This is a genomic window from Rhodococcus sp. KRD162 (assembly GCF_017168335.1).
Taxonomy (GTDB): domain Bacteria; phylum Actinomycetota; class Actinomycetes; order Mycobacteriales; family Mycobacteriaceae; genus Rhodococcoides.
Genome location: NZ_JABFAU010000016.1, coordinates 191,025 through 246,562 on the forward strand (window position 1 = coordinate 191,025; position 55,538 = coordinate 246,562).

Sequence of the window (55,538 nt, forward strand, 5' to 3'; positions counted from 1 at the left end):
CAATGCACTGGCCGCACTCGGCCTGACACCCAAGGAGACAGCATGACCACGCGGGTAGCAACACTTGCCGAGTTGAAGAGCCTCGAAGGCGCCGAACTCGGAACCAGCTCGTGGATCGAGGTTGCGCAGCCGCGGATCGATACCTTCGCCGATGCCACCGACGATCATCAGTGGATTCACGTGGACCCGGAGCGAGCCAAGGCGCACAGCCCGTTCGGAGGCCCGATCGCACACGGCTACCTCACCCTGTCACTGATCATTCCGATGTGGGAGGAGGTGCTCGTGGTCGACGACGTCACCACGAAAATCAACTACGGCCTGAACAAGGTGCGCTTCACCAATCCGGTGCCTGCAGGCGGGCGGGTTCGACTCTCCGCAACCTTGAAATCCTACGAGGAACTGCCGAACGGCGGAGCGCAGTTGACCGTCGACGCCAAGATCGAGCTCGAAGGCAGCGAGCGGCCTGCCGTCGTCGTCGAGGCTCTCTACCGCATGTTCGTCTGATCCACACACCGAGAGGAACCGATCGCGATGCGCAATCAAGGAGTCGGCTCGTGGATCTGGCGACGCAGCAGGCAGTGCCCGCTCGCGCCTGCCCTCGAGTTTCGGGGGCAGGTGTCGACCTATGCGCAACTCGACGACCGTACGACGCGTTTCGCGCACGTACTGCGCGGATTGGGTGTCGGTCCAGGTGACCGAGTGGGAATTCTCTCCACCAACCATCCCGCCTATCTCGAGGTGCTCTTCTCGTGTGGCATCCTCGGAGCAATCTTCGTACCCCTCAACGCCCGGCTGACGGCCTCGGAAGTTGCGTTCGCGGTGCAGGATTCGGGATTGGCGGTCCTGGTCCACTCGACGGCGCTCGTCGCTGTCGCCGTCGGTGCGACGGAGACGGGCAGTACTCGGCGCATCGCGCTGGGGGATGAGCTCGACGCGCTGATCGCCGCTGCGGATTCCTCGCGTATCGACGAACCTGTGGTGGGTGAGGACCTGTGCTTCGTCATGTACACCTCCGGTACGACCGGGAAGCCCAAGGGTGTCGTGATGACGCATGACAATGTGCTCTTTGCGGTCCTCAATGCAATACTCGATCTCGATCTGTGCAGCGACGAGGTCGCCCTGGTCTGCGCTCCGCTGTTCCACACCGCCGCACTGGACATGGTGGCCCTTCCGACACTGTTCAAGGGCGGAGCAGTGGTGATCGAGGAGGGCTTCGATGCTCGACGAGTTCTCGATGTCGTCGAATCGCGTTCGGTAACCTACACATTCGGTGTTCCGACGATGCTGGATGCGCTCGTGGCTCATTCGATGTTGGCAGAGACCGATCTGTCGTCGCTGAGGAGGGTCGTGGTGGCCGCTGCGCCGGTGCCGGCGCGAACGTTGCGTGCGTATTCCGGACGCGGAGTGAAAATGTGTCAGGGCTACGGGCTGACCGAAAGTGGACCGGGTGCAACGATTCTCGCATCTGTCGATGCCGAACGTAAGATGGGTACCGCGGGGGTGCCACACACGTTCACCGACGTGCGGATCGTCGATGCACTGTCGGAGCCGGTCTCGCCCGGCGAGCGGGGAGAGATTCAGATTCAGGGCCCCCACGTGATGAAGGAGTACTGGGGTCGCCCCGACGCGACCGCGGATGTCTTCGACGACGGATGGCTTCGCACCGGCGACATCGGAATCGCCGATGCAGAAGGGTTCGTCACCATCGTCGACCGCCTCAAGGACATGATCATCTCCGGTGGCGAGAACATCTACCCCGCCGAGGTCGAGGCGGCACTGCTCGAGCTGCCCGGTGTCGAGAGCTGTGCGGTGTTCGGTGTGCCCGACGACAAATGGGGCGAATCGGCGGTGGCCGCGATCACCGTCAGCGAGGGAACTCGGGTGGCACTGGACTCGCTGGCCGAGGCCCTCGGTGGCCGGCTCGCTGGATACAAAATTCCCAAGCGGTACGTTCTGGTCGATGAGATCCCCCGCAATCCGACGGGCAAGATCCGAAAGAACGTTCTGCGAGAGCAGTATTCGGCATCGATGCCGAACCGGCCCGGCTGACCCGGACTCCCCGCAGGCCGAACCGTCGACATCGGCGACGGTTCGGCCAGGTGCGGGGCTAGGCTCGGATTCTCGACACGATATCTGCTGCGGTGCGATGACCCATTCGCACTGCGCCGTCGACGTGTTGGTAGCCCTCCGCGGCAATGTCCGAGCACGAGAAGTGAATCGGACCGACGGGAGTGCGACTGTCCTTGCCGTACCGATGCAGTCCGCCGAGATCGAAGCTGGCCGCGTACGCCCCGCGGGTCCATTCCTCCGAACCCCAGTCGGACTCGTAGTACACCACCGGTTCGGTTGCCTTCGGTCCCAGGTAGCGGCCGATGGATTCGAGGATCCTCGCGCGGCGCGTCGACTCGTCCAACTCGAACATCGCATCGGCCTTGGCATCGGAGACGAATCCGACGAGAGTGCCACGGCTGTCCTGATGATTGGTGTTGTCGTAGACCTCTTGCACAATTTCGGAGGCACCGAAGCCCGTGCCCGAGAGCCCGTCCGCGCGCCAGAACGCGGTGTCGTAGACGGCGTGGACCTTGATGACCAGACCCAGCGACTGATGCTGGTGCATCTGATGCTGGCGTCGCGGCAATGGCGGGTCGTAGGAGATACGCGAATACAGATTCGGCGGAACGGCGAGGACGACGCGCGTGGCGATGACCTCGAGGTCGCCGTCGGCCAGTACCACCGCTCGATCGGGGTTCCACCGGATCGTCCGTACCGGGGCGCCGAGAAACACGTCGTCGCCGAGGGCAGCCGCCATACGGATCGACACCTGCTGCATGCCGCCGACCACGCGCTTGTCCAGAATGAAGTTCTCGTCCACCAGGTGCGAGAACGAACCTGCCGAGGCCGCCATCAACACCGCCTGCAGAGCGGAGAACGCGTGCGCAGGTTTGGTCAACATGCCACCGGCGATGAACATGCCGATGTTCGCACGTGCCTCCGGGTCGTCGGACTGGCCGATCAGCCACTGCTCGAACGAGATGGTGTCCAGTTCGCGGGCGAGAGGGTGCGCCCACGGCTCCTCGGGGCCGACCTGATCGGCCAAGTCGTCGAGCAGGGCGATGAGGCGATCCATTTCCTTGTTCGTCGTCTCGTCGACGGGGAACGAATCACCCGAGTAGCGGGTGCGCTCGCCTGCGGCAGAGATGTAGACCGACTCGCCCTCGCGGTATCGGTCGAAGGTGTCGAGTCCGAGCTCGTCGATCAAGGCGATGAGAGACTCCTGGTCGGGCGAGACCCATTGACCGCCGATCTCGAGGGACGCGCCGTCGATGGTTTCGGTCCAGGTGCGTCCGCCGACCCGGTCGCGTGCCTCGATCACCGCCACCGACAGCCCCGCCTTGCGTAGTTCGGTGGCTGCGGCAAGGCCGGATGGACCGGCCCCGACAATGGCGACGTCACGTTTCAGGGTGGGCACTGTCGAGCTCCTCGGGTTGCGGTACTTCGGTTTCGGCCGATCTCAACTCGCATTCTTTCGCGGACCGTCTCCGAGCACATGCGCCGAAGTGGCTACTCCTCGGCGGCCGCACGCTCCATTTCGGACAGTCCGAGCCGGCACTGCGATGCTTCCGCCTGCGAGCCGAAAACGCCGCTGTCAGGTGCCGCAGAAAGTCTGAAATCCGGCACTGAAGCTCGCTGGGGCCGGCGCGGCGTAATCGGACCGTTCGGCGCGGTAGCCGAACGGTGTGGTGACGACGTCGAGCAGTTGCTCGAAAGGCTCGAGATCGCCCTCGGTGGCAGACCTGAGGGCAGCGTCGAGCAGATGATTGCGGGGAATGTACGCCGGATTGACCCGATCCATACCGTCGGCGATCGACGCGAGGTCCTGATTCGTGTCGGATACCGCAGTGCGCCAACGGTTCAACCAGGTCGACGACGCGTCCGGCGGAATCAGCGCCGCCAGCGGTGCCGAGTGTCCGCGTAGTTCGTCGGCGAGGGCACGAAAGGCAAGGGTCCAGTCGGCTCGGTGGTCGGTGAGCAGCCGATGCATGTCGTCGATGAGAGCGGCGTTGTCGGCGGTGTCGTCCAGGCCCAGCTTGGCGGCCATCGCGGCAGAGTAGTGCAGCCGATAGCGCTGCCCGAACGTGTCGAGGACGGCAGTGAGTGCCGTGATCGCAGTGTCCGGTGTCGAACTCACCAGCGGCAACAGGGTTTCGCCGAACCGGGCGAGATTCCATCCGAGGACCGCGGGTTGATTGCCGTAGGCATAACGTCCGCCGTGGTCGATGGAGCTGAACACCGTCGCCGGTTCGTAGGCGTCGAGAAAAGCACACGGTCCGTAGTCGATGGTCTCGCCGGAGATCGTCGTGTTGTCGGTGTTCATGACTCCATGCACGAATCCGACCGACATCCACTGTGCTACAAGCGATGCCTGCGCTTCCACGACGGCCTCGAAGAAAGCGAGGTAGCGATCCTCGGTGGGCAGCTCGACGAGCTCCGGGTAATGCCGGGCGATCGCGTGATCGGCGAGGGGCTGCGTGAGTCCCTCACGCCGGGCTGCGAACTCGAAGGTGCCCACACGCAGATGGCTGGCGGCCACTCTGGCGAGCACCGCGCCTGGCTGCGGAACACCATCTCGCCGTACGTGTTCGCCGGTGGTCACCACGGCGAGCGAGCGCGTGGTCGGGATGTGCAGAGCGTGCATCGCCTCGCTGATCAAGTATTCGCGCAGCATGGCTGCCACCACCGCACGTCCGTCGCCGCCGCGCGAGAACGGCGTGGCACCGGAGCCTTTGAGATGCAGATCCACGCGACGGCCTCGATCGTCGTGCAGTTCGCCGAGAAGCAACGCTCGACCGTCGCCCAGTAGCGGTACGAAATTGCCGAACTGGTGTCCCGCGTAGGCCATCGCCACGCCGACGTCATCGGCCGGTGGAGTCGACCCGGACAGCACCGCGGCACAGTCGTCGCTACGCAAGGAAACCGGGTCGAGTGCAAGCGAATGCGCCAGATCCTCGTTGAGGACCAGCACACGAGGGTCCGGCGAGCGCGTACCCTGCCACGGCACTGTCACGCCGGGAACCTCGTTCGCCAGCGTTGCTTCGAACCCGAACGCGGGCCCGCTCGTGCTGGGGGCTGCCGGTCCGGTCGACGATTCACTCATGGGTGAAGGGTAGCCACGAAACGCGGTCCCCAATCCCGGTGCAGGTCGGCGACCGAAGTCCCGCGAGGTCGATCAGAGGTGGACCGCTGCCGGTAGGCCGGTGTCCGGGTTCCTCGTGAACGTCGCGTCTGCGGCAGCGGCATCGAAGCGGATGTGCACGCGTCCGTCGTCGCCGTCGACGGACACTCGCGCCCGCACTCGATACACCTCGGCGATGAGTTCCTCGGTCAGCACCTGCGCGGGTGGACCTCCCGCGACGACCTTTCCGTCCTGAAGCACCAACACCTCGTCGCAGAACATCGCGGCCAGGTTCAGGTCGTGCAGCGCGACGATGCAGGTGATCGGTAGCCGAGCGACGAGGGCCAGCAATTCCAGCTGGTGATGGATGTCGAGGTGGTTGGTCGGCTCGTCGAGCAACATCTCGCGGGGCTGCTGCGCGAGCGCGCGGGCAATATGCGCCCGCTGCTGCTCACCGCCGGAGAGCGTTCGCCACAATCGATCCGCTTTGTCGGTGAGTCCGGTCTGTGCGAGCGCATCGTCCACTGCGTCGTCGTCCAGTTCGTTTCCGCCGAAGGCCCCGCGGTGCGGGATCCGTCCGAGTCGGACCACGTCGCCGACCGTCACGTCGACGTCGGTGTGCGCGTGCTGTCCGACGACCGCGACGGCGCGCGCGATGTGTTTGCGTTTGAGCGAACCGAGATCGGTGCCGTCCAGTTCTACGACGCCGGAGGTGGGCGACGCCGCCCCGGCCAGCAGGTGCAGCAGTGAGGACTTACCGGAACCGTTGGGCCCCAACAGCCCCACCGTTCGGCCGGGCGCGGCGTGCAGCGTCACACCGTCGACCACCAGAGCGCCGCCTCGCTTCCAGGACACGTTCGACGCATGCAGAGTCATCGAATTCCTCTCTTGCGAGCCATGATTGCGATGAACGCGGGAACCCCGACCAACGCGGTCCCCACGCCGACCGGCAAAGGAGTAGGGGCGAACGCGACTCGCGAGACGGCGTCCACCCACACCATGAAGATCGCGCCGATGACGGCAGTGGTCGGCACGAGGCGGCTGTGGTTGGGCCCCACCAGCAGCCGCGCTGCGTGCGGAAGAATGAGGCCGACGAAACCGATGGCACCGGCCACGCTGACCAATGTCGCGGTGATCAGCGCGGTGCCGACGAGCAGTGCCAACCGCACCTTCTGGACGTCGAAGCCGAGCGATGATGCCACCGAGTTGCCGAACGCGAATGCGTCGAGCACGTACGCGTAGTAGCAACACACCACTGCGCCGACGCCTGCCACGGTCACACACAGCACGACGTCGTTCCACCTCACGCCCTCGAACGATCCGAGCAGCCAGAACATCACGCCGCGGGTCTCGTCGGAGTCCGCGAACGCGAAGATCACGAACGAGGTGAGCGCAGAGAACAACTGGGTGGTCGCGACACCGGCGAGGATGACGCGGTCGTGTCCGCTCCCGGACATGCGGGCGAGGAAGAGCACCAGGGCGAACGCGACGAGCGCGCCGATGAACGCACCGCCGGACAGTCCGAGAGCGGCACCGCCGACTCCGAGCACGCCGACCACGACGGCTCCCGTCGATGCACCCGAGGACACCCCGAGCACGAACGGATCCGCCAACGGATTGCGCAGCAGCGACTGCATCACCACTCCGCAGATGCCGAGTCCGACGCCACTCGCGGCGGCGACGAGTGCTCGGGGTAGCCGTTCCTCCCAGACGATCGCGTTCTTCGACACCTTCACCGGCACATCGGTGATGCCGAGATGATTGAGCACCACATCGCGCACGTTGACCAGCGAGATATTCGCCGGCCCGAGGGTGATGGCGACGAGAATCGACACCACGCACAGCACGAGACCGCCCAGCAGGGCCAACGCCCACCGCCACCGATGACGGGAGGCCTGCGATCGCTGGGTGGAGCGCCTGGGGGCGATGGTCGCGGTCAGGACGACAGTCCCAGGTCGCGCAGTCCGGCCGACACCTTCTCGGCACCGTCGACGGTCCGGATCGACGGGTTCATCTCCGCACCGTGCAGCGAGATGTAGCGCTTGTCGCGGACGGCGGCCATCGTGCTGGTGACGGGATCGGACTCGAGGAATGCGATCTTGTCGGCGAGGAGGTCGCCGGGAAAACGGTTGCGCGCCAGGTCGCCCAGGACGAGGACGGTCGGATCCCGATCGACCATGGTCTCCCATCCGACGGCGGGCCAGTCGTCGTCGGTATCGGCGAAGACGTTCGTCGTACCGGCCGTGCGGGCGAGCAGATCGGCCGATCCTCGCCCGCCTGCGATGTAGGGACTCTTGGTGTCTGCGAACCAGAATGCCATGGAGACATCCGATTTCGCCGTTGTCGCGGTGGCGTCGGCCATGCGGGTCTTCAGCTCGTCGACGAACTCGGCACCGCGCTCGTTGACGTCGAAGATCGCCGCGAGTTCGGTGATCTCCTGGTACAGCGAGTCCATGGTGAGCGGCGTCGTTCGGGTGTTGCCCCCGTTGATGCTGCGACCGGCATCGCAGTCGGTGGGCGAGAGGTAGGTGGCGGCACCGGTTTCGGTGAAGCGTGACCGCTGAGCGACGCCGCCCTGCTCGAAGTGACGTCCGAACGATGCGGTGACGAGGTCGGGTTCGGTGTCGACCACGACCTCGTAGGTCGGCGCGTTGTCGGCCAGCCGGGGAACCGAGGCGTTCGCGTCGGCGAGGTTCTCACGGACCGGATCGGTCCAGGACGCCGTGCCCACCATGCGGTCCTGCACGCCGAGGGAGAGCAGAATTTCGGTGGAGTTCTGATCGAGCGAGACCACTCGTTGCGGGGCGGAGTCGAAGGTGACCGACTCGCCGCAGTTCTCGATCGTCAGCGGATACGACGTCCCGCCATCGGTGGCCACGGCCGTCGCATCGGGTACCTCCTCGGACGCTCCGCATGCGACGAGCGATCCGGCCATGGCAACCGCGGCGGCGAGGGTTCCCGCACGGCGACGAGCGTTGAGCACTTCAGGTGTCCTTCGGTCGAAGACAGCAACGAGCCGCCGGGGAGTGCCCGACGGCGGTACGCACCGAGGTGCGTGTGAGCCCAGGCTAACCTTTGGTTGGCGGTGATGGAAATCGTCGCTTCCGAAGAATCCGGCACAGAACCGGTCCGCGGTGCCGTAGAGCGCGGCACAATAGCGCTGTGACCGACTTCAACCAGATGATCATCGAGGAGTTCCGCGAGAACGGCGGGCATGTATCGACCGCTGGGTTCGGCGACGCCCTCGTCGTCGTGCACTCGATCGGTGCCAAGAGTGGGGAGGTCCGGCTGAATCCGTTGATGGCGATTCCCGAGGAAGGCAGCTGGTTGATCGTCGGCTCGGCAGCCGGTTCACCCAGGGACCCTGCCTGGGTTCACAATCTGCGCGCACACCCGTCCGTCGACATCGAGGTGCCGGTGGACGGCGCAGTGCAGACCGTCGCGGTGAACGCCTCGGAAGTCCCCGATGCCGAGTGGGACGGAAGTTGGCAGAAGTTCCTCGACGCGTCCTCCGGATTCGCGAAGTACGTCGAGACCGCCGAGGGCCGTCGATTCCCGATCTTCCGCCTCACTCCCGCCTGAACCGGGCCTAACGCACCGCAGTGAGTCCGGCGACCTGTGCGGCGATGCGCTCGCCCACCGCGTGCGTTTGCGCAGCGAGTGCCTCTCGGCTTCTGGTGTCGGTCTCGTGCAGGAACGTCGTCGAACCTACTGTCGCACCGCAGTATTCGACGATTCCCCGTTCGATCTGTGTTCGGAAGGCGGCCTCGATGCCGTGACGGGCGAAGCTGTCGGCGTCGTCGCCGGCCAGGGACACCAGGTGGACGGTGAGACGATCGAGTTTGGTGGTGAAGCCGCCGTCGGCGCTCATCTCGTAGGCCCATCCGTTGACGAAGACGCGGTCGATCCACCCCTTGAGTAGTGCCGGCATGGACCACCAGTACATCGGGAAGACCAGGATCAGGTGCTCGGCCCGGTCGATTCGTTCCTGTTCGGCGAGCACGTCGGCGGGCGTGGGGTGGGTGCCTCGGAAGAGGCCGAGGTCGGTGCCGGTGAATCGCGGATCGAAGTTCTCCGCCGCGAGATCGGCCGTCTCGACGGAGCCTCCTGCGGTGCGGATCGCGTCCGTGACGGAGCGAGCGACATGGTGGGTCAGTGAGTCGGGGTCGGAATGGGAGACTACGACGAGTGCGGTCATGGTTGATTCCTTCGATGGGGCGAAACGGCTATGTACCAAGAGTAGGTTACTATTCGTATATAGCGCAAGGAGGTTCCGGATGGCCCGGACGCGACTGTCTCGCTCCGACCGATACGAACAGTTGGTCGAGGTCTCCTGGGCCCTCGTCCGAGCCGAGGGTGCCGACGCACTGACCCTCGGCCGGCTCGCCGAGCATGCAGGCGTCGCAAAACCCGTGGTGTACAGCCACTTCGCCTCGCGGGCAGAACTTCTGGCCGCACTCTTCACAGAATTCGACGACCGGCAGACGGCCATGCTCGAGGAATCGCTGCACGCCGCGCCCACGTCGTTGAACGGACGCGCACGCGCGATCGCCAACTCGTACGTGGGCTGCACCTTGGCACAGGGGCGCGAACTGACGGGTGTGCTGGCGGCATTGGAGGGCTCACCCGAACTCGAACGGGTCAAGCGAACGGCCGAACGGGCGTACTCGGATCGGTGCCGGTCGATTCTCGAGCCGTTCAGCGGCTCCGGAGGGATCTCCGCGTCGTCGATCACCGCGATCTTCGGTGCAGCCGAAGCGCTGTCGCAGGCGGCGGTTTCGGGTGGCATCGCACCGGAGGAAGCGACAGATGAACTGACCGAGTTGATCATCGCCGTCGTGGGCAAACTCTGACGCAGAAGCTCACTCCGCTATGAACATCGGCCTACCGACAACCGGATCGGCCACTACTCGGGCTCGGATCTCGAATACGTCGTGGAGCAGCGTCGGCGTCACGACGTCGCGGGGATGGCCGTCGGCGACGATGGCACCAGCGCACATGGCCACGATTCGATCGCAGTACCGCGCAGCTTGATTGAGATCGTGCAGCACCATCACCACCGTCTTGCCCCGATTCCGGACCAGGTCGACGACCAGTTCCAGCACGTCGATCTGATGACGAACGTCGAGATACGTGGTGGGTTCGTCCAGTAGAAGGATTTCGGTTTCCTGCGCCAAAGCCATTGCTATCCACGTGCGTTGACGCTCTCCGCCGGAGAGCGAATCGACAGTCCGGTCGGCGAGGTGTTCGATTCCGGCTGCAGGCGGGGCTGTTGCCGGTTACCCCTGTTTGCCGCCCTCGTCGAGTCCGCCGAGCGCGAAAGCCAGTAGCGGAACGGACAATCGGTCCAGGCGGAGCACGTTCGAGATCTCCGCGTCGTAGAAGCCGGAGATTGCACAGCACGCCAATCTCAGTGCCGTCGCGACCAGATAGAGGTTCTGCGCGACGACGCCGGCGTCGATGTGAAGGGTGCGGTAGTGGCGTGCCGAGTATTTGATCAGGGTTCGGTCGAGGCGTCCGACGAGAACGACGACGAACGGCGACCGCCGCGCGAATTGTGGCTGCACAAGGCATGATTCGAGCGCGTCGATGCACGGTCCGGTGCCGGTTCTGCTCAGCACATGTCGATGTGGATCGAAGAGATAGGTTCCCGAGCCGATCTCACCTGTACGGCGGAGGGCAACCAGATGCAGGTCGATCGATTCGAGGCCACCAGCAGTCGGGTTCATGCGGAAGGTGTGCGGCGTGCCGTCCGGCCGCTCCACTCGCCGGCCGGGCCCCGTGGCCGACCGAAGAAGAGTCGAGAGCTGGCGCGGGTCCATGTCCGCGAATCGATAGTGCGAACGACGGTCACGCAGTGCTGTGTCGAGCGGCATCGGTGGCAGTGGCAGTGGCGGGAGCAGCGCACACGTCCCGTCTGCTGCAGGCACCGTCGGAAGAACACCGCGGGTGCCGCGATCGACGAGGCATCGGTGCACTTCATGGACGCGCGCGACCGCGGAATCGAGCGAGTCTTCGGCCATGGAGCCCGACTCTAACGAACACGGTAATCAGTGTCGACAAGGACTGCTGGGTATCTGAATCCCGTGTGGTTTCTACGAGTCGCAGTGCACGGCGGGAAACCGGGTTCGCAGTGCGGTCAGTTGGCGATGCAGCTCGTAGAGGGCCTGCTTGTGCGCCTGCGTTTCGCCGCCGTGCCACTCATGGCTACGAGCGTCGCCGACGCGCAATGCCGTGCGCGCGAGCTGCTCGGACGCCTCCACGCGACTCGATGCAGCCGCGATCTCGACGTTCAGCATGTCGGCGAACACCCGCGCCTGAGCCACGTCCGAATCCTCTGCCATATGTATCCACTTCCGATCTCGCGGCTCGACCGTTGACGATTCGAGTACCGAGGATCAGGATAACCATCCGAAAAAAGACCGCCGGTCCGGCTCCGGAGCCCGAAGATATGTTTCGGATGCCTGGTCTACTACGCGGCGTAGTCGGTAGTAGGATCCCGTTCATGTCTGCCACCACGGATGGATTCGCGCCCCTGCGCGGTGCCTCCGTGGGTGCTCTGTCTGCCCTGGTCACGGCAACAGCACACACCTTCGGCGGCGGGATGTTCCCCTCCGACGCGGCGATCGTGATGCTGGTGCTCGTGTGCGCGGCGGTCGGATATGCGACATCGGCGACACCGAACACGGCGGCACCCCGAGCGCAGCTCCTGGTTGTGCTGGCCTCAGCTCAGGCGATCGGACACCTGCTGCTCACCGCCGTCGACGGTCACCATCACGGTCCGATGCTCGGTCAGCAGATGCTGGCCGCCCACGCCGTTGCAGTGGTGGTCGGGGCGCTGGCCATCCGCGGAGCGGAGCACGGAATCCGGCGTGCCATCACCTCACTTCGGAGGGCCCTTCCGCTGTTGGCAACCCTCGTCGTCGACGAGAATCGCATCAGCCCACCGTTCCCGGTCTACCGAGTTCCGCGCTCCTACCGACTGCTCGACCTCTCCGGCTGTGGAAATCGAGGACCACCGGCTCGAACTGCCTGAGCACAGCCCGATCTCACACCCGCCCGTGCCGTTCGGCCGTCGGGTAATGGGCTGTTGCCGCATTCGACACCGCACATCGCACTCTCGGTGACGCGCGCCGCCTCCGTGCGGCCCGATCCGTCCTGCGATGCCACCTCGCGCACATCCGCGCGCCCGCATTCCTCACGAAACGAGTCCTCGTGTCCACACCGGAATTGGAACGCATCGCCGATCCTTCCCCGCCCACCCGTCCGACCATTCCCCGCAGTTGGCGTCCGCTGATCCTGCGGCTGCACTTCTACGCGGGCATCCTCATCGCACCGTTCATCCTGATCGCCACCATCAGCGGCGGCCTGTACGCCGTCGCACCGACCATCGAACAACTGATGTATCGGGACTACCTGCACGTCGACGCCGCAGGCGCGGCCGCGCCGGTGTCGGATCAGATACGAGCCGCCCAGGCCGAAAGACCCGACCTCACCGTCGCCGCAGTGCGCCCCGCCGCCGATCCCGGCGACACGACGCGGGTGATGTTCACCGACCCCACCCTCGGCGAATCCAAGCGGCTGGCCGTCTTCGTCGACCCCGCCACCGCGACGACCATCGGCGAACTACCGGTGTACGGCTCGTCCGGCGCATTGCCGGTGCGCAGCTGGATCTCCGAACTCCATCGACACCTGCACCTGGGCGAGCCCGGTCGCCTCTACAGCGAACTCGCCGCCTCGTGGCTGTGGGTGATCGCGCTCGGCGGCGTGTTCCTGTGGTTCGAGCGATATCGACGCAACCCTGACAGGGCACGTCTGTTCACCTTCGATCGACGATCGAAGGGACGCAACCGCTCGTTGAACTGGCACGGTGTAGCCGGAATCTGGATAGCGGTGGGTCTGATCTTCCTGTCGGCCACCGGGCTCACGTGGTCCACCTACGCGGGAAAGAACGTCAGCGACCTACGGGCGGCGATGAGTTGGACCACCCCGACCGTCACGAAGACGATCGGTTCCTCCGGCGCAGCGACGGCGGGCGATCACTCCGGTCACGATGGTCATTCGATGGATATGTCGACCGACGCGTCGACGGCCGACTTCAATGTCGGACGGATCGATTCGGTGCTCGACATCGCTGCAGCCGACGGCATCGACGGGGCGGTGGAGGCATCGATTCCCGCTGCGGAGGACGCGGCCTTCGTCGTCGCCCAAACCCGTCAGCCCTGGGTGATGTCGAACGATTCCATCTCGATCGACGGCAGCACCGGCGCGGTGGTCGACATTTCGCGCTTCTCCGACTGGCCGCTGGCAGCCAAGTTGTCGGCCTGGGGCATTCAACTGCACATGGGGACACTGTTCGGCGTGGCCAATCAGCTTGCGCTCCTTGCACTCGCCGTCGCGTTGGCATCGGTCATCGTTCGCGGGTACATGATGTGGTGGAAACGCCGTCCCACCAGAGCGAGCGGTCTGAGCGCGGGTCGGCCGCCCCTCCGCGGCGGTATTCGCCGCATCTCGCCGGTCTCGGCCGTCGCACTGGCCGTCGTTGCGGGTGCCGTCGGGTGGTTCGTCCCGCTGCTCGGCCTGAGCCTGGTGGCCTTCCTCGCGGTCGATGTGGTCCTCGGCTCGATCAGTCGAGCGCGGACCCGAGCGGCCGTAGTACATGATTCCCAACACGAAAGCGAACTTGTATGAACCTCTCCCGACGTACTTCGATGCTGGTGGCTGCCCTGTCGGTCACCGGTCTGATACTCACCGGATGCTCGAACAGCGATGGCTCCACCGAGACTGCCGCGAAGGAGTCCGATTCCGTTGTCGTGCGCGAGCAATGGGTCAAGGCCGCCGATTCCGGCATGACAGCTGCCTTCGCCGAACTACAGAACACCGGAGACACCGATGTGCACGTGGTCGGAGCGTCGTCTCCTGCCTCGAGCCGAATGGAATTGCACGAGATGGCAACTGGGGCCGATGGTGCGATGGTGATGCGGCCCAAGGAAGGCGGCTTCGTCATTCCGGCAGGCGGCACACATGTGCTCGCCGCGGGCGGTGATCACCTGATGTTGATGGACGTCACCTCGCCGCTGACCCCCGGAGCCGATGCCGAATTCACGCTCGAGTTCGAGGATGCGTCGACCACGACGTTCACCGCACAGGTTCGCGACTTCTCCGGTGCCCAGGAGAACTATCAGCCCGGCGGGATGAGCATGGACGGATCGGCGACATCGGCACCGGCGAACGGTGGGTGAGCAGGAAAACCGGTTTCCACGCTCGATGAGCCGGCGACGCCTCCTCGGTGGAGGCGTCGCCGCGCTCGGCGTCGCGGGCGTCGGAGCGGCGACCGGCTGCGGGATCAACGACCGTCGCGCCGAGGCGGCTGCCACCGGAAGTGACACGGTGCCGTGGCGCGGGCTGCATCAGGCCGGAATCGATACCGTTCCACCGCAGGCGCACTCGGCGTTCGTCGGGCTGAATCTGCGCAGTCGCGTCGGGCGTGCGGAGCTGATCGGGATCTTGAAGGTCTGGACCGAGGACATCGGACGGTTGACTGCCGGTGCACCGGCGCTGGCCGATACCGAAGCAGAGTTGGCCCTTCGGCCCGCGCGTCTGACGATCACCGTCGGACTCGGTCCCGGTGTGTTCGATGCGATCGGATTACCGGATCGACGACCGTCCTGGCTGGCCCCGCTCCCGGCGTTCGAAATCGACCGTCTCGAGCCAGAATTCACGGGTGGCGATCTGATACTGCAGGTGTGTTCCGATGATCCGGTCACCGTCGCGCACGCGGTGCGGGTGCTCACCAAGAACGTTCGCTCGTTGGTGACCATCGCCTGGACGCAGCGTGGATTCCGTCGAGCGCGTGGTACGGAGCAATCGGGCACCACGATGCGCAACCTGATGGGACAGGTGGACGGCACGGTCAATCCGGCGGCTGGGAGCACCGACTTCGACACCCTGGTCTGGGACGACGGCAGCGATCAGCCGTGGATGCAACACGGAACGTCGATGGTGTTACGGCGCATAAGAATCGAGATGGACACCTGGGACGAGCTGGATCGACCCGGGCGGGAATTGTCGGTAGGGCGAACTCTCGATACCGGTGCCCCACTGACCGGAGCCAGTGAATTCGACGAGGCCGATTTCGACGCGACCGACCGATTTGGCATTCCCGTCATTCCGCCGTCCTCGCATATTGCGCGCGCTCGGCACACCCGAGAGGACGAGCGCATCTTCCGGCGCGCGTACAACTACGACGATCCGCCTGATCCCGGTTCGGTGTCGAACTCCGGGCTGTTGTTCGCGAGCTATCAGCGCGATGTACTGACCCAGTTTCTGCCGATTCAGCAGCGTCTCGACGAATTCGATGCGCTCAACGAGTGGACCACACCGATAGGATCTGCGGTGTTCGCGATACTGCCGGGAGTGGTCGAGGACGGCTATCTGGGCCAGAGCTTGCTCGAGTAGACGCACCGGGGTGTTCACGATCGTCTCCGGCCGGCGGGATCGAAGCAGCCGGAGTTCGATCGTGAACAACCAGGTGCGCTCAGGCCGGTACCAGGGTCCTGTTCACAGTGGACAGCGCCAGACCCATGCTGGTGGTCATGCCTATCCCGGTGGTGACGGTGACGATGTGCACACGATCGACCGGTTCTTCGAGCAGGAACTCCGAACCCGGTGCCGAACAGTACGTCCCCTGCCACCGCTCGGTGACCTCGATGCGGTCGACTCCGAACAGCGCCCGAGCTTCGGTGAGCAGTACCTCGAAGCCGTCCTCGCTCTGGAAGGGGGAGGCGGTGATCTCGCGAACGTGTGTGTCGCCGAGCAGGATCGACCCGTCTGGTTGGGGGGTGTACATCTGGTGCAGATCGAGCTCGACGTAGTCGGGATACTCGGCTTGCAGGCGAGCGGCGACGTCTGCGACGGAAGGCAGATTCTCGAAACCCGAGTACCGGAGCAGCGACCAACCGGTGAACAGCGGCGTGGGTAGCGGCGCACGCAGCGGGAGTGCGGCGCGCATCATGTGCAGCCGACACCGCACCAGCCCGCCGCGTTCGGCGTACTCGGGGAACAGGCGATCGATGTCGTGGTTGACGGTGACGAACGTGGTGCCGGCATGCAGGTCGCCGCGTGAGGTGCGGACGACGCCCGGTGCGAACGACATTGCAGCGGTGCGCCAGTGGAAATCCACTCCGGCGGTCTCGAGCCAGCGTGCGATTGCGGGCGCAGCAGCACGCGGGTCCACCTGCACGTCCTGCGGAAGATACATGCCGCCGACCACATCGGTGTCGGCAAGAGGGAGTCGGCTCAGCACCTCGGTGCGGTCCAGTAGTTGTACCTGCTCCTCGCCGCGCAGCTCGGCGAACTGCTCGAGCACCGCGAACTCGTCCTCGTGCCGGGCTACGCAGTGTGTGCCTGATGCGGCAGCCCAGAAGCCCGCTGTACGGGCGAGGTCGAGCCAGTGACTGCGGCCGGCTCGCGCGTAGTCCAGTGCGGTGCCGGATTGCGCTGTGATGCAGGCATGTCCGAAGTTCTGCACCGAGGCGCCTGCGACGCGATCGGCATGATCGACCACCGCTACGGTGAGCCCGCGCCGATGAGCGTGATAGGCGTGTGCGAGACCGACGATGCCGGCCCCGATCACGACGACGTCGTATGTCGATGTCATGAGTGGCGTCTTCCTCGAGAGGTCATGTCAGGCGTCCATGACAGCGGTGAAGGTCATCCGGTCTCCGCGATAGAGCGATCGCCGGTGTTCGATGGGAACCCCGTCCGTGTCGTAGGAGACACGGCCCAGCAGAAACATCGGTGTCCGAGTGTCGACGGTGAGCAGTGCGGCCTCCCTGGCGTCAGGGAGGACGGTTTCGATGGTGTCGACGACGCGACCGAATGCGACTCCCCGTGCTGCCAATTCGGCATACAGCGACGAACGGTGATCGAAACTGTCCTGCAGGCCCGGAATGCGAGACGCGGGGATGCGAGTGGTTTCCAGTCCCACTCGAACGTCGCCGGTGGTGAAGACGCGTTCGAGTTGGACCACCTCCGTGCCGATGTCGATTCTCAGTAGATCCGCCAGAGTTTCATCGGCGCGGAAGACGTCCCAGCCGACCAGGATTCGGGTGGCGCTCATGCCCTTCTCCCGCGCGGCCTCGGTATACGAGCCGATGGCCAACGGCAGTACAACCTTGGGTTCGGCAACAACCGTCGCACGGCCGCGTCGTTCGATTCGACCGGCTACCAACAATTCTCGAATGGCCTGACGCAGCGTCTCGCGAGACACGTCGTATCGATCGGCGAGATCGCGCTCGGAAGGAAACGCATCGCCCGCCGACATCCCGTCGAGCATGGCGTCGAGACTCCTACGCACGATCTGGTGCTTGAGTACGCGAGGTTCGGTGTCGACAACCATGGACAGACCATAGCACTAATTGGTCTAGACCTATTCTTCGCGCGTCGTTCACTATGTGTTCACCCGGGTTCCACGCAATGGTCTATACCAAACGGCAGTCTCTTCGTCATGCCGAACCCCACCAGCCCGCACACCAGCACCGCCATCGAACTCGTCGTCCTGGACATGGCCGGAACCACGGTCAGCGACGACGGTCTGGTGCTCGAATCCTTCGAAGCCGCTGCGACCGCAGCCGGACTCGCCGACACCGGCCCCGAACGCGACGATGCCCGCCGCTACGTCCTCGACACGATGGGGCAGTCCAAGATCGAGGTGTTCCGGGCGCTGTTCGGATCGGAGGACCGTGCTCAGGTCGCGAACCGCGCCTTCGAATCGGCGTACGACGCGCGCATCGACGATGGCGTATCGCCGGTACCCGGTGCGGCCCAGGCGATCACGAAGCTTCGTGAGTCCGGTGTCACTGTCGTTCTGACGACCGGATTCTCGACCTCCACCCAGAATCGCATCATCGATGCGCTCGGCTGGCGGGATCTGCCCGACGCCTTCCTCGCACCCGGCAGCGCCGGTCGCGGCCGTCCTCATCCCGATCTCGTGCTCTCGGCTGCCCTGCTCTCCGAGGTGAGCGACATTTCCGCCGTCGCCGTCGTCGGTGACACGTCGAGCGACATCCTGTCCGGTCGACGCGCAGGCGCATCTCTGCTGGTCGGTGTGCTCACCGGAGCGCACTCCGGCAGCCAGCTGCGCGACGCCGGTGCCACCCACGTGCTCGACAGCGTCGCCGACCTTCCCCCCATCGTCCTGCCCTGAACATCTCTGTCTTGAACAGCTCTGCCCTGAACATCCACCACAGCCCGAACGGACACCACACCATGATCACCACCTCTCGCCGTCGTGCCGCAGCCGCCGCGGCCATGCTCTCTGCTGCGGCATTGGTCGCTGCCGGTTGCTCGAGCTCCTCCGACGGAGCCACCACCGAGCAGGGATTCCCCGAAACCATCACGCTCGCTGCCATTCCCGCGGAGAACTCGACCGATCTGAAGGCCAGCTACGACCCCGTCATCGAGCGGCTCGAGAACGAGACCGGAGCGAACGTCGAGTTCATCCAGGCCTCGGACTACGCCGGTGTGGTCGAGGGTCTGATCGCAGGCAACGTCGATATCGCGTTCTTCGGCCCCTTCGCCTACGTCGTCGCCGGGATCAACGGCGCACGGATGACGCCGCTGGGTGCGGTCGTTCAGGACGAGGGCACGCCTCCCGGATACCAGTCGTACGGAATCGCTCGCTCGGACAATGCCTCGGTCAACAGTCTCGACGACTACGCGGGAAAGAAGGTCTGCTTCGTGGACCCGAGCTCGACCTCCGGATTCCTCTATCCGACAGCGGGACTCATCGAGGACAACGTGATCGCCTCCGGTTCCGAGGCCGACATCTCCGCCGCGATGACCCCGATCTATGCCGGCGGGCACGATGCATCGGTACTTGCTGTGAAAGCGGGCGATTGCGACGCCGGATTCGCATTCGACACCATGGTCGACCGGACGATGATCGACAACGGCGAGATCGCACCCGGCGAACTGAAAACCGTCTGGAAGTCCGACACCATCGCCGGCTCGCTCTTCGCCGCCAACGACGATCTGGGTGCCGACGCCATCGCAAAGCTCGAGGACGTGTTCAGCGAGGGCATGAACTCGGATGCCTTCGTCGCCGACGGCATCTGCGCCGAGGAATGCCGCATCACCGACGAGGATGCCTGGGGCGTCGTGCCCGCGCAGGACAGCGACTACGACGGCGTCCGTGCCGTATGTGAGATCACCGGCTCCGAGAAGTGCCGGGGCTGATGATGTCCGCACCGATGGACCGAGGCGATGTGGTGGTCAGCGTCCGAAACGTCACCAAGGCGTTCGGATCCACCACCGCGCTCAAGGACGTGAATCTCGATGTGCATCGCAGCGAGATGTTGGTTCTGCTCGGGCTTTCCGGATCCGGCAAGTCGACGCTGTTGCGGTGCATCAACGGCCTGCATCCCGTCACCTCGGGGAGCATCACCGCCCTCGATGTTCGCGTCGACCTCGCGAACCGGCGTCGGGTACGCGAACTGCGTCGAGATGTGGGCTTCATCTTTCAACATTTCAACCTCGTCGGTCGGTTGAGCTGCCTCGAGAACGTTCTCGTGGGAGGTATCGGCCGTCTGTCTGTTCCGCGCTACGGCGCGGCCACCTACCCGAAAGCGATGCGGGAGGAAGCGCGGGCGTGCCTCGACCGAGTCGGGTTGGCGGACTTCGCTGATCGACGCGCCGACACACTGTCGGGCGGGCAGCAGCAACGGGTGGCAATCGCACGCACCCTGATGCAGCGTCCACGGATCGTGCTCGCGGACGAGCCTGTCGCCTCGCTCGACCCCGAGAACGCGAGTGTGGTGATGGACCTGCTGCAGCGGGTGTGCAGCGAGGAAAAGCTGACCGTGGTGTGCACCCTGCATCAGGTCGATCTCGCGCTCGGCTGGGCACATCGCCTCGTAGGTCTGCGAGACGGCCGGCTGGTGCTCGATCGTCCGGCCGCCGGTCTCCAGCGCGAGGACATCATGCCGATCTACCAGCGAATCGCGCCCGACCCCGGGAACAGAACCACGGTGGCACCGACATGACCGTCACCGCCGAACCCAAGCCCGCAAACGCTGCAGTACAACACGACCCGCGTCGTCGTCGATGGGTGTTGCCGGCGCTCGGCGTCTGCGCGCTGGTTCTCACCGTGCTCTCGGCCGGGTACATCGACTTCGCGCCGACCACGTTGATCGACGGTCTGGAGGATGTCGGAAATCTGCTCGAGCGGATGCTGCCGCCCCGCGTCGACGACACCGGCCGGATCGTCTCCCTCGCACTCGACACCTTGCTCATGGCCGTACTGGGCACCGTGCTCGCAGCGATCGTCTCGGTACCGTTGGCATTTGCGGCGGCACGGAACACCTCGCCGCACCCGGTCCTCTACAGCGTTGCTCGCGCCGTCATCACGTTCTGCCGGGCGATGCCGGATCTGCTGTTCGCGGTGCTGTTCGTCAGGGCATTGGGAATCGGGGTGCTGCCCGGTATCCTCGCCCTCGCACTGCATTCCATCGGCATGCTCGGCAAACTGTTCGCCGACGCCATCGAAGAGACCGACGTCGGGCCGCGGGAGGCGCTCCGAGCAGCCGGAGCCGGCTACTGCCGGGAGATGATCAACGCCGTTGTCCCGCAGGTCGTTCCAGCATGGATCGGAGCTTTCGTCTATCGAATCGACATCAACCTGCGCATGTCGGTGGTGCTCGGCTTCGTCGGGGCAGGCGGTATCGGATTCGCCCTGCAGGACGCACTTCGCGGACTGATCTACCCGCGTGCTCTCGGAATCGTGCTGGTGATCCTGGCGATCATCGCCGCAATGGAATTGGCAGCGATGGCCCTTCGCCGGATGCTGCTGGTGCCCTCCGCGGCAGGTCCGCAGCGTGATCGACTGATGCGGGTCGGGGCGTCGGCCGTGCTCGTCTTCGCGGTCGTGGCGTCGTTCGTGGTTCTCGAATTGGATCCGCGCTCGCTTCTGACGTGGATCGGGCCGTCGATCGAGGTGTTCGGGCGGATGGTCCCACCGGACTTCTCCGCGCTGGGAGCGGACCTGTTCGACGCTGCCGTACAGACCGTCGCCATCGGAGTCGTAGCCACCGCGATCGGAATCGCACTGTCCGTTCCCGTCGGAGTCCTGGCCGCGCGCAACGCGTCCCCGCACCCTACGGTGTACTGGATCGCGAGATCATGGATCCTGCTGGTTCGCGCCGTCCCCGAACTCATCCTCGCCGTCGTGTTCGTCGCAGCGCTCGGACTGGGTCCGGTGGCGGGAACCTGCGCATTGGCCATCGGATCCATCGGATTCCTCGGCAAACTCGTTGCCGACGCGATCGAGGAGATCGACCCCGGTCCAGTGGAAGCGGTGGCCTCGGTCGGTGGCGGTTGGTGGAACCGAACGCTGAGCGCTATTGTTCCGCAGGCTATTCCGTCGATCATCGGGTCGAGTCTGTATCTGCTCGACGTGAACATCCGCACATCGACGATTCTGGGCATCGTCGGCGCAGGCGGAGTCGGCTTCCTCCTGTTCGAGTCCATTCGCACTCTGAATTTCGATGTCGCCGGTGCGATCGTTCTCGTCATCTTCATCGTGGTGTATGTCGTGGAAAGGATCTCCGGATGGATCAGATCACAGTTGGTCTGACACAGGCTGCCGTATGGACCGGGACCGGGATCGAGATGTGGGACATCGAGATTCCCGCCCTCGAGCCGGGAGGACTGCTGGTGCGTGTCGATCTCGCCACGGTGTGCGGGAGCGATCTGCACACCGTGTCCGGTAGGCGGCACGCAGCGTGTCCGTCGGTACTCGGACACGAGGCTGTCGGCCGTGTGGTTGCCGTCGGTGATGCGACATCGTCTGCGCAGGTGGGGGATCGGATCGTCTGGTCGGTGACCGTACCGTGTCGTCGATGCGCCCGGTGCACCTCCGGCTTCACGGCCAAGTGCTCGTCCGTGCGCAAGGTGGGTCACGAATCCGCGGAAAGCTCATGGGTTCTCAGCGGCTCCTACGCCCGACACATCGTGCTCCCGCACGGAACCGCAGTGGCCCGGGTACCCGACACCATGCCCGACGCCGTCGCCGCGCCCGCAGCGTGTGCCACGGCGACGGTGATGGCCGCTCTCGACGCCGCCGGTGATGTCGAGTGCCGGCGGGTACTGATCGTCGGAGCGGGGATGCTGGGGGTCACGGCAGCCGCGGCAGCGAGTGAGCGAGGAGCATCGGTGTCAGTGCTCGATCGAGACTTCGAGCGGCAGAATCGATCCCGCGCATTCGGGGCCGAGCCGGACGCCGGCGCACGAACCGATGTGGCCATCGACTTCTCCGGATCGTCCTCGGCTGTGCAGGCGGCTTCGGAGCGACTCGATATCGGTGGGCGGCTCGTGCTCGCGGGATCCGTCGCGCCGGACGCACCGATCTCCGTCGACCCCGAAGCAGTTGTGCGGAACTGGCTGACCATCACCGGAATCCACAACTACGAGCCGCGGCACCTGCACCGAGCCGTCGACTTCCTGGCTGCTACCGGTGAGAAGTATCCGTGGGAAACCCTCGTCGAGGCACCGGTGCCCTTGGCCGAACTCGCATCGGTGTTGCGGCCGACATCGGCGGGAATCCTTCGGTCGTCGGTTGCACCGTGAGGAGCGGTGCCGGATAGGCACCTCGCGGGCACAACGCTGTGTATCCCAGCCGCGGACAGCGTCGAACAATGGTGGTGTTCGAGCTGTCGGCCAGAACTGCGGCGACGAGCGGTCTATCGCTGTTGTCTCAACGACGTAACCGCCCGCGGATATCGAGTGTTGCCAGCCGATACCACCGACAGCCTTCCTCGCAAGCAGCTGATCGAAACCCCGAGGTGGTCAGAAGGTCGAGTTCGTCGGGTGATCAGCCTCGACCAGATCGCGAGCCACCCGATGCAAGGGCAGGTTCTGCTGCTGCGACAGCTTCGCGAGTAACTCGAATGCCTGTACCGCGTCGAGGCCGAAGCGTTCCATGATCATTCCCTTGGCCTGGCCGATGATGTCGCGGCTGGCCAGCCCGGCGCGAAACTGCTCGTTGTCGCGCACACTGAGCATCGCGATGGCAGCGTGGGCGGCGAGTGCTTCGCCGATCTCCACCGCGTCGGCGTCGAATGCGTCGGGCACGGTGCTGTAGAGAACGAGAGCCCCGAGATCATCGGCGTTGCTGTACAGCTGGAATGCGGCCAGAGACCGGAGCCCTTCGTCGACTGCGAGGGCTGCGAACTGCGGCCAGCGCGACTCGCTCGCGAGGTCGTCCGAGACAACGACGTCGATGTGTCGTACCTCGGTGGGTATGGGTCCTTCGTCGAGTTCGTATTGAAGTCGACACAGCTTCTCCGCCAACGGATCGGTGGATGCGACGACGGTGCGTTCACCCTTGTTCACGGTGGTGACGCAGCCGATGGTGGCATCTGGGATGAGCCGAATCGCGGTACGCAGGATAGAGCTGACGGTCTTGGGCATCGACCGACGGCTGTCGCGCAGTGAGCGGGCGAACTCGGCAAGCATCGATGCGTGGGACGAGCTGGAAAAGTGGACATCGTCAGGTGATGTCGACATCACAGGGTCCTCTCGCATGGGACCTCTGCCGCCCTTTCGTCGGAGAGGTCCAACATCATGCGCCTTCTGCTGGACGCCCGTACCGGCCGAACGGCCAGCGCTGTGCAGTGTATACATCGCACCGAGATCGCTGTTCAACCAATACCGAGGGTCCGGCACAACGAGGTGAGGGCCGCCGATCCTGGGATCGGCGGCCCTCACGGTCGTCGATTACTTGAAGGTGTCCTTGATGTTCTCGCCGACCTTCTTCACCCCTGCCGTGCCCTGGTCTTTCTTGCCCTCGGCCTCGAGGTCCTTGTTGTCGGTGACGTCGCCGACAACTTCCTTTGCCTTGCCGAGGGCATCTTCTGCTGCGTTCTTCGCCTTGTCGATGAAGCTCATGTGAATTCCTTTTCTCGTGCCGGGTTGGTACTGAAGAGTTGGTCGATGCTCGACGCCGAAAGCGCACGCCGCAGTAATGAGACTTAGGTCACAGTGCGACCGCATCTCATTTCTGACAGGTATGGGAAAAAAGTGTCATCGATGCTAATGTCTGGCACATGCCCTCGCCCAAGGCTGCTCGTCGAGAGCCCACGTTCATTCAAAACGCTCGGCGCGCGCAACTGATCGAATGTGCCGTCGACGTGATCGCGGATGCTGGGGTGGAGAAAGCCTCGTTCGTCCGCATCGCCGAACGCGCCGGAGTCAGCCGCGGTGTTGTCTCGTATCACTTCGGAAGCCGTGAAGAACTGCTCGATGGTGTCGTTGGGTCGGTCTACGCGCTCGGGGACGAGTATGTCGGTCCCCTCGTCGGTGCGGCCGGTTCGAGTCGAGATGCCCTGCTGGAGTTCATCAGCGGCAGCGTCGCGTTCTATGCTGCCTACCCTCGGCACATGAAGGCGCTGTCGGCCATCTTCGCTGCGGTGAGTGCACGCACCGACCGATCCGAGCACGGAGCCGAGTTACTCGAAGTCGATACCCTCCTCGCGGAAGGTCAGCGCAATGGAGAGTTCCGATCTTTCGACACTCGAATCATGACGATGACAATTCGTGCCGCCCTCGACGCAGCAGTATGGCGAGTGGGCTCAGGCGACGATTCGACAGCGCTCGCGGACGAGCTTCGCCGAATTTTCGACGCTGCAACACGATTGGATCCTCCATGAGGAAGCTGTCGTTGGCTCTCGCTGCACTGCTGCTGACGGTCGCCGGATGCGCGTCGCCCTCGGACGAGACCGGAAACGGGCCGGTCGACGTGGCCACCACCACGGCCACCCTGCACGGTCTGGCCACCGAGAACAGTCGTCAGTTTCTCGGGATCAGGTACGCCGAGCCACCTGTTGGTGATCTGAGATGGGCACCCCCGCAACCTCTTCTGATGTCGAGTGCGGATGCGGACGCGACCGAGACCGGTCCAGCATGTCCACAGAGTTCGGCGCAGTCGGGTGCACCGTCGACGAACGAGGACTGTCTGTTCTTGAATGTGATCGCACCACTGCACACAACGAATGCTCCACTCCCGGTGATGGTGTGGTGGCACGGCGGAGGATTCACCACCGGTTCCGGAGCGGACTACGACGCCGAGCGCATGGCATCGGAGGGCAACGTCATCGTGGTCACCGTGAACTACCGACTGGGCATGCTGGGTTATCTCGGACTGCCCGGTGTGGACGGTGCCGGGAACTTCGGCTTCGCCGATCAGATTCAATCCCTACGGTGGGTGAACGACAACGCGGCGGCGTTCGGAGGAGACCCCGACAATGTGACGGTGTTCGGGGAGTCCGCGGGTGGAATGGCTACGTGCGCTCTTCTGACTTCGCCTGCGGCACAGGGGCTGGTGGACAAGGCCGCGATCATGTCGGGATCGTGTGCGTTGGACTTTCCCGCCGGCTCGATATTCCCGGGTGTACCCGAGCAGCGCCCGTACGTGTCACTGGCCGAGAACGAGTCGGTGGGAAGCGATGTCGCGCAGCAGTTGGGCTGTACCGGAAGCGGCGTCGTGGACTGTCTGCGCGCACTACCCGTGGACGCTCTGGTGGCGAAGGGGGAGTACTTCTCCGACGTCCTCGCGTACGGGACCGACCTTCTCCCCGAGGACCCGAGGCAGGCCGTCGAAAATGGCGCAGCACTGCCGGTTCCGGTGTTCTCCGGTGGGAATCGAGCGGAACAGAATTCGTTCGTCGGAGGTGCGTTGTTGGCGGACCCCTCCGCTGTGACGGCGCAGTCGTACCCAACCCTTCTGGCCGACGCGTTCGGGGGCAATGCGGGCCGCGTAGCCGATCTGTATCCGCTGCAGGGCTTTCCGTCTGCCGCCGTCGCCTGGGCGTCGGCGACCACCGACGCCGGATGGTCCTGCCCCACCTATCGGAACAATCGCGCGCTCGCGGCGCAGGCACCGGTGTACTCGTACGAATTCGCCGATACCGGGACCACGGACGTGAGCGGTGTCGGCGCGTCCGGTGTGCCGCAGGACGCTGCTCATGCAACCGATATTCCGTACTTCTTCGACCTTGCCGGTCACGATGTGCTGAAGACTCCGGCGCAGCACGATCTCGCCCGAACGATGATCGCGTACCTCACCTCGTTCGCGCATACGGGAACACCCGAGGCCGGCGGTGCGCCCGAGTGGCCCCGCACCACCGTCACCGACACACCCGTGCTGCAGTTCGTCTCGGGCGACATCTCGGTGATCGACGCCGATGCAGAGCATCACTGCGACTTCTGGAACGCACTCACTCGCTGAGTGGCGCGTCCCGGTGTTCTGCCCCTCGGCAAACGCGCGCGCATTCGCCAGACGCGCGCGAAGTAGCCCCATCGCAGAGCACAAATCCGAACGCGGATGACGAACGCGCGCGCGTTTGCGAGTGAAGACCGGGGAGTGAAGACCGGGAGTGAAGACCGGGGAGTGGATACCGGCGAATGAAGACCGAGGAGTGAAGACCGGCGAGTGAAGACCGGCGAGTGAAGACCGGCAAGTGGACATCGGGGAGGGTGCCGGACCATCGTGACCCCCGTCACGAATCGTCCTCGTCGGGCTTCGGAAAGAAATCGAAAAATTTTTTGACGAAAGCGCATGCGCAAGCGCTTGTATGCGCCTTAAGCTCCTGCAATCGAGCGACGCGACCGCGTGGCCGGGGACAAGGGAGTCCACATGTTCAATCACCGTCGGAAGTCCGCGTTGACGATCGGGACCGCGCTCATGGCCGGGTCGCTCGTACTCGGCCTGACCGCCTGCAGCAGCTCTGACTCGGACAGCGTCAAGGTCGGTCTCATCACCAAGACGGACTCGAATCCGTACTTCGTGAAGTTGCGTGAAGCAGCGCAGGCCCAGGCCGACGCCAGCGGAGCCCAGCTGGTGGCCCTGGCCGGTGCCTTCGACGGTGACAACGAGGGCCAGGTTTCGGCTATCGAGAACATGGTGGGACAGGGCGTGAAGGGAATTCTGATCACTCCGAACTCCTCGACCGGTGTGCTGGACGCGATCAAGAAGGCCCGTGACGCCGGCGTCGTCGTCATCGCCCTCGATACCGCGACCGACCCCGAGGACGCGGTCGACGCCACGTTCGCCACCGACAACAAGGCCGCAGGCGTGAGCCAGGGCGAATGGGTCAAGGGCACCCTGGGGTCCACCGTGCCGCAGGTCATCATGCTCGACGGCACCGCAGGTGGCACGGTCGACACCTTCCGGCACGACGGCTTCCTGCAGGGCATGGGCCTGACGAACAACTCGCCGGAGATCGTCGGTCAGGAGAACACCAACGGCGATCAGACCAAGGCGCAGACCGCCATGGAGAACCTGCTGCAGAGAGCCCCGGGCGTCAACGCGCTCTACACCATCAACGAGCCCGCAGCGGCCGGCGCTTACCAGGCGATCCAGTCGGCAGGCCGCGCAGATCAGATCGTCATCGGCTCGATCGACGGCAGCTGCACCGGTGTGGCGAACGTCAAGTCCGGGATCATCGGTGCGACGGTGATGCAGTTCCCGGCGAAGATGGCCCAGGACGGCGTCGACGCCGTTGTGAAGTTCGCCCAGGACGGCACCAAGCCCAGCGGCTTCAACGACACCGGCTCGCAGCTCATCACCGACAAGCCGGTCGCAGGCCTCGATTCGCAGGACACCGCATGGGGCGAAGAGAATTGCTGGGGCTGATCTCGGGTCACCGGATCACCGTCGAGCACGAGGACTGATCCGTGAGTACCGATACCGCCTCCGCTGCCGAGTCCACCACTGCGAGTCGGTTCAGCGTAGGAACGATCCTGCGTGAACCGCTGCTCGGGCCGATGGCCGCTCTCGTCATCGCGATCATCGTCTTCAGTTCGATTTCGAGCTCGTTCCTCAACCCGCAGAACGTTTCTCTGATTCTGCAGCAGTCCGTGGTGGTCGGCATCCTGGCCGTCGGCCAGACTCTGATCATCCTCACCTCGGGTATCGATCTGTCTATCGGTGCCGTCGCTGTGATGGGCACCATCGTGATGGCGCAGTCGGCCGGTGCGAACGGGCCGGTCGTCGCATTGGGTTCGACGCTCGCCGTATGTGTCGCCTTCGGTGCGATCAACGGCGGGTTGGTGACGGTACTGAGATTGCCGCCGTTCATCGTCACGTTGGGCACCTTCACGGCCATTCAAGCGGCGACCAGGCTGCTCGCAGGCTCGGAGACCTATCAGGTACCGAGCGGACCGTTGACGCTGCTCGGCAACTCGTTCAAGATCGGTAGCTTCTCCACCACCTACGGCGTGGTGGTGATGCTGCTGGTGTATGCCGTCATGTGGTACGCGCTGTCCCAAACATCCTGGGGCAGGCATATTTACGCAGTGGGTGGCAGCCCGCAGGCCTCGGATCGCTCCGGTATCAAGTCCGGTCGAGTGCTGTTCTCGGTCTACATCGTCACCGGCGTGATCGCTGCGATCGCCGCCTGGGCGGCACTCGGGCGAATCCCCAACGCCGACCCGAATGCCTATCAGAACGCCAATCTCGAGACGATCACGGCGGTGGTCATCGGCGGCACCAGCCTCTTCGGCGGCCGCGGCAGTGTCATCGGAACGCTCGTCGGAACCCTGATCGTCGGCGTGCTGCGCAACGGTCTCACCCAGGCGGGCGTCGACAGTCTCTACCAGAACATCGCGACGGGAATTCTGGTCATCGTCGCGGTGGCCGTCGATCAATTCGCGCGCAGGAGGTCACAGTGAGTGCAACCCCGGTTTTGGAAGCGCGTGGTCTGGTCAAGAGATACGGCAGCGTGACGGCCATCAACGGTGCCGACTTCGAGTTGCGAGCCGGCGAGGTGCTGGCGGTCATCGGCGACAACGGGGCCGGAAAGTCCAGTCTCATCAAGGCTTTGGCCGGGGCTGTCATTCCCGACTCGGGCCGGATCCTGATGAACGGATCACCGGTGTCGTTCAAGAACACGCGCGACGCCCGGGTGGCGGGGATCGAAACGGTCTATCAGGACCTGGCTGTCATTCCCGCGCTCGACATCGCGTCGAACGTCTATCTCGGTCGTGAGATCAAGCGCAAGGGCATCAGCGGGAGCGTGTTTCGCCGATTGGACATGCCGAGGATGCGGCACGAGTCCTCGAAGCATCTGCAGGATCTGAAGATCGGCATCAAGTCGGTCAACCAGGCGGTCGAGACGTTGTCCGGAGGACAGCGGCAGGGCGTCGCGGTGGCCCGTGCGGCGGCATTCGGCCGCGGCGTGATCATCATGGACGAGCCGACTGCTGCACTGGGCGTGCGGGAATCGGGAATGGTGATCGATCTGATCCGTACGATCCGCGACCGCGGCATTCCGGTGGTTCTCATCAGCCACGACATGCCGCACGTGTTCGAGGTGGCCGACCGGATCCATATCCATCGACTCGGCAAGCGCGCGGGCGTGGTGAATCCGAAGAACCGCACCATGTCCGAGGTCGTAGCACTGATGACCGGCGCGGAGGAGCCGACCGACGATGAACGCGCCGGTCGCTGAGTCGGCACGTCCGGTCGGGGTCTTCGTCGGGCTGGCCACGCTCGATGTCATCCATCGAGTGTCCGCTGCCCCGACGTCGAACCAGAAGATCACCTCGCGCATGCAGTTCGTCGCGGCGGGAGGGCCAGCTGCCAACGCGGCGGTCACTTTCGCCGCGTTGGGCGGCACTGCCGTGCTCGTCACTGCGCTCGGAGACGACCCGGTGGCGGCGCTGGTGAAGGCGGACCTGGCCGCGTTCGGGGTGCAGGTGATCGACGCGGCCGAGGGCACCGACAGATCGGTGCCGGTCTCGGCGGTGACGGTGATCGAATCGACCGGCGACCGGTCGGTCGTATCGGCCGATGCCGTCACGTCCGACGCCGCCCCGCCCGTGCAGCTCGAGGATTCGATAGCCGGTGCCGATGTCGTTCTCGTCGACGGGCACCACCCCCTGATCGCCTGCGCCGCCGCGGAACATGCGGCGGCGCGGGTTACCACAATGGTCGTCGACGCCGGTCGGTGGAAGCCGGTGATGGGAGAGCTGATCCCGTTGGCCACGGACATGGTGTGCTCGGCGGACTTTCGGGTGCCCGGGGCAGCAGACACGGACGCCACCGCTGCGGCCCTCGTAGGCTCTGGTGTGCACACGGTCGTCACCACTCACGGCGGCGACCCCGTGCGATGGTGGTCGGAAGAGGTATCGGGCTCGGTGGACGTCGAGCCGGTGACGGTGGTCGATACCGTAGGTGCCGGTGACGCCTTCCACGGCGCGTATGCCTACTATTCGACGCAGGGGTGCACTGTGCCCGAGCGGATCCACAGGTCGGCTCATGTTGCGGCCCTGCGCTGCTCGGTGGTCGGACCGCGAACCTGGCTTCGCGCACTTTCCACCAACGGACCCGAAGGCGGCAATGGTGAGTATTGACCAGGACGTACAGGAAGCCACCCTCGGTGAGCTCGTGGAGCTGGCCGGGCAGCTGGCCGTCGCCGGTGAACGGCACATACTCGGCCTGACCGGTGCTCCGGGAGCCGGAAAGTCGACGGTGGCGCAACAACTGGTCGATGCCCTCGGTCCGGAGCGGGCGGTATTGGTCCCGATGGACGGCTTCCACCTCGCGAACGAGGTGCTGATCGATCTGGGTCGGCTCGATCGAAAAGGCGCGCACGACACCTTCGACGATGGAGGGTACGCGCGGCTGATCGCGGCGATCCACGGCCAGCGACCCGGTGATCCCGATGTGTATGCACCGAGATTTCGGCGGGAGATCGAGGAATCGATCGGTTCGTCCATCCCGGTGTCGTCGACCGTGCCGCTCGTGGTCACCGAGGGCAACTATCTGCTGATGGAATCGAACGCGTGGCCTGCCGCCAGAGATTTGATCGACGAGGTGTGGTTTCTCGCCCCGCACAACGAGGTTCGGCACCAGCGCTTGGTCGCCAGGCACGAGGCGTACGGAAAGTCGCACGCGGAAGCCGAATTCTGGGCGTTGGGCTCGGACGAACGCAATGCAGAACTCATCGGGTCGACGGCACGGCGCGCAGAGCGAATCCTGCGCCTGACATGACCGTCGCCGATACCCGAGCACGGCGGGGGCATTGACGTGGCGACGATGGACGATGTGGCCCGCCTCGCCGGGGTGTCGGTGTCGACGGTGTCCCACGTGCTCAACGGGACGCGAAAGGTCAATCCCTCGACCCGGCAACGTGTCGATGCCGCCATCGTCGAGATCGGCTATCGGCGCAACGTCGTGGCTCGGTCTCTTGCCGCCGGTAGGACGCACACCGTGGGCCTTTCGATCGCGGCGCTGACCAACCCGTATTTCGGCAGTCTGGTCCATGCCGTGGAGCAGCGATTGTCGGAGGCCGGCTACGTGTTGATTCTCGGCGACTCGCACGACGAGCCGAGTTCGGAGCGGCGTGTGGTCGATTCGCTGCTGGACCGTCAGGTCGACGGCATGATTCTGGCACCCGCAGCCGGCTCTCAGGAGTCGACCATTCCGGAGATCATGCACAGTGGAACGCCGCTCGTGCTGATCGACCGCATGCTCGATCTTGCGTGTGATCAAGTGGGGCCCGAGAACGACGTGTCCGCATACCGACTGACGAATCACCTGCTCGACGCCGGGCACAGGCGCATTGCGATCGTCCGAGGAATCGAGGGAATCTCGTCGACCACAGAGCGCTTTGCCGGCTACTCCCGGGCCCTGGACGAGCGGGGAATCGCACTCGATCCTGACCTGGTTCTGGACGGCCGGTCCAATGTCGAGGTGGCCGAGTCTCGGGTGCGGGAGCTGATGTCGAACTCGGATCGTCCGTCGGCTCTGGTGTCGATGAACAACTCGATGACCATCGGATCCCTCAAAGCTCTTCGCGGCCTTGGCTTGTCGATTCCCATCGACCTCGCCTTCGTATGCTACGACGATTTCGAGTGGTCGGCGCTGTTCGAGCCGCGACTGACGGCGGCTGCGCAGGACGTGCAGACGATCGGCAGAACTGCGGTGGACCTGCTTCTCGGCCGAATCGAGGGGAGGCAGGACGCTCCTCGATCGATTCGAGTCCCGACCACCTTCACCCACGGAAATTCCTGTGGCTGCACCGCTACCTCGGCCGACTGACCGGCCGCAACCGAAAGATAGGACAGCTTATGCCGATCGCCAGTCCGGAGCAGTACGCGGCCATGCTGGACCGCGCCAAGGAAGGCGGGTTCGCGTATCCGTCGATCAATGTCACCGGCTCGCAGACTCTCAACGCCGCGCTGCAGGGCTTCGCCGAGGCGGAGAGCGACGGCATCATCCAGGTATCGGTCGGTACCGCCCTGTATCTCTCCGGCAATGCGGTACAGAATCGTTTCGCCGGTTCGAAGGCGCTCGCTCAGTATGCGCACGAAGTGGCGCAACACTATTCGATCAACGTTGCGCTGCATACGGATCATTGCCCCGCAGAGAATCTGGACGACTGGGTGCGGCCACTGTTGGCCGACGCCATCGAACGTCGTCGTCGTGGGTTGCCGCCGCTGTATCAATCACACATGTGGGACGGCTCGGCCGTACCGCTCGACGAGAACCTACGTGCTGCACGCGAGTTGCTGGACCTGTCGGTGGAGGCCGACACGATCCTCGAAATCGAGGTGGGAGTGATCGGCGGCGAGGAGGACGGTGTCTCACACGAGATCAACGAACAGCTCTACTCGACGGTCGACGATGCACGTGCGACCGTCGCGGCTCTCGGCACGGGGGAGCGTGGTCGGTACATGACCGCGCTGACCTTCGGCAACGTCCACGGCGTGTACAACCCCGATTCGGTGCACCTGCGGCCCGAGATCCTCGCCGAGATCCAGTCCGTCGTCGGCAACGAGACCGGCAGGGACAAGCCGTTCGATCTGGTGTTCCACGGCGGATCGGGATCGAGTGCCGAGGACATCGCTTCCGCGGTTGCCAGCGGCGTGATCAAGATGAACATCGACACCGACACTCAGTACGCGTTCACCCGATCCATCGCAGGACACATGCTGAGCAAGTACGACCAAGTCCTCAAGGTCGACGGTGACTACGGAAACAAGAAGGCCTACGACCCTCGATCCTGGGGCAAGCCCGCCGAGACGGCCATGGCGGCCCGGGTTGTCCAAGCGTCGCAGATGCTCGGCTCGGTAGGGCGCTCGATGCACTGAAAAAAATCTCGAGCGAGCATGTAGAAATCGGCGGTCCGGCTTCGTCCCAGGGGCGAATGCAGCAACAATGGCTGCATCCGACCTCAGGAGAGATCATGGCGAAGTACCTCATGCTCAAGCATTACCGCGGCGCGCCCGAGCCGGCGGACTGGATCCCGATGGACCGCTGGACCCCAGCCGAGGTGCACGATCACATCCAATTCATGCGGGATTTCGCCGCGGAGCTCGAGAAGACCGGTGAATTCGTCGACGCGCAGGGCCTGGCTCCCGAGGGAACGTGGGTTCGCTCGGACGGGGCAGGAAAGCCGCCGGTGACCGATGGTCCGTTCGCGGAGACCAAAGACCTCATCGCAGGCTGGATGGTCATCGACGTCGAAACCTACGATCGAGCGCTGGAGCTGTCCGGGCAGTTGTCGGCGGCACCTGGCGCAGGTGGAAGGCCGATCAACGAGTGGCTCGAGTTGCGCCCCTTCATGGAGGCTCCCGACACGATCGAAGATTGACGGTCGTCGTGGACCCTCGAGTGCTTCGAGAATCGACGCCTGCTGTGATCGGCGTTCTCGTCCATCGCGGAGCAGACTTCGCGGCGGCCGAGGACGCCGTGCAGGAGGCGCTGGTCCAGGCCACATCCACGTGGTCCGAGGGTGCGCCGACGGACCCCAAGGGCTGGCTGGTGACCGTCGCCTGGCGGAAATTTCTCGATGCTCGACGCTCGGAGCAGGCGCGTCGAGACCGTGAGGATCGGCTTGCGGCGCAGCCGGGCCCGGGCAGCGTGGGTGGCGTCGACGACACGCTGCAGTTGTTCTTTCTCTGTGCGCATCCCAGCCTCGGCCCTGCGGCCGCAGTGGCGCTGACTTTGCGGGCCGTCGGGGGACTGACGACGCGGCAGATCGCGCAGGCGTATCTGGTGCCGGATAAGACCATGGCGCAGCGCATCAGCAGGGCCAAGAACACGGTGCGCAACGTGCGTTTCGACGCTCCTGGCGATCTCGCAACCGTGCGGCGGGTCCTGTATCTGGTGTTCAACGAGGGATATTCCGGTGATATCGACCTCGCGGCCGAGGCAATTCGGCTGACCCGGCAGTTGGCGACGCTATCCGAGGACGAGGAAACGGCTGGACTGCTGGCCCTGATGCTGCTCCATCACGCGCGACGCAGCGCGAGAACCGGCCCCGACGGTCAGTTGATTCCGTTGGCAGAGCAGGACCGAGGCCGTTGGGACACCACTCTGATTGCGGAGGGAGTTCGGATACTGCAGGCGGCGCTCGCCCGAGATCGGCTGGGTGAGTTTCAAGCGCAGGCCGCCATCGCTGCGTTGCATGCCGACGCGACGCGAGTGGAGGAGACCGACTGGGTGCAGATCGTCGAGTGGTACGACGAGTTGTCGGCCCTCACCGACAGTCCGGTCGTGCGACTCAACCGCGCCGTCGCCGTCGGGGAAGTCGACGGTCCTGCCGCAGGGCTCGCGGCGCTCGCCGAGGTCGATTCTGCAGTCCCGCGCCACACGGCCGCGGCCGCCCACATGCATTTCAGGGCGGGGGATCTGCGGCGCGCCGCAGACTTGTACGCGGCCGCAGCTGAGCAGGCATCGTCGATAGCCGAGCGACATCATCTGGCGCTGCAGGCGGCGCGGATTCGAGCTGCACGGAGCTGAGGACGGAGGGCATCGATCGATGCGTCACCAGGCCGCGGCACCGGAGTGTGCATCGGTCCCGTCGTGGGTACCCGTGGCTCGAACCAGTGAAAGGAGCGCCGGAACATGGCCGAACAAGAACTGCACAAGGGTGACAAGGTCGAATGGAAGACGCACGGAACCACGACCGAGGGCACGGTGGTGGAGAAGATCACCTCCGAGACCGAGGCTGCGGGTAGAACCGTGAAGGCCTCGAAGGACGACCCGCAGTACCGAGTCGAGAGCGACAAGTCCGGCAAGGATGCCGTGCACACACCGGAGGCGCTCGACAAGACCGATTGACCGCCCCTCAGGCCTGAGGCACCGAACGTTCTGCGCCCCAACTTCGTTCGATGTAGCCCCGGATCCTCTCGATGTCCTCGGCAGGAATCCGCTCCGGTCGGCCGTTCTCGAGTGGGTCGGTGTGGAAGATGTAGAGCCGAGACGCGAACTGGTCGAACGGCAGCGAACCTTCGCCCGCGCGTTCGCCGTTGCCCGCCGTTCCCACCACGACGCCGTCGCCCCAGTCCTGTCCGCTGTCGTTGTTCGGGTTGAAGAAATAGACCCGCATGACGCCCTCGGGATCGGCGGCCACCCGCAGGATCGTGATGGCATGCCACCCCACATAGCGTGCAGCACTGTCGGTTACGGCCACGCCCGCGGGCTGAGGATGGATCAGTGGCTGGTGTCCGTTGTATTCCGGGTGATACGACGCGTAGAACTGCCGCAAGAACGCGTCCAGGTCCACCAGGTTGCCGGTGGTCACGTCGACGTCGATGTGGAATTCGCGTGCCGACCACCACCCGTGGAATTCCGGGTTGACCCAGCGGTGCGGGTCGCCGGGACGGTCTGCGCAGCGCCGGACCATCTCGGCGTAGATGCGATCGAGGTGCGGAACGAGTAACAGCGACGCAGGATCGAGGTCCACCGGATCGGAAGTGGCCACGCCGCTTGCACTGTCGGTCGAGGAGATCGACTGCCCCTCGAAGTGCATGACGATCTCCTCGTCACGCGCGGCCCACACCACCATCTGCAGGAGGTAGTCGGGATCGTTGTAGGCCCACATCGACAGTGCGCGCGCGGACTGGCATGTCGGATTGTCGCCCTGCCCGATGCCGAGCGGTTGGCCGAGCATGGACAACAGCCCGCCGAGCAGGCGTGACTGCGGTGCAGGAACCGGACCGAAGGTGGTGGTCAGTTTTTCCTGCACGGCCGGGGCGAGGGTCAGTGAAATCTGTCGCCACAGTGAGGGCACGATCGGCGGCTGGTGCAGGATGCCGCGGTCGAGTAGCAGAGCCAGCCCGTAGAGGCACTGAGCGGTCTCGGGGTAGACCGTTTCCTCGATGAGGCGGTGGACCAGTTCCGGGTAGCGCGTGAGGCAGGTGCGGCCGGTGTCGGACAGGCCCAGTGCCTCGGGCAGCACGTAGGAGTAGTGATCGACGAGGTACTGGGTCAACGTGGCGTGATACGGCGAGACCAACCCGGTGTCGTGCATCGCCCGCGCGAACCCGCGCGCCTCGTATTGCAGTGCCTCGACGTCCATCACCTCGAGCCGAGACCGATACACCTCGACGCCCGGATCCTCGCGGCAGGCGTCGGTGGTGCCGAACAATGCGGTGATCAACCGGTCCAGACCTTGTCCGGATGTCCCGAGGTCGACGGTGGGGTCATCGCGGTAGATCGCGATGCGGGTGACCATGGCCTTGATGGTGTCGACCTGAATCGGGCGTTGACGCAGGATTCGCCAGATCTCCTCGACCAACTCGTCGAGAACACTGTCGTAGCCGATCTGCCCGGCCACGTACCCGAAGAGCTCACGGATCAGATGCGCGGTGCGGCCCAAGCGAACTCGCTCCGACTCCGACGGCGGCGTGAACAGTACGTCGAGATTCACCGCAAGAACCTGAGACAGGAACCGACGGGCATCCTCGGCGGTGACCGCGGGATGCTGGTACTCGCCGGCGACGATTGCCACCATTCGCAGTTCGCTGGTCGCCTCGAGCACGAAGGTGTCGTCGTTGCCGCTGCGCAGACTCGGGCCGACGAACCCCGGGACGAGAATGTCGGGCTGGGCCCAATCGGTGCCCGCGAACAATCCGGCGGATTCGAGCGTCTCGGCGCGTTCGCGAATGGCATCACACCCGCCGGGCTGCAACAACACTCGATGCAAGCCGTCGAGCACGCGTCGCACCTTGGTGCTCTTGCTGAATTCGGGTGCGTCGGCCAAGGCGTGAATCGCATGGTCGAGTTGCGCCAGCCGCGACGCCAGAGCCCGGTCCACTGCGGTGGTGGCGTTGGTCGGCGCGGGATCATCCATCGTCTGCGACGGCGGGTCGGTGTCGTTCCCGAGTTGTTGCCTCACACGTAGAAGTCCAGTTCTTCCTGATGTTTGAGCAGGTCACGCATGACATAGGCGTCGTCGCCGAAGAAGTAGAGCAGTCCCCAGTGGGTGCCGAACGCTGTTCTCTTGGTGACGGTTTCCTCGACGGGTGCCGACAGATCGTTGGTTTCGTAGTAGTCGTGCCCGGTCGTCTCCTCCGGAATTTCCAAGTGGCTGACGACGCGTCGTCGTGGATAGACGCCGAAACATCCGGCCACACCGGTGGCATCGACAACCTCGCGCGGGAAGAAGGCGTCGATCTCTTCCTCGGTGGTTTTCGGGTCGAACGCCAACGCCAGACCCTGATATGCGTTGAAGCCGTAGGCTCGCTCGAGAAGCTCGAAGACCTTGAAACCCGGTGGGCGGTATGCCACTTCACCGAAGTACATCTCGCCGTCACTGGTGACGAAGTACTCGGGGTGGATGAAGCCGAACTCGATGTCGAAGGCCTTGATCAGCTTCTCGATCTGCACCGTGATCTGCTCGCGGTACCGCTCGAGTTCCGGAGTCGCGGGAACGAATACCGAGTAACCGAGAGTGACGTACTCCGAGATGTTGAGGAACTTGATCTTGCCGTTGTGAATCCATGCCTCGACGGCGAATTCCCAGCCGTCGAGATGCGATTCCATCAGCACCGGAAATTCCTCGTCCGGGATCGAGTCGACCTCGTCCGGCGTGCGGATGATGCGGTGACCCAAGCAACCGGCTTTGTCGAAGGCCTTGAGGTGAATGGGGTCGTTCGGATCTCCGTCGAGTTTGAGCAGGGTCTGATTGACGCGGCGGAGGAATCGGATGACGTCCTCGCGGTCATGGGCTTCTTCGAAGATGCCCACGCGGATACCGCCCAGTTGGGCGCGACGCTTCATCAGCGCCTTGTCGCGCAGTAGCATCGCTTGACCGAACAGCCGGGGGTTGTCGAGAAGTACCGAGTTGATGGCACCGGCCCACTCGACCGTCTCCTCGTAGAGCGGAATCGCAACATCGACACCCTTGTCCTGCAGGGTCTCGGCGATCTCGAGCGAGCGGTCGTTGAGTCGCTCGAAGTTCCACGGGATGTAGGGGATGTCGTGCTCGCTGCAGTACGCCTCCGCCCACTCGGGAGCGACGACGACGTAGCGCCGATCGAACTTGTCCAGTGCTTCCACTGCGGCCAGACTCCAGCCCAGCAGGGCCACGAAACCTTTGTTCGGGTCTTTCTCCAGCCTGGTTGGCTGAGCCATGAAGTTCCTTCCCCTAGATGATTCATCGGTCGAGGTCCTTCGATCCACCGTACAGCGGCAGCATCTGCCACTGGGCACCGTATGCATGTCCGATGCTCGTGAACGCCCCGCCCGCGGGTGTCCACCACGGCATTCGAACGACAGATTCACCTCGATCGGGGACGATCGTGAACACCAACAGGTGCGGTGCGCGCCCACGAGCGAGGAGGAGGTCGGTATGGCGGTCGACAAAACCGGTGCCCAGGCCGAGGTTGCCCAGCAAGCAGATCGTTTCACGGTGTCGGTCGACGGCACGCGGGTCGGCTTCGCCGAATTCGCCGACGACGAGCAGGCGCGACGGATCTTCTTTCACACCGAGGTCGATGCGGCGTACGGGGGTCGCGGCTTGGCGAAGATCCTCGTACAGCACGCACTCGATGCCACTCGCGCCGACACCAGGCGGGTCGTTCCGATCTGCGAAATGGTCGCCAATTTCGTGGTCGAGCATCCGGAGTACGACGACATCGTCGAGCAACCCACCGACGAGATCAGACAGTGGCTGGCCGACAGGCGGGGCTGAACGCGGGAATACCGTCGGACCTCGCGTGGTTGGCTCGAATACACTAGTTGCGTAGTCAACTACATTGCCGAAAGGTTGCAGCCATGCCCGCAGTGACAGTCGACAACATCCTCACTCTGCGTCGAGTTCCCGTGCTCGACCCCACGTCGACCCCAAGGCCCGTCAAGTCCGTCACGACAGCACCGACGGGGTACGAGGGCGAGGGTTTTCCGGTCCGCCGAGCGTTCGCCGGTCTGGACCTGGCCTCCCTCGATCCCTTCATCCACATGGATCAGATGGGCGAGGTGAACTATGCCCCCGGCGAGCCCAAGGGCACGCCGTGGCATCCGCATCGCGGATTCGAGACGGTGACGTACATGATCGACGGCATCATGGAGCACAAGGATTCTCACGGTGGCGGCGGCATCATCAGCGGTGGTGACACCCAGTGGATGACGGCGGGCGGAGGCATTCTGCACATCGAGGCCCCACCGGAGCATCTGGTGCTCTCGGGTGGGCTGTTCCACGGTGTCCAACTCTGGGTCAATCTGCCGCGGGAGAACAAGATGGCGCACCCGCGCTACCAGGACATCACCGGCAGCAAGGTCACCCTCGCATCGAGTCCGGACGGTGGTGCGCTGGTGCGCATCATCGCCGGTGAGATCGCGGGCATGGCGGGGCCTGGCTCGACGTACACCCCGATTGCGCTCTCGCACAGCACGATCGCACCGGGTGCAGCACTGTCACTGCCGTGGAATCGCGATTTCAATGCATTGGTCTATGTTCTCGCAGGCGAGGGCACAGTGGGGGCGGAGAAGCGTCCGATCAGGATGGGGCAGACAGTGTTGTTCGGCCGTGGCGACACGATCGAGATGTCTGCCTCGGCTGTGGGGGACTCGCTGGAGGTGTTCGTCCTGGGCGGCAAGCCGATCCGCGAACCCGTCGCCATGGCAGGCCCGTTCGTGATGAACACCAAATCAGAAGTGCTGCAAGCATTCGAGGACTATCAGGCCGGACGGCTCGGCGTTCCCGTCGAATGATCGGTGCTGCCGTGGAACGTCCGTTCCGAGCTCCGGCGCCGTACCTGCGCTGATGGATGGTCGCGGCGCGAATTCGTGGAAATGCGTGGACCTTTCGTGCGATTCTCGGTGGGTTGGCCACCGCTGCGGTCGCTGCTCTGATCGTGTTGGCCACGGTGTCTCCGGGGCACTAGCGGCGGAACTCTGCGTACAGCTCCGGTAGGAAGCCTGCGAGGTGGTTCATCTCCTGTCCGCAGTGCAGCATCAGATCTCGGGCGAGATCGAGACCGAGTACGAGGTCGGTCGGATCCACCGACGCTCCCCGGCGGACGGCGCACGCCGCCTGCTTCACGTCCGGAACGTGCAACCCGCGCAGGTTCAGGTAGAAGCGGCTGCGCATCTCGGCACCGCCGTCTACCGGCCGCACCTGATGGGCCAGCCAACCCAGGTCCACCGGTGCGATGGAGCTTCCCACTCGGCCGAAGACGATCGTCTGATCCGAGGGAACGTCGAAGCCGTGCGCGATCGGATCACGAAAACCGATGCCCAGTTGCTGCAGTTTCGGCCCGACGTACTCGTCCACGAACGTCGTGTTGCCGACGTACTTGGCCTTGTCGGGTATGTCGAGCGCCGTCCGATCCTCCGCGAGAGCGGCGTACAGGTGGGCATCGGGATGCCACAGCTTGTAGCGACCGGCTTCGGTGGAATGCCATCCGAACCACCAGTCCCACATCGCTGCTGTCACCCGAGGCATCACGGTTCGTACCGCCACGAACGTCACACCGTCGGCTCTCTGCCCGTATCCGGTCTCGACCCTGGAGTATCCGGTGGGGGCGAGATCGGTTGTGATCGAGTCGAATCCGGGTACCGCATCGGGTGAGAGCGGTGGCCCCGAGTACGTATCGGTCACCACGGTAGGTGCCGGAGCTGTTCGCACTGCCATGTAATGGGCATACGGCCGATGTCGGTCGGTGTCTCGATAGCCCTGGTAGCGCTCACCGCATTCGTCTGCAGACCCCACCGCCGGTGCCGCGGCCGCCCTCGAAGCAGTCCCGAGGACGGTGACGGTCATCGCTGCTGCGGCACCCACGACGACCTGGCGTCGTGTCGGTCTCCGGTTCATGTACGACCTAATCTCAACATTTGTTGAGATTAGGTCGCGTACTCGGGCCATGTCAACGCCCTGTCAGTAGACTGCCCGGTATGACTCATGCCTCTGCCAAGGACGACGAGTCCGGCGTGCGTCGGCGCGAAGAGATTGCCACGGCCGCGATCGAGGTGCTGGCCACCAAGGGCTTTCGTGGCCTGACTCACCGAGCAGTGGATGCTGCTGCGGGACTCGGTCCGGGATCGGTGAATTATCACGCGCCCACCAGAAGTCGATTGTTGCATCTGGCGTTGGGGCAACTGTTCATCCGCGATTTCGAGGTTGCCGGAGCCACGTTCGGGAGTCTGGTCGACGTCAAACCTCTCACCGTCGATGTCGTGGTGACCCGAATCGCCGACTTCATCGATGCGATGACGACCGGTGTCGCCGCGAAACGGGTCATCGCTCGCCACATCATGCTCGGGGAGGCGCAACACGATCGTGGGGTCCGCGAGTTGTTCGACACTCAGCGAGCGTCGTTCGTCACCTTCGCCGAATGGGTCGTGGCCTCCCTCGAGTCCCAGGACCCGCAGTCGGAGGCCGAAACACTGGTGATCATGATCGAGGGACTGATTCAGCGGCAAGTGCTGATCGGTTCGCCTCTGCCTCGGTCTCTCGTGGAGCAGATGCTGCGTTCGATCGTGGGCCCCTCACCGCTGATAGCAGATCGACCCCGCTGACAGCAGATCGAGCATGGGGCGGGCGTCAGCCCAGTAGTGACCGACGCTCGGTGTGGGTGAACGTGAAGATCGTCGCGCCGAGGCTGATGAGTGCGGCGATCAGCAATACCTGAGGGCCGGTGATGACAACGCCGATGACAGCACCGATCGCCCCGCCCAACGCGAAGGACCCGAGCAGGATCGAGTAGCACAGCCAGTCGTAGTACGTCCCTCCGCCGCACAGGTGTCGCTCGATGCCCTGGCCCAGTTTGACCAACGTGCCCGTGACGTAGCTCAGCGGAATGTACGTCTCTTCTTTCTTCGTGAATGCGGTGTTGAGTGCGCCGAGTGCGAAGGCCACCAACAGAATTGGGTAGAAATTGACGGTGGCGGAGGACCAGCCGGAGATGGCGATGTCCAGCGATGCCGCTCCGGCGAGCGCGACGGTGGTCAGCACCGTCGCGCCGTGGGGATGATTGGACCAGTAGCGACGCCGGCAGATCGACGAGACGACCACGCCGGTCAGGAACGAGCCCATGAGGGCCAAGGCCGCAATCGGCGAGGCACCAGGGGCAACCTCCTTACCGTCGGGGTGGCCGAAGTGTCCGACGACGGCACGTTCGGTGTTGCCGGTCATGAACGTCACGAAATAGCCGGCAGAGTGCAGGAATGCGACGGCTCCGACCATTCCAGCGAGTCCGGACAAGATCCACGACAGTCGAGCTTCGGCACCGACGGCGGTCTCGCGGCTGATCGCCACAGGAGAAGTCATGACTCGATTCTCCGGGCATGCGGCGAACCGGCAATCTATTGAGTCAACGATCACAGGACCGACATCGTCTGCTTACTCGCGACCATTGTTCGGTGTGTCGGCGGGCCGTTCACGTCGTACCCGGCAGGCGCGGTTTCGCGCGCATCGCGGCGGGGGTGAGCCGGTTCGGGGGTTGCCTCCTCGGTGCCGATTGGGAGCACCGGTTGATCACCGTGTCGCGGAGGCCTGCACTCCAGGGTTGTCCGCCGCCGAGAATTCCGATCATTCTGCCGGAAGGGCTACCTGTGTCGTCAGGTACCTGGTAATGTCGGTAACAGGTACTGAAAGACTTTCGACGATGGAAGGAACCACGGCGATGACCAGCACACTCTCCAGGAATGACGTCCTCGAGCCCGAGGATGTGTCCGCTCGTTTGCTCGATTCCGCCGCCCAACTGTCGTACGACCCGGCCGAGGAGGTCGACTGGGAGGCCGATCTCGATCCCTCCCTCTACGGACTCAACCCCGAGTGGAGCACGCTCTACGGCACGAAGCTGTGGGACGAGATGAGCGAGGAGCAGCGCATCACGCTCACTCGTCACGAGGTCTGCTCCATCATGAGCACCGGCATCTGGTTCGAGATGATCCTGCAGCAAATGGTCCTGCGTGATCAGTACTGCAAGGACTCGTCGAACTCGGATTTCCAGTTCGCGCTCACCGAGATCGCCGACGAATGCCGCCACTCGATCATGTTTGCCCGCGCCTGCCAGAAGATGGGCATCAAGGCATACCTGCCGCGCCGTTCGAGTATCGAGCTCGGCCGCGGCTTCAAGGCTCTCGCCTCGGCCGAGGTGGCCTACGGCGGCATCCTCGTCGCCGAAGAGGTCCTCGATGTGATGCAGCGCGACTGGATGCGCGGCGAGAACGTACTGCCTCTCGTGCGCACCACGAGCAAGATCCACGTCGTGGAAGAGTCGCGGCACATGACCTTCGCTCGCGCGCAGATGCGCGAGGAGATCGCCCAGAAGAGCCCGGCCCGCCGCAAGGCCAGTGCCCTCGTCGTCGCGATCGCCGCTCGTCTGATCGTGTCCAACATGGTCAACAAGGAGGTCTACGCAGCGGCAGGTCTCGATGTCGACCGCGCGGTGAAGGAAGCGAAGAACAACGCTCACCACCACACGATGATGCGCACTTCGAGCGAGCATCTGATGGCGTTTCTTCTCGATTGCGGTTTGATCACCAAGCCGGCCGAGATGATCTACCGTCGACTGCACATGCTCTGACAGCGCTTTTCGAGGCCGTGAAGGACATCTGAGAACCCATGCCGTTCGCGATCACGCAGAACTGTTGCAACGACGCATCCTGCCTGTCGGTGTGCCCGGTCAACTGCATTCACCCGACACCCGACGAGCCGGACTTCGGTAAGACCGAGCTGCTCTACATCGATCCGCGTTCGTGCATCGACTGCGGTGCCTGCGCGGATGCATGCCCGGTCGACGCGATTGCACGCGTGTCTCGGCTGACGCCGGACCAGCAGATCTACGCCGACATCAACGCCGATTACTACAAGGACAAGCCCGCCGTGGCGGAGTGGGGCGCGCCTCGGTTCCCGGTGGCGACGGTCAACGATCTGCCGCCGATCGACATCGCCATCGTCGGGACCGGACCGGCTGCCTGCTACACCGCCCAGGCGCTGCTGCGCGTGCCGGGCACCGAAATCACGTTCTACGACCGGCTGCCCACCGCGGGCGGTCTCGCCCGCTACGGCGTCGCTCCGGATCATCTCGGTACGCGGCGCATCAGCGAGCATTTCCGGGGAATTTTCGCGCATCCGCGGGTGACCATGAAGCTCGGAGTGGAGGTCGGCAGGGACGTCGACCATGTGGAACTGGCTCGAAAGTTCGATTCCGTCGTGTACGCCGTCGGGGCCGACAAGGATCGAGCGCTCGAGATTCCCGGCATCGACCTCGACGGTTCGGTCAGCGCGCGCACCCTGGTGGGTTGGTACACCGGTCATCCAGATGTGCCTGCAGACGCGATCGACCTCACCGGCGTGGACCGGGTCACCATCATCGGAAACGGCAACGTCGCCCTCGATGCGGCCCGCATCCTCACCGCGGACCCGGATCAGCTCGAAGGAACCGAGATCGCCCCACACGCGTTGGCCGAATTGCGTCGCCATCGGGTGTCGGAGGTCGTCGTCCTGGCTCGGCGGGGGCCGGAGTTCGCGGCTTTCACCCGTTCGGAGTGCAAGGCCCTGGTCGATCGCCCCGGTGTCGATGTCGTGGTGGCGGGACCCGATGGAATCGTCGAGGCGCTCGATCGGCTTCCACTGTCGGCTTCGGCGTCGGCGTTGGCCGGTGTTCCTCGCGTCGAGTTGGGTTCGAAGGCAGGAGTGGAGGGCCGTATCGTTTTCGCCTTCGGTCGGGCACCGGCTGCTCTGCATGGCGAGGACTCGGTGCATGCCATCGAGTTCGGTGTCGGCGAGCATGCCGTGACGTTGCCGACCGAGCTGGTTCTCTTGGCCATCGGATATCGCGGAACCCCGGCACCGGGTGTTCCGTTCGACGACATCACGGGCACCATCTGCAACGTCGGAGGGCGTGTCACTGCCGCGGACGGCAGCCCGGTTCCTGGCTGTTACGTGGTGGGTTGGGCCAAGCGGGGTGCCACCGGCGGCATCGGCGACAACAAGATCGATGCCGAGGAGACGGCCGAAGCTCTGTTGGCCGATGTCCCCACCCGAGGCTCTGTGCGTCCGCGTGGTTGGTACGGAAAAGTGAGTGCGGCTCTGGGCGATCGGGTGTCGAGAGCGCGCTGACCAGTCGAGGGCTGTTCGGTTCTGTTCACATTGTGTAGCAGCCGCATTCGAGTCTGAGCATTTTCGGCGCGCTGTGCGCCGCGCAGGGTTACCGTTGAGTATGGCTGAACGGGGGGCCAAGCCCCAGGTTTCTTTCGTACGACGGACGATGCTGCGCGCAGTCCGGTCATTGTTCAATCCTCTTCGTCCCGACGACTACTTGTCGATGATCAATCCGCTGTGGACCACTCGCGAGCTTCGGGGGAAGGTCGAGCGGATCGTTCCGGAGGGGTCGGAGGCGGTCTCGGTGTACATCCGTCCCGGTTTCGAGTGGGCCGGTCACACGCCCGGGCAGTACGTCCGGCTCGGTGTGTTGATCGACGGTCGGTACCACTGGCGGGCGTATTCCTTGACCTCCGATCCGGACCCGAAAGACGGGCTGGTCAGTGTCAGTCCCAAGCTGGTGCCCTCGGGCACCGTCTCGCCGTATCTGGTGGGCACCATCAGAACCGGCGATATCGTCCGGCTCAGCGAGGTGGAGGGCGAGTTCACTCTGCCGAGTCCTGTTCCGGACAAGATGGTGTTCATCAGCGCGGGCAGCGGCATCACCCCGATCATCAGCATGTTGCGGTCCCTGGACCATCACGATCAGGTTCGCGATGTCGTGGTGGTGCATTCGGTGCACAACCGTGAGCAGTTGATGTTCGCCGATACCCTCGACCAACTCGAGGCCAAGCACGACGGGTTGACGGTGAAGCTGCGGATCACCAGCGACGAAGGGCGAATGAAAGCGTCCGAATTGGATGAACTGGTCCCGGATTGGCGTGATCGAGAAGCATTCTGCTCCGGCCCGGGCGAGCATCTGGACGATCTGCGCTCGTACTGGAAGGACCAGGGCGATTACGACCGCTTCCATCACGAGAGTTTCCAGCCGGTCATCGGTGGTGGTGACGATGCGGGTGAGGGCGGCACCGTCAAGTTCCTCAACAGCGAGAAGGAAGTCGAATGTGACGGCGGCACAACAATTCTCGCCGCGGGTGAGGAAGCCGGCCTGGATCTGACCTTCGGCTGCCGAATCGGCATCTGTCACACCTGTGTCGGCACCCTGAAAAAGGGACGTTTACGTGACCTGCGTAACGGGGATGTCTCCGAACCTACGGGGCAGGCCGTTCGGATCTGTGTCAATACTGCTGAGGGCGACATCGAAATCGAACTCTGATCAACACATCGAACAGGGGAATGTATGACTATCGACGAAACCACCAGGCGTACCGATACCAGTGATGAGCCCGTGAGCCCACTGGCGCACCTGAGTGACGAGACCATTGCCGAACTGGCCAAGGAGTTCGACGCCATCCACGACGAGGTGTACGCCAGCCTCGGGGACAAGGACCGTAAGTACATCACCTCGGTGATCGCCGCTCAGCGCCAGCTGCTCGTGGCGGGCCGAGTGCTGTTGCTGGGGTCCACCAGCAAGCCCGCATGGCTGGCAGGCACCGCATGCCTCGGTATCGCGAAGATTCTCGAGAACATGGAAATCGGTCACAACGTCATGCACGGCCAGTGGGACTGGATGAACGATCCGGAGATTCACTCCTCGGTGTGGGACTGGGACACCGCATCCACTGCCAGCTCGTGGAAGCACTCGCACAACTACGTTCATCACACGTACACCAACATTCGCGGTAAGGACAAGGATCTCGGATACGAGATCATGCGCATCGATCCGCGGCAGGAGTGGCATCCGGCGTATCTCGCCCAGCCGCTCTACAACCTTCTGCTGATGGCGTTCTTCGAGTGGGGTGTTGCGCTGCACGATCTCGATATCGAGGCCATTCGTCGCGGTGACAAGCCCGTCAAGGACCTCATCGAGGACCTCAAGGGAATCGGCGTCAAGGCGCGTAAGCAGTTCGTCAAGGACTACGTGGGTTGGCCGCTGATCAGTGCCGGTGCGTTCGCGCTCGCGCAGGTGGTCTCGGGTGGTCGCCTGTCCGAGAGCAAGAGGTCGAGGCTCGCCTCGAAGCTGCGGTCGTCGACGCGATTCGGTAAGAACCGTCGCGCGGCATCGTTGCTGGACAGTCGATTCAGCGGGGTCGAGAGCACGTTCCTGTCCACGTTGGCGGCCAACTTCACGGCCAACATCATCCGCAACGTGTGGTCGCACGGCATCATCTTCTGCGGTCACTTTCCTGATCAGGCGTACACCTTCAGTCAGGAAGAGGTGGAGAACGAGACCCGAGGCGGCTGGTACGTCCGTCAGCTCGTCGGAGCGGCCAACATCGACGGCGGCCCATTCTTCCATCTGATGAGTGGCAACCTGAGCTACCAGGTCGAGCACCATCTGTACCCGGATATGCCCAGCACCCGTTACTCGGAAGTGGCTCCCAAGATCAAGGACATCTGCGAGCGCTATCAGCTGCCCTACAACTCGGGACCGCTGATGCAGCAGTACGGCATGGTCCAGCGGACCATCGCACGGTTGGCCTTCCCCGGTGGCAAGGTTCGGCCCAAGCCCGGCCCTTACCGTCCCGAGGAGAGCTGGCGTCGTAAGTTCGCCGAGGGTGCCACCAAGGACAGTGAGGCCGCGAAGACGCGTGGCCGCGTGCCGTCCGGTCACCCCGCGGCCGGACCGGAGCACAACTCCGGCGGTGTCGACGTTCAACCGCCGCCCCGCGGCGACGACTGACGTACCCCCTCGAGCTCTACCCGACCGCGGCCACCCGATCACCGGGTGGCCGCGGTTGTTTCGTTGTGGTTTCGCCTCGAGTCGGCCTCAGGCGGTCCTCAGGGTTCGCCGGTACCGTCTGGTCACAGGGGCGTGACGTCGGTGTCAGCGGGTTTCGAGAGACAGAGGTGATCGCGTGTCCGTGGACCACAACAGAGATGTGTTCGACAGTGCTCGGGTGGCAGCGGCGTACGTCGAATACGCCGGTCCCACCGATGGTTTTCTCGACCGGGGGGAGGCTGCAGCGTTGGTCGCTGCGGCCGGGGTCTCGCGCGGAACACCGGTGCTGGACGTCGGTGTCGGCAGCGGTCGAACCACGGCGATGCTGCGGCTGATGAGCGAGAGCTATGTGGCGATCGACTACGCGCCCACCATGGTCGATGCGTTTCGGCGGAATTTTCCGAACGTGCAGGCGTACGTGGCCGACGCGCGCAATCTGGAGAACTTCGCGGACGGCGAGTTCGGCCTGATCGTCTTCAGCAACAACGGAATCGATACCGTTACCCATGACGAGCGGGGTCGAGTTCTCGCAGAGTTTCACCGAGTCCTCGGTGCGTCGGGAATGGTGGTGTTCTCCACCCTCAACCGCAACGGACCGTCCTTCGGGGAGACTCCGTTTCAACTGAGCCGGCCGACCCAGCCCTTCACGTTCTCACCGAAACGGGCGGTGACCGCGGCCGGACGCCGACTACTCGATCCTGCCGGAGTTGTTCGCAGCGTGAGGAATTGGTGGTCGGGAAGGACCCGCGTCGACGACCGCGGCACGTGGGCCACCGCTCCACTCGCCGCCCACGACTTCGCGCCGTTCATGCACTTCACCACCGTCTCGGATGTGCGGGCACTGGTGACCGAGGCGGGTTTCACGATCGTGGAGATCTTCGCCGACGACGGGTCGATAGTCGAGCCCGACGCGGTGACGAGTTCGGCCGACAATTTCACCGTCGTCGCGCGTAAGTAGTTCTCGCGCAAGCAGGTCCTCAGCGTAGTCGTTCGAGAGCCTCGGTCATCTTCTCCACCGTCTCGGGTGCGACCTTCGCTTCGAATCCAGCCTTGAGGAATGGACCGGCAACCTTTGCGGCACCGTTGAATTCGACGCGAGCGTGGTAGTCGATTCGGGTCGACTGCGGCCCCTCGTCCGTCAGAGTGATGTCGTCGACACTCGTGGCGGTCTTGTTCTCACCTTCGAAGACGATGTGGTTCGGTTCGTCGGTGACCAACGTGTAGGTCAGCTCGGTGGTGATCCCGAACAACTTCGAGACGTTGTGCCACTGCGTACCCGCGGCGACTGGGCCGTCGGACACTTGTCTACAGCTCTGGGTTCCGGGATCCCACTCCGACGCGTGGGCGAAGTCTCGGAGATACGCGGCGGCGTTCTCGCGCGCGACCGCAACGGTGAAGGTTCTGGTGACGTCGACCATCGTGTTCTCTTTCTTGTCTGGGTGGGTCAGTTCTCGACGGTGACGCCGAGATGGTCGGCCAGTCGCCCCATGGTGCCGACGATCTGCTCCTCGGTCACCCGGGGAAAGCCCGCCGCCGCCCGAAACTCCGGGTCGGTGACGCGGGACCAGTCGTAGACCTGGGTCAACGCAGTACGGTCCTCGGACAAGTCGTCGAGTTCCCACGACCATCGCGTACCGCGAGGCTCCATGCCCTGGCGTCGGGGAATCCAGCCGATGCGTCGGTCCTGTTCGAAGACGAAGACGGTGTTCTCCATGACGTACTCGCCCAGCTGCGGCTGATACATCTGCATCGCGAAGGTGTCACCCACCTCACGCATCGGCACCGGGTCGATCGCGCCGCGGAGCATCTCCGAGCCGTCGACGGCAGCGTGAACCTCGGGGTTGGCCAGCGCTGTGAACACCGATGCCGGGGGTGCGGTAATCACGCGGCGGACGGTCAACTCATCGGTCATGGGGTTACGCCTTCCGGTGGTGGCACTGGTTGTGTTGGTCTACCCGGGCGGGCACAGATGGAAACTGTGGCTCGGGTTTTGCCTCGCAGTGGACACAATGACGAAACACGACCGCCACGTCGCGTTCGTACAGTCGCCCCGTCGGACTCCGCACAATCCAGCTGCGGAGCGCACACCGTGTCGAGGGGTAGCCATGAGTGGAAATGCCGTCCGCCTGCAGGCGATCAAAGACGTCGAGGCCTATGTACCGCCTGCGGTCAGCTTCGTCGGAGACGAGAAGCCGGGCGAGATCTTCGGTGAGAACGTCTTCAGCAAGGTCGTCATGCAGAAGCGTCTGCCCAAATCGGTGTTCAAGTCGGTGATGGCGACGATCGACAAGGGCAAGAAGCTCGACCCCATGGTCGCCGACGCGGTCGCGTCGGCGATGAAGGACTGGGCGCTCGAGAAGGGCGCGACGCATTACGCGCACGTGTTCTACCCCCTCACCGGGTTGACGGCCGAGAAGCACGACAGCTTCTTCGACCCCGTCGGGGACGGCAGCGCACTCGCCGAGTTCGCAGGCAAAACGCTGATTCAAGGCGAGCCCGACGCATCGAGCTTCCCCAACGGCGGCCTGCGCAACACGTTCGAGGCCCGTGGATACACCGGCTGGGACGTCACCAGTCCCGCATACGTGCTAGAGAACCCGAACGGGAACACCCTGTGCATCCCGACGGTGTTCGTCTCGATGACCGGCGAAGCGCTCGACCACAAGACGCCGCTGTTGCGATCGCAGCAGGCAATGGGCGCTCACGCCGAGCGGATCCTGAAGCTGTTCGGGCACGAGGACATCGAGAACATCGTCTCGTTCTGCGGGCCGGAGCAGGAGTACTTCCTGGTCGACCGCCACTTCTTCCTCGCTCGACCCGATCTGCTCAATGCCGGTCGCACCCTGTTCGGTTCGAAGCCGCCCAAGGGCCAGGAATTCGACGACCACTACTTCGGTGCCATCCCCGAGCGAGTGCTCGGCTTCATGATGGACACCGAGCGTGAGCTGTTCAAGCTGGGAATCCCGGCCAAGACTCGGCACAACGAGGTTGCTCCCGGACAGTTCGAGATCGCGCCGATGTTCGAGCGCGGCAACATCGCAGCAGATCACCAACAACTGCTGATGACGATGTTCAAGACGATCGCCAAGAAGCACGGCATGGAGTGCCTGTTCCACGAGAAGCCCTTCGAAGGCGTCAACGGCTCGGGTAAGCACGTCAACTTCTCGCTCGGAAACTCCCAGCTGGGATCGCTGTTGGTGCCCGGCGACAATCCGCACGACAACGCGCAGTTCCTCGTCTTCTGCGCCGCCGTTATTCGCGCGGTGCACAAGTACGGCGGTCTGTTGCGCGCCTCGGTGGCGTCGGCGACCAACGATCACCGACTCGGTGCCAACGAGGCACCGCCCGCGATCATCTCGATCTTCCTGGGCGACCAACTGGCCGACGTCTTCGACCAGATCGCCAAGGGCGCAGCCACGTCCTCGAAGGGCAAGGGCACCATGATGATCGGTGCCGACACTCTGCCGGTGTTGCCGACAGATCCGGGCGACCGAAACCGGACGAGCCCGTTTGCGTTCACCGGCAACAGATTCGAGTTCCGCGCACCCGGTTCGATGCAGACCGTCAACGGCCCCATGGTCACGATCAACACGATCATGGCCGAGGCGCTCGATTACATGGCGACCAACCTCGAAACTGCTGTCGCCGAGGGCACCGACTTCGACACCGCGGTGCAGAACCTGCTGACGGAGATCATCACCGAACACGGGGCAGTGGTGTTCAACGGCGACGGCTACTCCGACAACTGGCAGATCGAGGCGCAGGCACGCGGCTTGCCGAACCTGCGGACGACGCTCGACGCGCTCCCGGAACTCGTCTCGGAGTCGGCGATGGAACTGTTCGAGAAGTACAAGGTCTTCAACCACCGAGAGATGCACTCGCGCTACGAGGTAGGACTCGAGCAGTATGCGCTGACGGTGTTCGTGGAGGCGCGTCTGACCCTCGAGATGGGGCAGACCTCCATCCTGCCCGCCGCGGTGCGATACCAGACCGAGTTGGCGCAGAACGTCAGTGCACTCTCCGGTGCCGGAATCGACCCGGACATGTCTGCGCTGCAGGCGGTCTCGGAGCCGCTGTCCGAGCTGCGAAGCGCGCTGGCCACCTTGAAGGCCGCGCTCGAGGCCGATCCAGGCGGTGAGGCACTCGCCGAGGCCACTCATGCGAAGGAAGAACTGCTGCCTGCGATGGCGGCCGTACGATCCGCTGCGGACATCCTCGAGGCGATGGTGGCCGACGATCTGTGGCCGCTGCCGACGTATCAGGAGATGCTCTACATCTTGTGAGTGCGCTCCACGTTCCACTGGTGTAGTTGCGTGAGCAATATCTCGAGGCGGAATAGCTTCATGGTTCTCGTGGGTTCGGCGTAGTGACGCACGTTGTGCACGCCCGTGAGGAGAAGAGATCCATGAAGTTGTTTTCCCCGATGACCCTCGGTGACCTGAAGCTCGACAACCGCCTGGTGATGGCCCCGCTCACGCGAATGCGTTCCGGGCCAAGCGGTGTGCCCGGCCCGCTGGTGGTCGAGTACTACAGGCAGCGGGCATCTCTGGGTCTGCTCGTCAGCGAGGGCACCTACCCGAGCCGGGCCGGTCAGGGTTTTCCTGGTCAGCCCGGCTTGGTGACCGATGAGCAGATCGAGGGCTGGCGCACCGTCGCCGACGCAGTGCACGCCGACGGCGGGGTGATCTTCGCTCAGGTGATGCACGCAGGCCGCGTCACTCACGAGGCGACGACCGGCGGCCACGAGGTCGTCGGGCCCAGCGCGATCGCGATCGACGGCCGGACTCATACCTACGAGGGCAAGAAGCCGTACCCCACCCCGCGAGCATTGCGCGAGGACGAGCTGCCGTCGGTGATCGAAGAGTTCGTGCAGGCGTCGAAGAACGCGGTTGCCGCCGGAATGGACGGCGTGGAGATCCATGGTGCCAACGGTTACCTGCTCCACGAGTTCCTCTCGCCTGCATCGAACATTCGGGAAGATGCCTACGGCGGCTCGCCGGAGAATCGAGCGCGATTCGTCGCCGAGGTCGTCGAGGCAGTGGTCGCGGCGCTCGGTGCGGGCCGGGTGGGTATTCGGATCTCTCCGGCGCACAACATTCAGGACGCGCTCGAGACGGACTCCGAGGATGTGCGTGCCACCTACCGAGCGTTGGTGGATCGAATCGCACCACTCGGTCTTGCGTATCTCAGTGTGCTGCACAAGGAACCGGCGGGCGAACTCGTCCAGGACCTGCGGCGGGCGTTCGGCGGCACGGTACTGGTCAACAGCGGATTCGGTGAGATCACCAGCCGCAACGAAGCACGAGCTCTGCTCGACGAGGGAATCGGCGACGCTGTGGTCGTCGGCCGTCCGGCGATCGCCAACCCCGATCTCGCCTACCGCTGGCGCGAGGATCTGCCGCTCAACGAGCCGGACCAGAGCACCTTCTACACCGATGGTGCCCAGGGGTACACCGACTATCCGGCCCTGCAGCACTGACGTATACCCCGGGCACGCGGACGGCGATGCGTGCCCGGGGTATACGAACTGCGAACCGCAGACCTAGAAGTCTGCGGTTTTGCGGGCGCGCACCTTACTGACGATCGAGAAGACGACGGCGATGGTCATCAGTGCGTAGAGCACGATCGTGATGCCGCTACTGACCAGAATCGTGGGATCGCCCTCACTGACTGCCAACGCGCGTCGGAGCGATTCCTCGGCGAGTGGGCCGAGGATCACCGCGATCAACACCGGTGCCAGCGGAATGTCGTAGCGGCGCATCATGAATCCGACGATGCCGAGCCCCAGCATGAAGATCAGGTCCACGATCGACGCACTCGACGCATAGACCCCGAGCGCAGCGAAGACCGAGATACCTGCGTAGAGGTAGTTCTTCGGGATCTTGAGCAGCTGCGCCCACAAGGGTGCGAACGGCAGGTTGAGGATCAGCAGCACGATCATCGCAACGAACAAGCTGGCCAGCAGAGCCCAGACGATGTCGCCGCTGCGCTCGAACAGCAGTGGTCCGGGCTGCATGCCGTATTGCTGGAAGGCCGCCAACATGATCGCGGCAGTCGCGGACGTCGGCAGACCCAGAGCCAGCAGGGCACCCATGGCTGTGCCTGCGGTGGAGTTTCCGGCGGCCTCGGGACCGGCGACACCGCGAATTGCCCCCTTGCCGAACATGGGCTTCGCCCGCTTGCGATCGAGCCTGCGCTCGGTTCCGTACGCCAGGAAGCTCGGCACTTCGGCACCGCCCGCGGGAACCACACCGAACGGCACACCGAATGCAGTGCCGCGCAACCATGCGGGTAGCGCATCGCGGAACTCGGCCTTGCTCAACCACGGTCGTCCCTGTGATTTGATCAGTGTCCGATCCTCGGGGCGGCCGATCTTCGACGCGATGTGGATGACCTCACCGAGTGCGAGCATGGCCACGGTGATGACGACGATGTGGATGCCGTCGAACAGGGCCGGTACCTCGAAGGTGAATCGTGAAGCGCCGGAGGGACCGTCGATGCCGATCACGGCCAGCGTGAGACCGATCAACAGTGCGGTCAGACCTTTGAGCACGGAGTCCGACACCACCGCAGAGGTCGCGATGAAGGCGAATACGGCCAGGGCCAGGTACTCGGCGGGTCCGAAATTGGTTGCCAGCGATGCAAGAGTCGGGGCGAAGAACACCACCAGAGTCGTTGCAACGATGCCGCCGATGAATGCGCCGATGGCAGAGGTCGCCAAAGCCTGTGGAGCCCGTCCGTTCTTGGCCATTCGATGGCCCTCGAACGTGCCGGCGATGGCGGTGCTGTTGCCGGGGGTGTTCATCAGAATTCCGGAGATGGAATCGCCGAACAGACCGCCGAAATACACTCCGGCGAACATGATCAGCGCGGCTGTGGGGTCGAGGGTGAACGTGACGGGCAGCAGCAGTGCCACCGCCATGGCCGATCCGAGGCCCGGTAGGACGCCGACGGCGGTGCCGAGCAGTGCGCCGACGAACACCCAGACGATGTTCATCGGAGTGAGCGCGGTGCCGAACCCGTCGAGAAGGTTGCTCAATGAATCCATCAGAAGTTCAGCTCCGTCAGAAGATCTGGGCGAGGACGCCGCCGGGCAAGTTCAGGCCGAGGCCCGCGGAGAATGCGATCTGAATTGCGCTCGAGACCAGAAGAGCCACTGCCGCGTCGAACACGTACCGGCGTCCGCCCAATCCGATCGACACACCCCAGAAGAGCACTGCGCCGGCCAGGACCCAGCCGAGCGGGTCCAGCAGGGCGATGAACACAGCCACCGATCCGACGGTGATCGACAGCGTGCGCCAGT

Annotated in this window: 57 protein-coding genes (2 of these 57 cut by a window edge); 36 read left to right on the plus strand and 21 right to left on the minus strand. The window is 64.3% G+C overall.

Annotated elements, in window-relative coordinates:
* The 3 genes in view from couO to J1M87_RS23060 are tightly spaced (at most 27 nt apart) and all read left to right on the plus strand, a layout consistent with a single transcriptional unit that may run on beyond the window.
* Positions 1 to 46 carry the 3' end of a 4-hydroxyphenyl-beta-ketoacyl-CoA hydrolase gene (gene couO / locus J1M87_RS23050; RefSeq protein WP_206492124.1) on the plus strand. 860 nt of this gene lie to the left of the window's left edge, so the window shows 46 of its 906 coding nt (coding positions 861-906); the start codon falls outside the window, past its left edge; it ends in the stop codon at positions 44 to 46.
* On the plus strand, positions 43 to 504 hold the full coding sequence (locus J1M87_RS23055; RefSeq protein ID WP_206492125.1) for a MaoC family dehydratase: 462 nt from the start codon (positions 43 to 45) through the stop codon (positions 502 to 504). Before couO ends, J1M87_RS23055 begins: the two co-directional genes overlap by 4 nt.
* 27 nt (positions 505 to 531) lie before the next feature.
* Entirely contained in the window at positions 532 to 2,049 is a 1,518-nt protein-coding gene (locus J1M87_RS23060) for a long-chain fatty acid--CoA ligase (RefSeq protein ID WP_206492126.1), read from the plus strand.
* A gap of 58 nt (positions 2,050 to 2,107) precedes the next feature.
* On the opposite strand, the gene J1M87_RS23065 is transcribed toward J1M87_RS23060, so the two are convergent.
* The 5 genes from J1M87_RS23065 to J1M87_RS23085 form a co-directional block, all read right to left on the minus strand.
* Positions 2,108 to 3,469: an NAD(P)/FAD-dependent oxidoreductase gene (locus J1M87_RS23065; protein ID WP_206492127.1), complete on the minus strand. Its 1,362-nt coding sequence runs from the start codon at positions 3,467 to 3,469 to the stop codon at positions 2,108 to 2,110.
* Positions 3,470 to 3,646: 177 nt separating this feature from the next.
* On the minus strand, positions 3,647 to 5,155 hold the full coding sequence (locus tag J1M87_RS23070) for a YdiU family protein (RefSeq protein ID WP_206492128.1): 1,509 nt from the start codon (positions 5,153 to 5,155) through the stop codon (positions 3,647 to 3,649).
* Positions 5,156 to 5,227: 72 nt separating this feature from the next.
* Positions 5,228 to 6,049 (minus strand): ABC transporter ATP-binding protein, encoded by an 822-nt coding sequence (locus J1M87_RS23075; RefSeq protein WP_206492129.1) that lies wholly within the window; start codon positions 6,047 to 6,049, stop codon positions 5,228 to 5,230.
* The gene (locus J1M87_RS23080) at positions 6,046 to 7,011 is read right to left on the minus strand and encodes an iron ABC transporter permease (RefSeq protein ID WP_206492130.1); all 966 of its coding nucleotides are present in this window, start codon (positions 7,009 to 7,011) and stop codon (positions 6,046 to 6,048) included. Before J1M87_RS23080 ends, J1M87_RS23075 begins: the two co-directional genes overlap by 4 nt.
* A gap of 98 nt (positions 7,012 to 7,109) precedes the next feature.
* Positions 7,110 to 8,108, minus strand: coding sequence for an ABC transporter substrate-binding protein (locus J1M87_RS23085; protein ID WP_206492249.1), 999 nt, complete (start codon positions 8,106 to 8,108; stop codon positions 7,110 to 7,112).
* Positions 8,109 to 8,335: 227 nt separating this feature from the next.
* On the opposite strand from J1M87_RS23085, the gene J1M87_RS23090 reads away from it, so the two are divergent.
* On the plus strand, positions 8,336 to 8,755 hold the full coding sequence (locus J1M87_RS23090; RefSeq protein WP_206492131.1) for a nitroreductase/quinone reductase family protein: 420 nt from the start codon (positions 8,336 to 8,338) through the stop codon (positions 8,753 to 8,755).
* 7 nt (positions 8,756 to 8,762) lie between these two features.
* Here the strand turns inward: J1M87_RS23090 and J1M87_RS23095 are convergent, their stop codons facing one another.
* Entirely contained in the window at positions 8,763 to 9,371 is a 609-nt protein-coding gene (locus J1M87_RS23095) for an NAD(P)H-dependent oxidoreductase (protein WP_206492132.1), read from the minus strand.
* 79 nt (positions 9,372 to 9,450) lie between these two features.
* On the opposite strand from J1M87_RS23095, the gene J1M87_RS23100 reads away from it, so the two are divergent.
* Positions 9,451 to 10,026 (plus strand): TetR/AcrR family transcriptional regulator, encoded by a 576-nt coding sequence (locus J1M87_RS23100; RefSeq protein WP_206492133.1) that lies wholly within the window; start codon positions 9,451 to 9,453, stop codon positions 10,024 to 10,026.
* Between the two features lie 9 nt (positions 10,027 to 10,035).
* Here J1M87_RS23100 and J1M87_RS23105 read toward each other — a convergent pair whose 3' ends face one another.
* From J1M87_RS23105 to J1M87_RS23115, 3 genes are all read right to left on the minus strand, one after another.
* The gene (locus J1M87_RS23105) at positions 10,036 to 10,425 is read right to left on the minus strand and encodes an ABC transporter ATP-binding protein (protein ID WP_206492250.1); all 390 of its coding nucleotides are present in this window, start codon (positions 10,423 to 10,425) and stop codon (positions 10,036 to 10,038) included.
* 27 nt (positions 10,426 to 10,452) lie between these two features.
* The gene (locus J1M87_RS23110; protein ID WP_206492134.1) at positions 10,453 to 11,196 is read right to left on the minus strand and encodes a SagB family peptide dehydrogenase; all 744 of its coding nucleotides are present in this window, start codon (positions 11,194 to 11,196) and stop codon (positions 10,453 to 10,455) included.
* Between the two features lie 72 nt (positions 11,197 to 11,268).
* The gene (locus J1M87_RS23115) at positions 11,269 to 11,517 is read right to left on the minus strand and encodes a hypothetical protein (RefSeq protein ID WP_206492135.1); all 249 of its coding nucleotides are present in this window, start codon (positions 11,515 to 11,517) and stop codon (positions 11,269 to 11,271) included.
* Positions 11,518 to 11,678: 161 nt separating this feature from the next.
* Between J1M87_RS23115 and J1M87_RS23120 the strand changes: the two genes are divergently transcribed.
* The 4 genes from J1M87_RS23120 to J1M87_RS23135 all read left to right on the plus strand — a co-directional run bounded on the left by J1M87_RS23120 (position 11,679) and on the right by J1M87_RS23135 (position 15,631).
* Positions 11,679 to 12,209 carry a hypothetical protein gene (locus J1M87_RS23120; RefSeq protein ID WP_206492136.1) on the plus strand — a complete coding sequence of 177 codons (531 nt, stop codon included), beginning with the start codon at positions 11,679 to 11,681 and terminating at the stop codon, positions 12,207 to 12,209.
* Between the two features lie 179 nt (positions 12,210 to 12,388).
* Positions 12,389 to 13,864, plus strand: a complete 1,476-nt coding sequence (locus J1M87_RS23125; protein ID WP_206492137.1) for a PepSY domain-containing protein — start codon at positions 12,389 to 12,391, stop codon at positions 13,862 to 13,864.
* Positions 13,861 to 14,415, plus strand: coding sequence for a copper chaperone PCu(A)C (locus tag J1M87_RS23130; RefSeq protein WP_206492138.1), 555 nt, complete (start codon positions 13,861 to 13,863; stop codon positions 14,413 to 14,415). Before J1M87_RS23125 ends, J1M87_RS23130 begins: the two co-directional genes overlap by 4 nt.
* A gap of 25 nt (positions 14,416 to 14,440) precedes the next feature.
* A complete protein-coding gene (locus J1M87_RS23135) occupies positions 14,441 to 15,631 on the plus strand; it encodes a Dyp-type peroxidase (RefSeq protein WP_206492139.1) in 1,191 nt (396 codons plus the stop codon).
* 79 nt (positions 15,632 to 15,710) lie between these two features.
* On the opposite strand, the gene J1M87_RS23140 is transcribed toward J1M87_RS23135, so the two are convergent.
* Both J1M87_RS23140 and J1M87_RS23145 read right to left on the minus strand, forming a co-directional pair.
* Positions 15,711 to 16,832: a TIGR03364 family FAD-dependent oxidoreductase gene (locus J1M87_RS23140; RefSeq protein ID WP_206492140.1), complete on the minus strand. Its 1,122-nt coding sequence runs from the start codon at positions 16,830 to 16,832 to the stop codon at positions 15,711 to 15,713.
* Positions 16,833 to 16,859: 27 nt separating this feature from the next.
* Positions 16,860 to 17,573, minus strand: a complete 714-nt coding sequence (locus tag J1M87_RS23145; RefSeq protein WP_206492141.1) for a GntR family transcriptional regulator — start codon at positions 17,571 to 17,573, stop codon at positions 16,860 to 16,862.
* Between the two features lie 108 nt (positions 17,574 to 17,681).
* On the opposite strand from J1M87_RS23145, the gene J1M87_RS23150 reads away from it, so the two are divergent.
* The 5 genes from J1M87_RS23150 to J1M87_RS23170 all read left to right on the plus strand — a co-directional run bounded on the left by J1M87_RS23150 (position 17,682) and on the right by J1M87_RS23170 (position 22,798).
* Entirely contained in the window at positions 17,682 to 18,380 is a 699-nt protein-coding gene (locus J1M87_RS23150; RefSeq protein WP_206492142.1) for a phosphonatase-like hydrolase, read from the plus strand.
* Between the two features lie 62 nt (positions 18,381 to 18,442).
* Positions 18,443 to 19,411 carry a phosphate/phosphite/phosphonate ABC transporter substrate-binding protein gene (locus J1M87_RS23155; RefSeq protein WP_206492251.1) on the plus strand — a complete coding sequence of 323 codons (969 nt, stop codon included), beginning with the start codon at positions 18,443 to 18,445 and terminating at the stop codon, positions 19,409 to 19,411.
* Positions 19,411 to 20,217 carry a phosphonate ABC transporter ATP-binding protein gene (gene phnC / locus J1M87_RS23160; protein WP_206492143.1) on the plus strand — a complete coding sequence of 269 codons (807 nt, stop codon included), beginning with the start codon at positions 19,411 to 19,413 and terminating at the stop codon, positions 20,215 to 20,217. The genes J1M87_RS23155 and phnC overlap by 1 nt, the downstream gene beginning before the upstream one ends.
* A 65-nt stretch (positions 20,218 to 20,282) precedes the next feature.
* Positions 20,283 to 21,806, plus strand: a complete 1,524-nt coding sequence (gene phnE, locus J1M87_RS23165; protein ID WP_374222417.1) for a phosphonate ABC transporter, permease protein PhnE — start codon at positions 20,283 to 20,285, stop codon at positions 21,804 to 21,806.
* Positions 21,782 to 22,798 carry a zinc-binding dehydrogenase gene (locus J1M87_RS23170; protein ID WP_206492145.1) on the plus strand — a complete coding sequence of 339 codons (1,017 nt, stop codon included), beginning with the start codon at positions 21,782 to 21,784 and terminating at the stop codon, positions 22,796 to 22,798. Before phnE ends, J1M87_RS23170 begins: the two co-directional genes overlap by 25 nt.
* 219 nt (positions 22,799 to 23,017) lie before the next feature.
* On the opposite strand, the gene J1M87_RS23175 is transcribed toward J1M87_RS23170, so the two are convergent.
* Both J1M87_RS23175 and J1M87_RS23180 read right to left on the minus strand, forming a co-directional pair.
* Positions 23,018 to 23,737, minus strand: coding sequence for a GAF and ANTAR domain-containing protein (locus tag J1M87_RS23175; protein ID WP_206492146.1), 720 nt, complete (start codon positions 23,735 to 23,737; stop codon positions 23,018 to 23,020).
* 210 nt (positions 23,738 to 23,947) lie between these two features.
* A complete protein-coding gene (locus tag J1M87_RS23180) occupies positions 23,948 to 24,118 on the minus strand; it encodes a CsbD family protein (RefSeq protein WP_206492147.1) in 171 nt (56 codons plus the stop codon).
* Positions 24,119 to 24,276: 158 nt separating this feature from the next.
* Here J1M87_RS23180 and J1M87_RS23185 point away from each other — a divergent pair, with 158 nt between their 5' ends.
* From J1M87_RS23185 to J1M87_RS23240, 12 genes are all read left to right on the plus strand, one after another.
* Positions 24,277 to 24,879 (plus strand): TetR/AcrR family transcriptional regulator, encoded by a 603-nt coding sequence (locus J1M87_RS23185; RefSeq protein ID WP_206492148.1) that lies wholly within the window; start codon positions 24,277 to 24,279, stop codon positions 24,877 to 24,879.
* Positions 24,876 to 26,456 carry a carboxylesterase/lipase family protein gene (locus J1M87_RS23190; protein WP_206492149.1) on the plus strand — a complete coding sequence of 527 codons (1,581 nt, stop codon included), beginning with the start codon at positions 24,876 to 24,878 and terminating at the stop codon, positions 26,454 to 26,456. Before J1M87_RS23185 ends, J1M87_RS23190 begins: the two co-directional genes overlap by 4 nt.
* Positions 26,457 to 26,864: 408 nt before the next feature.
* On the plus strand, positions 26,865 to 27,863 hold the full coding sequence (locus tag J1M87_RS23195) for a substrate-binding domain-containing protein (RefSeq protein ID WP_206492150.1): 999 nt from the start codon (positions 26,865 to 26,867) through the stop codon (positions 27,861 to 27,863).
* Positions 27,864 to 27,904: 41 nt separating this feature from the next.
* Positions 27,905 to 28,900 carry an ABC transporter permease gene (locus J1M87_RS23200; RefSeq protein WP_206492151.1) on the plus strand — a complete coding sequence of 332 codons (996 nt, stop codon included), beginning with the start codon at positions 27,905 to 27,907 and terminating at the stop codon, positions 28,898 to 28,900.
* Entirely contained in the window at positions 28,897 to 29,679 is a 783-nt protein-coding gene (locus J1M87_RS23205) for an ATP-binding cassette domain-containing protein (protein WP_206492152.1), read from the plus strand. Before J1M87_RS23200 ends, J1M87_RS23205 begins: the two co-directional genes overlap by 4 nt.
* Entirely contained in the window at positions 29,660 to 30,583 is a 924-nt protein-coding gene (locus J1M87_RS23210) for a PfkB family carbohydrate kinase (protein ID WP_206492153.1), read from the plus strand. The genes J1M87_RS23205 and J1M87_RS23210 overlap by 20 nt, the downstream gene beginning before the upstream one ends.
* Complete coding sequence (locus tag J1M87_RS23215) at positions 30,570 to 31,223, plus strand: nucleoside/nucleotide kinase family protein (RefSeq protein ID WP_206492154.1); 654 nt, start codon at positions 30,570 to 30,572, stop codon at positions 31,221 to 31,223. Before J1M87_RS23210 ends, J1M87_RS23215 begins: the two co-directional genes overlap by 14 nt.
* A 45-nt stretch (positions 31,224 to 31,268) precedes the next feature.
* Positions 31,269 to 32,273 (plus strand): LacI family DNA-binding transcriptional regulator, encoded by a 1,005-nt coding sequence (locus J1M87_RS23220; RefSeq protein ID WP_241257372.1) that lies wholly within the window; start codon positions 31,269 to 31,271, stop codon positions 32,271 to 32,273.
* Positions 32,274 to 32,302: 29 nt separating this feature from the next.
* Positions 32,303 to 33,325, plus strand: coding sequence for a class II fructose-bisphosphate aldolase (fbaA, locus tag J1M87_RS23225; protein WP_206492156.1), 1,023 nt, complete (start codon positions 32,303 to 32,305; stop codon positions 33,323 to 33,325).
* 95 nt (positions 33,326 to 33,420) lie between these two features.
* Positions 33,421 to 33,828, plus strand: a complete 408-nt coding sequence (locus J1M87_RS23230) for a YciI family protein (protein ID WP_206492157.1) — start codon at positions 33,421 to 33,423, stop codon at positions 33,826 to 33,828.
* 8 nt (positions 33,829 to 33,836) lie between these two features.
* Positions 33,837 to 34,979 (plus strand): RNA polymerase sigma factor, encoded by a 1,143-nt coding sequence (locus J1M87_RS23235; protein ID WP_206492252.1) that lies wholly within the window; start codon positions 33,837 to 33,839, stop codon positions 34,977 to 34,979.
* A 105-nt stretch (positions 34,980 to 35,084) separates the two neighbouring features.
* Positions 35,085 to 35,300, plus strand: a complete 216-nt coding sequence (locus J1M87_RS23240; protein WP_206492158.1) for a DUF2945 domain-containing protein — start codon at positions 35,085 to 35,087, stop codon at positions 35,298 to 35,300.
* 7 nt (positions 35,301 to 35,307) lie between these two features.
* Here J1M87_RS23240 and J1M87_RS23245 read toward each other — a convergent pair whose 3' ends face one another.
* Together J1M87_RS23245 and J1M87_RS23250 are read right to left on the minus strand one after the other, a co-directional pair.
* Entirely contained in the window at positions 35,308 to 37,314 is a 2,007-nt protein-coding gene (locus J1M87_RS23245; protein ID WP_206492253.1) for a hypothetical protein, read from the minus strand.
* Positions 37,315 to 37,355: 41 nt separating this feature from the next.
* Complete coding sequence (locus J1M87_RS23250; RefSeq protein ID WP_206492159.1) at positions 37,356 to 38,597, minus strand: acetyl-CoA carboxylase biotin carboxylase subunit family protein; 1,242 nt, start codon at positions 38,595 to 38,597, stop codon at positions 37,356 to 37,358.
* A gap of 217 nt (positions 38,598 to 38,814) precedes the next feature.
* Between J1M87_RS23250 and J1M87_RS23255 the strand changes: the two genes are divergently transcribed.
* On the plus strand, positions 38,815 to 39,156 hold the full coding sequence (locus J1M87_RS23255; protein WP_206492160.1) for a GNAT family N-acetyltransferase: 342 nt from the start codon (positions 38,815 to 38,817) through the stop codon (positions 39,154 to 39,156).
* 83 nt (positions 39,157 to 39,239) lie between these two features.
* On the plus strand, positions 39,240 to 40,175 hold the full coding sequence (locus tag J1M87_RS23260) for a pirin family protein (RefSeq protein WP_206492161.1): 936 nt from the start codon (positions 39,240 to 39,242) through the stop codon (positions 40,173 to 40,175).
* Positions 40,176 to 40,344: 169 nt separating this feature from the next.
* Here J1M87_RS23260 and J1M87_RS23265 read toward each other — a convergent pair whose 3' ends face one another.
* The gene (locus tag J1M87_RS23265) at positions 40,345 to 41,277 is read right to left on the minus strand and encodes a DAPG hydrolase family protein (RefSeq protein ID WP_241257374.1); all 933 of its coding nucleotides are present in this window, start codon (positions 41,275 to 41,277) and stop codon (positions 40,345 to 40,347) included.
* An 80-nt stretch (positions 41,278 to 41,357) separates the two neighbouring features.
* Here J1M87_RS23265 and J1M87_RS23270 point away from each other — a divergent pair, with 80 nt between their 5' ends.
* The gene (locus J1M87_RS23270; RefSeq protein WP_206492162.1) at positions 41,358 to 41,981 is read left to right on the plus strand and encodes a TetR/AcrR family transcriptional regulator; all 624 of its coding nucleotides are present in this window, start codon (positions 41,358 to 41,360) and stop codon (positions 41,979 to 41,981) included.
* Between the two features lie 25 nt (positions 41,982 to 42,006).
* Here the strand turns inward: J1M87_RS23270 and J1M87_RS23275 are convergent, their stop codons facing one another.
* On the minus strand, positions 42,007 to 42,732 hold the full coding sequence (locus J1M87_RS23275) for a YoaK family protein (protein ID WP_206492163.1): 726 nt from the start codon (positions 42,730 to 42,732) through the stop codon (positions 42,007 to 42,009).
* Between the two features lie 355 nt (positions 42,733 to 43,087).
* Here J1M87_RS23275 and J1M87_RS23280 point away from each other — a divergent pair, with 355 nt between their 5' ends.
* The 5 genes from J1M87_RS23280 (at position 43,088) to J1M87_RS23300 (ending at position 49,193) form a co-directional block, all read left to right on the plus strand.
* Complete coding sequence (locus tag J1M87_RS23280; RefSeq protein ID WP_206492164.1) at positions 43,088 to 43,993, plus strand: diiron oxygenase; 906 nt, start codon at positions 43,088 to 43,090, stop codon at positions 43,991 to 43,993.
* Between the two features lie 38 nt (positions 43,994 to 44,031).
* Positions 44,032 to 45,531 (plus strand): FAD-dependent oxidoreductase, encoded by a 1,500-nt coding sequence (locus tag J1M87_RS23285; RefSeq protein WP_206492165.1) that lies wholly within the window; start codon positions 44,032 to 44,034, stop codon positions 45,529 to 45,531.
* Between the two features lie 100 nt (positions 45,532 to 45,631).
* On the plus strand, positions 45,632 to 46,729 hold the full coding sequence (locus J1M87_RS23290) for a ferredoxin reductase (RefSeq protein WP_206492166.1): 1,098 nt from the start codon (positions 45,632 to 45,634) through the stop codon (positions 46,727 to 46,729).
* Positions 46,730 to 46,753: 24 nt separating this feature from the next.
* Positions 46,754 to 48,196, plus strand: a complete 1,443-nt coding sequence (locus J1M87_RS23295) for an acyl-CoA desaturase (protein ID WP_206492167.1) — start codon at positions 46,754 to 46,756, stop codon at positions 48,194 to 48,196.
* 175 nt (positions 48,197 to 48,371) lie between these two features.
* Complete coding sequence (locus J1M87_RS23300) at positions 48,372 to 49,193, plus strand: class I SAM-dependent methyltransferase (protein ID WP_206492168.1); 822 nt, start codon at positions 48,372 to 48,374, stop codon at positions 49,191 to 49,193.
* Between the two features lie 19 nt (positions 49,194 to 49,212).
* Here the strand turns inward: J1M87_RS23300 and J1M87_RS23305 are convergent, their stop codons facing one another.
* Complete coding sequence (locus J1M87_RS23305; protein ID WP_206492169.1) at positions 49,213 to 49,653, minus strand: SRPBCC family protein; 441 nt, start codon at positions 49,651 to 49,653, stop codon at positions 49,213 to 49,215.
* 26 nt (positions 49,654 to 49,679) lie between these two features.
* Positions 49,680 to 50,147, minus strand: a complete 468-nt coding sequence (locus J1M87_RS23310) for an SRPBCC domain-containing protein (protein WP_206492170.1) — start codon at positions 50,145 to 50,147, stop codon at positions 49,680 to 49,682.
* A 193-nt stretch (positions 50,148 to 50,340) separates the two neighbouring features.
* On the opposite strand from J1M87_RS23310, the gene J1M87_RS23315 reads away from it, so the two are divergent.
* Positions 50,341 to 52,518 (plus strand): glutamine synthetase III, encoded by a 2,178-nt coding sequence (locus tag J1M87_RS23315; protein WP_206492171.1) that lies wholly within the window; start codon positions 50,341 to 50,343, stop codon positions 52,516 to 52,518.
* Positions 52,519 to 52,640: 122 nt separating this feature from the next.
* Positions 52,641 to 53,714: an alkene reductase gene (locus tag J1M87_RS23320; RefSeq protein ID WP_206492172.1), complete on the plus strand. Its 1,074-nt coding sequence runs from the start codon at positions 52,641 to 52,643 to the stop codon at positions 53,712 to 53,714.
* Between the two features lie 63 nt (positions 53,715 to 53,777).
* Here the strand turns inward: J1M87_RS23320 and J1M87_RS23325 are convergent, their stop codons facing one another.
* Complete coding sequence (locus J1M87_RS23325) at positions 53,778 to 55,283, minus strand: tripartite tricarboxylate transporter permease (protein WP_206492173.1); 1,506 nt, start codon at positions 55,281 to 55,283, stop codon at positions 53,778 to 53,780.
* Positions 55,284 to 55,299: 16 nt separating this feature from the next.
* Positions 55,300 to 55,538, minus strand: the end of a protein-coding gene (locus J1M87_RS23330) for a tripartite tricarboxylate transporter TctB family protein (RefSeq protein ID WP_206492174.1). 286 nt of this gene lie beyond the right edge of the window; only the last 239 of its 525 coding nucleotides appear in the window; its start codon lies off the right edge, out of view; it ends in the stop codon at positions 55,300 to 55,302.

What these genes read in the sequence shown, in the direction of transcription:
- J1M87_RS23055 (WP_206492125.1), top strand. Translation starts at nt 43, where the DNA reads ATGACCACGCGGGTAGCAACACTTGCCGAGTTGAAGAGCCTCGAAGGC.
- J1M87_RS23060 (WP_206492126.1), top strand. Translation starts at nt 532, where the DNA reads ATGCGCAATCAAGGAGTCGGCTCGTGGATCTGGCGACGCAGCAGGCAG.
- J1M87_RS23070 (WP_206492128.1), bottom strand. Translation starts at nt 5,155, where the DNA reads ATGAGTGAATCGTCGACCGGACCGGCAGCCCCCAGCACGAGCGGGCCC.
- J1M87_RS23075 (WP_206492129.1), bottom strand. Translation starts at nt 6,049, where the DNA reads ATGACTCTGCATGCGTCGAACGTGTCCTGGAAGCGAGGCGGCGCTCTG.
- J1M87_RS23085 (WP_206492249.1), bottom strand. Translation starts at nt 8,108, where the DNA reads ATGGCCGGATCGCTCGTCGCATGCGGAGCGTCCGAGGAGGTACCCGAT.
- J1M87_RS23095 (WP_206492132.1), bottom strand. Translation starts at nt 9,371, where the DNA reads ATGACCGCACTCGTCGTAGTCTCCCATTCCGACCCCGACTCACTGACC.
- J1M87_RS23100 (WP_206492133.1), top strand. Translation starts at nt 9,451, where the DNA reads ATGGCCCGGACGCGACTGTCTCGCTCCGACCGATACGAACAGTTGGTC.
- J1M87_RS23110 (WP_206492134.1), bottom strand. Translation starts at nt 11,196, where the DNA reads ATGGCCGAAGACTCGCTCGATTCCGCGGTCGCGCGCGTCCATGAAGTG.
- J1M87_RS23115 (WP_206492135.1), bottom strand. Translation starts at nt 11,517, where the DNA reads ATGGCAGAGGATTCGGACGTGGCTCAGGCGCGGGTGTTCGCCGACATG.
- J1M87_RS23120 (WP_206492136.1), top strand. Translation starts at nt 11,679, where the DNA reads ATGTCTGCCACCACGGATGGATTCGCGCCCCTGCGCGGTGCCTCCGTG.
- J1M87_RS23130 (WP_206492138.1), top strand. Translation starts at nt 13,861, where the DNA reads ATGAACCTCTCCCGACGTACTTCGATGCTGGTGGCTGCCCTGTCGGTC.
- J1M87_RS23135 (WP_206492139.1), top strand. Translation starts at nt 14,441, where the DNA reads ATGAGCCGGCGACGCCTCCTCGGTGGAGGCGTCGCCGCGCTCGGCGTC.
- J1M87_RS23140 (WP_206492140.1), bottom strand. Translation starts at nt 16,832, where the DNA reads ATGACATCGACATACGACGTCGTCGTGATCGGGGCCGGCATCGTCGGT.
- J1M87_RS23145 (WP_206492141.1), bottom strand. Translation starts at nt 17,573, where the DNA reads ATGGTTGTCGACACCGAACCTCGCGTACTCAAGCACCAGATCGTGCGT.
- J1M87_RS23150 (WP_206492142.1), top strand. Translation starts at nt 17,682, where the DNA reads ATGCCGAACCCCACCAGCCCGCACACCAGCACCGCCATCGAACTCGTC.
- J1M87_RS23155 (WP_206492251.1), top strand. Translation starts at nt 18,443, where the DNA reads ATGATCACCACCTCTCGCCGTCGTGCCGCAGCCGCCGCGGCCATGCTC.
- phnC (WP_206492143.1), top strand. Translation starts at nt 19,411, where the DNA reads ATGATGTCCGCACCGATGGACCGAGGCGATGTGGTGGTCAGCGTCCGA.
- J1M87_RS23170 (WP_206492145.1), top strand. Translation starts at nt 21,782, where the DNA reads ATGGATCAGATCACAGTTGGTCTGACACAGGCTGCCGTATGGACCGGG.
- J1M87_RS23175 (WP_206492146.1), bottom strand. Translation starts at nt 23,737, where the DNA reads ATGTCGACATCACCTGACGATGTCCACTTTTCCAGCTCGTCCCACGCA.
- J1M87_RS23180 (WP_206492147.1), bottom strand. Translation starts at nt 24,118, where the DNA reads ATGAGCTTCATCGACAAGGCGAAGAACGCAGCAGAAGATGCCCTCGGC.
- J1M87_RS23185 (WP_206492148.1), top strand. Translation starts at nt 24,277, where the DNA reads ATGCCCTCGCCCAAGGCTGCTCGTCGAGAGCCCACGTTCATTCAAAAC.
- J1M87_RS23190 (WP_206492149.1), top strand. Translation starts at nt 24,876, where the DNA reads ATGAGGAAGCTGTCGTTGGCTCTCGCTGCACTGCTGCTGACGGTCGCC.
- J1M87_RS23195 (WP_206492150.1), top strand. Translation starts at nt 26,865, where the DNA reads ATGTTCAATCACCGTCGGAAGTCCGCGTTGACGATCGGGACCGCGCTC.
- J1M87_RS23210 (WP_206492153.1), top strand. Translation starts at nt 29,660, where the DNA reads ATGAACGCGCCGGTCGCTGAGTCGGCACGTCCGGTCGGGGTCTTCGTC.
- J1M87_RS23215 (WP_206492154.1), top strand. Translation starts at nt 30,570, where the DNA reads ATGGTGAGTATTGACCAGGACGTACAGGAAGCCACCCTCGGTGAGCTC.
- J1M87_RS23220 (WP_241257372.1), top strand. Translation starts at nt 31,269, where the DNA reads ATGGACGATGTGGCCCGCCTCGCCGGGGTGTCGGTGTCGACGGTGTCC.
- fbaA (WP_206492156.1), top strand. Translation starts at nt 32,303, where the DNA reads ATGCCGATCGCCAGTCCGGAGCAGTACGCGGCCATGCTGGACCGCGCC.
- J1M87_RS23230 (WP_206492157.1), top strand. Translation starts at nt 33,421, where the DNA reads ATGGCGAAGTACCTCATGCTCAAGCATTACCGCGGCGCGCCCGAGCCG.
- J1M87_RS23240 (WP_206492158.1), top strand. Translation starts at nt 35,085, where the DNA reads ATGGCCGAACAAGAACTGCACAAGGGTGACAAGGTCGAATGGAAGACG.
- J1M87_RS23245 (WP_206492253.1), bottom strand. Translation starts at nt 37,314, where the DNA reads ATGGATGATCCCGCGCCGACCAACGCCACCACCGCAGTGGACCGGGCT.
- J1M87_RS23250 (WP_206492159.1), bottom strand. Translation starts at nt 38,597, where the DNA reads ATGGCTCAGCCAACCAGGCTGGAGAAAGACCCGAACAAAGGTTTCGTG.
- J1M87_RS23255 (WP_206492160.1), top strand. Translation starts at nt 38,815, where the DNA reads ATGGCGGTCGACAAAACCGGTGCCCAGGCCGAGGTTGCCCAGCAAGCA.
- J1M87_RS23260 (WP_206492161.1), top strand. Translation starts at nt 39,240, where the DNA reads ATGCCCGCAGTGACAGTCGACAACATCCTCACTCTGCGTCGAGTTCCC.
- J1M87_RS23265 (WP_241257374.1), bottom strand. Translation starts at nt 41,277, where the DNA reads ATGAACCGGAGACCGACACGACGCCAGGTCGTCGTGGGTGCCGCAGCA.
- J1M87_RS23270 (WP_206492162.1), top strand. Translation starts at nt 41,358, where the DNA reads ATGACTCATGCCTCTGCCAAGGACGACGAGTCCGGCGTGCGTCGGCGC.
- J1M87_RS23275 (WP_206492163.1), bottom strand. Translation starts at nt 42,732, where the DNA reads ATGACTTCTCCTGTGGCGATCAGCCGCGAGACCGCCGTCGGTGCCGAA.
- J1M87_RS23280 (WP_206492164.1), top strand. Translation starts at nt 43,088, where the DNA reads ATGACCAGCACACTCTCCAGGAATGACGTCCTCGAGCCCGAGGATGTG.
- J1M87_RS23285 (WP_206492165.1), top strand. Translation starts at nt 44,032, where the DNA reads ATGCCGTTCGCGATCACGCAGAACTGTTGCAACGACGCATCCTGCCTG.
- J1M87_RS23290 (WP_206492166.1), top strand. Translation starts at nt 45,632, where the DNA reads ATGGCTGAACGGGGGGCCAAGCCCCAGGTTTCTTTCGTACGACGGACG.
- J1M87_RS23295 (WP_206492167.1), top strand. Translation starts at nt 46,754, where the DNA reads ATGACTATCGACGAAACCACCAGGCGTACCGATACCAGTGATGAGCCC.
- J1M87_RS23305 (WP_206492169.1), bottom strand. Translation starts at nt 49,653, where the DNA reads ATGGTCGACGTCACCAGAACCTTCACCGTTGCGGTCGCGCGCGAGAAC.
- J1M87_RS23310 (WP_206492170.1), bottom strand. Translation starts at nt 50,147, where the DNA reads ATGACCGATGAGTTGACCGTCCGCCGCGTGATTACCGCACCCCCGGCA.
- J1M87_RS23315 (WP_206492171.1), top strand. Translation starts at nt 50,341, where the DNA reads ATGAGTGGAAATGCCGTCCGCCTGCAGGCGATCAAAGACGTCGAGGCC.
- J1M87_RS23320 (WP_206492172.1), top strand. Translation starts at nt 52,641, where the DNA reads ATGAAGTTGTTTTCCCCGATGACCCTCGGTGACCTGAAGCTCGACAAC.
- J1M87_RS23325 (WP_206492173.1), bottom strand. Translation starts at nt 55,283, where the DNA reads ATGGATTCATTGAGCAACCTTCTCGACGGGTTCGGCACCGCGCTCACT.